Source organism: Archangium sp. (assembly GCF_036388035.1).
Classification (GTDB): Bacteria; Myxococcota; Myxococcia; order Myxococcales; family Myxococcaceae; genus Archangium.
The window spans coordinates 1-42,463 of record NZ_DASVSO010000151.1 but is presented as its reverse complement, the minus strand read 5'-3'; the positions used below and the strand labels follow the sequence as shown (position 1 = coordinate 42,463).

Below are 42,463 nucleotides of genomic sequence, written 5' to 3'. Positions count from 1 at the left end.
TCGAGCAGGGCACATGCGCCCCGGTGTTCCTCCTGGGCGAGTGGGGAACGGGAAAAAGCCACATGCTGTCGCTAGTGCACGCCGCTGCGAGGAGGCTGAAGCTCCCCACCACGAGGGGGAGTGTCGATGCCAGCAGCAACGCCTTGAACTATCCGCAGCGTCTCTACCCGTCCTTGATGGAGCGCATCCTGGAGGCCGGAACGAGCGCTTTGGGGCTGCGGGAGATCGTATCGGGCTGGCTGCGTGACGCGGTGAAGCGCGAGGCGCTCGCTGCATTCACGAGGCGCTGCCAGAACACGGGCTTGGCCCAGGTGCTACAGGGGTTGTGCCAGTTCCAGTCCCATGGGAGTGCCCCAGTGGATAACGAAGCCGCGTGGTCCTTTCTGCTCGGCGCGGATTTGGCCTGGGCGAATTATGGCTACAAGCGTCTCCAGGCGCTCGATCGGCTGGGCTGGGTGGCGCGGTGTTTCCAGGGCATGGGCCAGGGCGGGCTGGTGCTGACCCTGGACGAGGTGGAGACCATTGCCCAGCTCTGGAACATGCGCTCACGGGCAACCGCTTACGGAGTCCTGGCTCACCTCTTCCGTACCCCCGGCCTGGGATGCCTTCTCGGCATCACGGAGAGGTTCGATGGGGTGGTGGCATACGATCTCTCCCGCGGCATCCTGGACGCAAGTTGGCTCAGCGAGGACGCCTACTGGTTCCTTTCCACCTGGAACAGCGGAGGGTTCGAACGCGTCAGCATCCCCGAGTTCGGGTCCGAGCAGGCCGAGGAGATGGTGCTCACCATTGCCCAGCTTTATCGGGAGGCATACGACATTCCGGGCGATGACCTGAGCTGGGTCCGCACGGTGCTCGCCGATTGGCGCGGCAACCCAAGTCGAAATACCCGCCGGCTTATCCGGCTGACGATCCACCGGCTCGATCTCATCAACCCGCCACGAGGCGTGGAGACCGCGCTGACGAGGGCCGAGATGGGAAATCTCCATTCTGGCGTCGGCCGCGACCAGCGGTGAGCTGTCGGCAACGACTACCCGGGAGAAACGGGCCGGCCAAGCTGCTCAGGCAATCACGAAGGACACGTCGAGGTGCTCGGGCGAGGTCTCCCCGTGCTCCAATTGGTCCGCGATGACGCGAAGAGCGAGCGCCTCCACATAAGCGAGAGCGTCCTTCTCGGTCACGCCGTAGGCCATCACGCCCGGCATACTGGGAATCGCCGCCAGCCAGCGACCGTCGTCCTCAAGCTCCAGTTCCACGACGTACTGCATCCAACTAACGTAGCACCGCCACGGCAGGAGCGGTAGGCGAGACCTAGAGATCCTCCGGCGACAGCCCCGTCTCCTTTGCCAGTCGCGCGAGAGCCCGGGGGCCGATCTCCACCCCCTCGTGGTAAGCGAAAACGACGTTGGGCAATCCCTCACGCTCAAGGACGCGATGGGAGCCTGTGATTCGCTTCTCGCGCCAGCCAATCCGAAACAGCGCGGCGAGCACGCGACCGCTCTTCGCTCCAGCCCAACGACTCACGCTCCACCTTCTCTCCACGGCCCTCGGTCTCGGGGAAATCCTCGTCGCGAATGGACAAGCACGGGGGCACGTCCCCCCTCCCAAAGCAATTTGCTTGCCACCACGGAGTGGACGTCCAAGTAGTTGGAATTAGGAGCAATTTCTATCCCCCTGCCGCTTGCGAAGGCACTTGCCCCCTGCGCGCGAGGCAAATGCCTCGCGCATGCACCGGGACAGGGAAAAGACGCGATGCCTGCAGTGCCGAGTCCTCGGGCTCGACCCGAGAACCCTGCCCTGCCCTGCCCTAGCTCGCGGAGCCGAGCCAGGGGGTATTCTGCGAGAAGTCGTAGATGCGCTCGATGGCGATCTGCTTGTAGCGCTCGACCTTCACGGCGCGCCGGGCGCACTCCCAGACGAGCTCCTGGGGGGAGCGCTCCGGCTCCTTCTTCTTGCGCCGCTTGACCTCGGTCTTGATGGCCTTCACGGCCACGCGCGGGTGGAAGGTGAAGGCGGTGGAGAAGAGCAGGTGCCCGGCGAAGGGGATGAGCCGGGCCTCCAGCACGTCCCCCGTCTCCAGGCCCGCCACGTGGCGGCGCTCGGTGACGTCGAAGTCCTTGCCGGAGTAGAGCTCGCGCAGGCGCACCAGCCCCTTGGCCAGCTTGCGCACCTCGAAGAGGCCGTGGACGGTCTCGGTGAAGCAGCGGAAGGCGTTGGCCTCCTCGGGCGAGGCGCTCTGCTGGCGCAGCTGGTACAGCTCCGTGGCTGGCGTCAGCTTCGAGATGGGCGAGACGCGGTCATAGAGGTAGTAGTCCAGGAAGGACGCCATCCGGAGCTCGAAGATCTTGTCGTCCTCGAATACCTCGCCGGTGAGGCGGAAGTACTCCGCCTTGGCGTCGAGGAGGTCCGGCTTGCGCGACTCCTGGCTGCCAAAGGCGATGAGCTGATCCAGATACGGCTGGTACGACAGCGGGGAGAGCGGGGAGTCCATGTGGCGGCGCGATCCTACTCTCCAGCCATCAGCTTCGCGAAACGCGCGAAGAGGTACCGGGCGTCATGCGGTCCGGGCGAGGCTTCTGGGTGGTACTGCACGCTGAAGGCACGAGCGTCGGGGATGATCAGCCCCTCCACGGTGCCATCGTTGAGGTTGATGTGACTCACGGTGGCCTTGCCCTTCACACTGGCATCGTCCACGGCGAAGCCGTGGTTCTGCGAGGTGATCTCCACCTTGCCAGTGGTCAGGTCCTTGACCGGCTGGTTGGCGCCGCGGTGGCCGAACTTCATCTTGTACGTCCGGCCCCCCAGGGCGAGCGCCAAAATCTGATGGCCCAGGCAGATGCCGAACACGGGCACCTTGCCGAGCAGCCCGGCCACGGTCTTGTCCGCGCCCTTCACCGCCGCGGGATCTCCGGGACCGTTGGCGAGGAACACGCCGTGGGGCTTCTCCGCGAGCACCTGCTCAGCGGTGGTCCCCGCGGGCACCACCTTCACGCGGCAGCCCACGTCCACGAGGAAGTGGAGCATGGACTTCTTGAGGCCGTAGTCATAGGCCACCACGTCGAAGCGCGGCTCGGGCGCGGGCCGGACGGCCTCGCCGAGCAGGTTCGGGGTGGGCTCGGTGAAGAGGTAGGGCTTGTCGGTGGACACGCCGGTGGCGAGGTCCAGGCCCTCCATGCCGCGAGCGGTGCGGGCGCGCTCCACCAGCGCAGCCGTCGTGTGGCCCTCGGTGGAGATGACGCCCATCTGCGCGCCGTGCGTGCGCACGTGCCGCACCAGGCGCCGGGTGTCGATGCCCTCGATGCCGGTGATGCCATGCCGCTTCAGGTAGGCGTCGAGCGTCTCCTGGGCGCGCCAGTTGGACTCCTGGGAGGAGGCGTTGCGCACCACCATGCCCACGGCGTGCGGCTTCACGGACTCCTGGTCGCCGGGGTTGGCGCCCACGTTGCCCATCTCGGGGTACGCCATGGTGACGATCTGCCCGACGTAGGAGGGGTCCGTGAGGATCTCCTGGTAGCCGGTCATCGACGTGTTGAAGACCACCTCACCGACCGTCTCGCCGCTCGCGCCGAAAGCGCGGCCCTCGAAGGTGGTGCCGTCCGCCAGTGCCAGCACTGCCCGCTTCATCACCTGGCCTCCTTGAGCTGTCCGTCCTCGAAGACGAGTCGCCCGCCCACCCACGTCTGGGCGACCCGACCCGTCAGCCTCCGACCATGGAAGGGGGTGTTCCGGCTGCGGGAGAAGAACCGCGCCGCGTCCACCGTCCACTCCACGTCCTGCTCCACCACGACCACGTCCGCCGGGGCTCCAGGGGCCAGATGACCGCCCGGCAGCCCGAATGCCTTGGCGGGCCCATCCGTCAGCAGGGCGATCGCCCGCTGGAGGCTCAGCACGCCCTCGCGCACCAGGCTCAACGTGAGGCCCAGGGCCGTCTCCAGGCCCACCACGCCGTTCCAGGACTTCTCGAACTCGACCTGCTTCTCCAGCACGCCATGGGGCGCGTGGTCCGTGGCGATGGCGTCGAGGGTGCCATCCGCCAGGGCCTCGCGAATGGCCTGCACGTCGCGGCGGGTGCGCAGGGGCGGATTCATCCGGGCATGGGTGTCGTAATCGCCCACCGCCTCGTCATCCAGGATGAAGTGGTGCGGCGCGGCCTCGGCGGTGACGTTCAGCCCCCGGCGCTTCGCCTCGCGCAGGAGGCGCACACTGCCCTCACAGGACACATGGGCGACGTGCAGCCGCCCCTTCGTCTCCTCGAGGAGGACGAGATCGCGCGCCACCATGGCCACCTCGGCCGAGGGCGGAATCCCGATGAGCCCCAGCCGCGTGGAGGTGCGGCCCTCGTTCATCACGCCCTTGCCGGAGAGCGTCAGGTCCTCCTCGTGCACCATCACGGGCACATTGAAGAGGGTGGCGTACTGGAGGGTGCGGCGCATGAGGCCGGCGTTCATCACCGGGCGGCCATCGTCGGTGATGCAGACGCAGCCGGCCGAGAGGAGCGCGCCCATCTCCGCCATCTCCTCGCCCAGGAGGCCCTTGGTGATGGCGCCCGCCGGGTACACGTTGCACAGCCGGGCCTCGCGGGCCTTGGCCTTCACGTACTCGGTGACGAGCACGCTGTCGTTGACGGGCCTGGTGTTGGGCATGGCCACCACCGAGGTGAAGCCACCCGCCACCGCCGCCGAGCACCCGGTGAGGATCGTCTCCTTCCCCTCCTCGCCCGGCTCGCGCAGGTGCACGTGCAGGTCGATGAAGCCCGGCAGCACCAGTCGGCCGGTGGCGTCCACCACCCGCGCGTCCGGCACGTTCAGCGGGGCCTCGGAAACCTCGGCGACGCGGCCCTCGCGCACCAGCACGTCGCGCACACCATCCACGCCGTTGCGGGGATCCATCACCCGACCGCGGCGGAAGAGGATCGTCGAGCTCACCTGCACACCACCTCCAGGATGGCGCGGCGGACAGCCACGCCGTAGGCCACCTGCTCGAGGATGACGCTGCGGGGCCCATCGGCCACCGCGGGGCCGATCTCCACGCCGCGATTCATGGGGCCGGGGTGCATGACGAGCGCCTCGGGCTTGAGCTTCTCGGCGCGGGCGGCGTTGAGCCCGTACAGGCGGGAGAACTCGCGCGCCGAGGGGAAGAAGTGCTCACTTTGCCGCTCCGTCTGCACGCGCAGGCACATGACGGCGTCGGCGTGGGGCAGCACGGCGTCCAGGTTCGTGGAGACCTCGGCGCCGAAGGACTCCAGGCCGGGAGGTAGCAGTGTGGGCGGGCCGCACAGCACCACCTTCGCGCCCAGCGCGGTGAGGCAGTGCAGGTTGGAGCGGGCCACGCGGCTGTGGAAGACGTCTCCGACGATGACCACCGTGCGCCCGTCCAGGCGGCCCCAGTGGCGGCGCAGGGTGAAGGCGTCCAGCAGCCCCTGCGAGGGGTGCTCGTGGGTGCCGTCCCCGGCGTTGATGACGGCGCAGCGCACGTGCTTCGCCGCCAGGTGCGGAGCGCCCGAGGCGCGGTGCCGGATGATGAGCGCCACGGGGCCGGTGGCCTCGATGTTGCGCACCGTGTCCAGCAGCGTCTCGCCCTTGGAGACGGAGGAGCCCGCCGCCGTCCAGTTGAGCACCTCGGCCCCGAGCGCGTGTGCCGCCATCTCGAAGGAGGTGCGGGTGCGGGTGGAGTCCTCGAAGAAGAGGTTGGCCACCACCTTGCCCCGCAGCACGTGCGAGGCATCCGGCCCCCCCTGCAGGTGGGCCTCGGCCCGATCCAGCAGCGCCTCGATGTCGGCGCGCCGCAGGCCCTCGATTCCCAGCAGGTGTCTCATACGCTCCCTAGCGCTGCCCTGGGATGCCTTCCTTCTCGACCCGGAAGTGAATCGTGCGCACGTATTTGCTCGGCTTGAAGCGGACCGTCCGGTCGTACTCGACCCGGACGAGGACGCTCGAGGTGACCTCGCTGCGCTCGATGACGATCTGCTCCGGCTTCAACCCCAGACCGGGCACGCGGGTGGCCTTGCCGAACTTGTCGTATTCCCAGTGGTAGCCCAGGCGGTTGGTGCGCTCCAGGATGGTGTTGAGCATCGCCCGCTCATCGAACACCGCGATGGCGCGGTTGTGGGCCGCCGTGACAGCCTCCTTCACGGTGAGGTTGTCCACGTAGACGGGAACGAGCATCGCGGCGACGTAGATGGCCCCGGCGAGGAGGGCCAACAGCACCAGACCACCGAGGCTTACCTTTCCAGAGGGAGCGCGCATGAGCCCGGGGCGTAGCAGCGGCGTGCGCGGTGCGTCAAGCACCGCGACGTGCTTCAACGCACCGGCTCGAAGAGGCGGTCCGTGCGCAGCCCGGTGCCCTCGAAGAAGTTGCTGAACCAACCCCCGTACCCGAGGGCCATCCAGACGACCATGGCCTTGCCCTTGATGTGGCCGTACGGGACGAAGCGGGCCCCCAGGCTCGGATCTCCCAGGCCATAGCGGCTGTCCAGGCTGTTGTCCCGGTTGTCCCCCATCACGAAGACGTTGCCCGCGGGGACGACGTAGGGGCCCTCGCTGCGCAGGCGCGCGGTGCGATCCTCCTGCAGCACCGCGTGGACCTTGCCGTCGAGGCTCTCGTTGTAGAGCACCAGACGCTCGGGGAACCAGGGGCCGCCCTCGCCCTTGTTGTGGACGAGCTGCTCCTCCGTCACCAGCGTGCGCTGCTGGGGCTCGCCGTTGATGTGGACCGCGCCCTCGATGAGCTCCACCGTGTCCCCGGGCACGCCGATGACGCGCTTGATGAAGTCCTGCTCGGGACGCACCGGGTTGTTGAAGACGATGACGTCCCCGCGCGCCGGCGGGCGGACGATCTGGAACGGCACCCAGTTGGTGAAGGGCAGCCGCACCCCGTAGATGAACTTGTTGATGAAGACCTGATCGCCGATCTCCAGCGTCGGCAGCATGGAGCCGGAGGGGATGCGGTACGGCTCGATGATGAAGACGCGGATGATGACCGCGATGGCCAGCGCCTTGGCGAAGCCGGCGAAGAAGTCCCAGGTGCCCTGCTTGCGGAACACGCCGAGCAGCTGCGTGGCCAGCTTGTCGAGCTCCTTCGTCTCCTTCTCCAGCCCGGGGGCATCCCCGGCCAGCGAGGCGCCCTCCACCCGCACCGCCTGCTCGGCCAGCCGCGCGGACACCTCGGGGGCGATCTTCCCCGGCACGCGCTTGTGGATGCGCTCGATCTCCTGGATGAGCTCGCGCGCCTCGTGGCGCAACCCGCGCAGCACCCGCTCCTTGGGGGAGACGAGCCGCCAGCCGATCAACCCCAGGAAGTAGCCGAGCATCGCCAGCGCCAGGTACTGCATGAGCGGCTGGGCCCACGCGGCGGCGGGGGGCACGAGCTCGATGAGGAGGATGTAGGGGATGAAGGCCAGCCCCAGGATGACCAGGGGCGCCCACAGGCTGGTGAGCAGCTCGCGCCACAGCAGCGCGCGGCTGGCCTTGAGCTGCTCCGGCGTCCGGCGGGCGGCCATGGAGGCCTCGAGGCCCTCGGACGCGGTGGGGGTGGCGGTGGTCGTGGACATGGGTTGCGCCTATTCCTCCGTCTTCAGCACCGCGAGGAAGGCCTCCTGGGGAATCTCCACCGAGCCCACCTGCTTCATGCGCTTCTTGCCCTCTTTCTGCTTCTCGAGGAGCTTGCGCTTGCGGCTGATGTCACCGCCGTAGCACTTGGCGAGCACATTCTTGCGGATGGCGGAGATGGTCTCGCGCGAGATGATCTTCGCGCCGATGGCTCCCTGGATGGCCACCTCGTACATCTGCTTGGGGATGACTTCCTTGAGCTTCTGGCACACCTCGCGGCCGCGCTGGTAGGCGCGCTCCTTGTGGACGATGACGCTGAGCGCGTCCACCGGATCGCCGTTGATGAGGATGTCCAGGCGCACGAGGTCCGACTCCGCGTAGCCGGCCAGCTCGTAGTCGAGGCTGGCGTAGCCGCGCGTGACGCTCTTGAGCTTGTCGAAGAAGTCGAAGACGACCTCGGCCAGCGGCATCTCGTACGTCACCTGCACGCGCGTGCCGCTGGAGCCCAGGTACTTCATGTCCTTCTGCACGCCGCGCCGGTCCTGGCACAGCTTGAGCACCGCGCCCAGGTAGTCGTTGGGCACGTGGATGTGGCAGGTGAGGATGGGCTCCTCGAACTTGGCGATCTTCTGCACCGGCGGCAGCTTGGCCGGGTTGTCCACGAGCATCACCCCGCCCTGGGAGTCGGTGATGCGGTAGACCACCGAGGGCGCCGTGGTGATGAGCGAGAGGTTGTACTCGCGCTCCAGGCGCTCCTGGACGATCTCCATGTGCAGCAGGCCCAGGTAGCCGCAGCGGAAGCCGAAGCCGAGCGCCGTGGAGGACTCGGGCTCGTAGGTGAAGGCCGCGTCGTTGAGCTTGAGCTTGCCGAGCGCGTCGCGCAGGCCCTCGTACTGCTCGGAGTCCACCGGGAAGATGCCGGAGAACACCATGGGCTTGACTTCCTTGAAGCCCGGGAAGGGCGCGTCCGTGGGACGCAGCTCCTCCGTCACGGTGTCACCCACCTTGGCGTCCTGGAGCTCCTTGACGTTGGCCACCAGCACGCCCACCTCGCCGGCCATGAGCTGCTGCACCGGGCGGGAGAACGGGCTGAAGACGCCCAGCTCCTGCACCTCGAAGGCCTTGTTGTTGCTCCACAGCTTGATCTTCTGCTTGAGCTTGAGCGTGCCCTCGAGCACGCGCACCAGCGTCACGACGCCGCGGTAGTTGTCGTACCAGCTGTCGAAGATGAGGGCCCGGAGCGGGGCGGCCGGATCGCCCGCGGGGGGCGGCACGGTCTTCACCACCGCCTCCAGGATCTCCTGGATGCCGATGCCCTCCTTGGCGGAGGCCGGCACGGCCACGGAGGCGTCGATGCCGATCACGTCCTCGATCTCCTGGCGCGTGCGCTCCACATCGGCGCTCGGCAGGTCGATCTTGTTGATGACCGGGATGATCTCCAGGTCGTGGTCCAGGGCCATGTAGACGTTGGCGAGCGTCTGGGCCTCGACGCCCTGGGAGGCGTCCACCACCAGGAGGCAGCCCTCGCACGCGGCGAGCGAGCGGCTCACCTCGTAGGCGAAGTCCACGTGTCCTGGGGTGTCGATGAGGTTGAGGACGTACTTCTGGCCGTCCTTGGCGGTGTAGTTCATCCGCACGGACTGGGCCTTGATGGTGATGCCGCGCTCGCGCTCCAGCTCCATGTTGTCGAGGAACTGGTCCTGCGCCTCGCGCTTGGTCACCGTGCCAGTGGCACCGAGCAGGCGATCGGCCAGGGTGGACTTCCCATGGTCGATGTGGGCGATGATCGAGAAGTTGCGGATGTGAGCGTTGTCGGCCGGCATGGTAGGTGGGCCCCGGGGGTACTACCGAAGCCGGCTTGAGTAACACCGAAGCCCGTCAAAATCCATGCATCCGAACGCCCGGCAGGCAAGCGTATTCCCGCCGGACGTGTCCCCCACCCCGCAGGGGGGCCAGCCGATTAACGGGCGGCGTGCTCGCGGAAGAAGGACACGGTGCGGCGGAGTCCCTCGGGCAGCTCCACCGTGGGCTGCCAGCCGAGCACCCGGCGCGCCAGCGCGTTGTCCACGCAGGAGCGCATCTGCTCGCCCGGCCTGCCGGGGGCGCGGATGGCCGGCTTGTCCACCCCGGCCGACTGGGCCAGCAGGGAGTAGAGGCGGTTGATGTCCGTCTCCACGCCGGTGCCGATGTTCACCGGGCCCACCACGTCCTTCTCCACGGCCAGGAAGTTGGCGCGCGCCACGTCCTCCACGTAGACGAAGTCCCGCGTCTGCTTGCCCTCGCCGAAGATGGTGCACTCCTTCCCCCCCAGCAGGCGCTGGCAGAAGATGGACACCACGCCGGCCTCGCCGTGCGGGTTCTGTCGCGGGCCGTACACGTTGGCGTACCGCAGGGCCACGTACTTCAGTCCGTACTGGGCCATGTAGTAGCCGAGGTACAGTTCCCCCGAGGCCTTGGAGACGCCGTAGGGCGACACCGGTCGGGTCGCGTGGCTCTCGGGCGCCGGGAAGACGTCCTGCTCGCCGTAGATGGCCCCGCCGGTCGAGCTGAACACCACCTTCTGGACACCCGAGGTGCGCGCGGCCTCCAGCAGGTTGAGGAAGCCGAGGATGTTGGCCTCGGCGTCGAAGCGCGGATCCTCCACGCTGCGGCGCACGTCCATCTGCGCCGCCAGGTGGCACACCACCTGGGGACGCTCGGCCCGGATGAGCCCCGCGGCCTCCGGGCTGCGGATGTCCAGCACCTCCAGCCGTACCCGGGGATCCAGGTTCTCCTTCTTGCCACTCGACAGGTTGTCGAGCGCGATGACCTCATGGCCCGCGCGGACGAACGCGTCACACACATGTGAGCCGATGAACCCCGCCCCACCAGTCACCAGGACTTTCACCGCGACGCTCCTGCCACTCACCAGTGGCGACAGTGAGAAAAGCTGCCGGAAGTTAGGGGGTGGAGCCCCGCGCGGCAACCGACCGGAACCACTCGATTGTCTCCCGCAGTCCCTCTTCCAGGGGTACTCGCGGCTCCCACCCCAGCAACTGACGTGCCCGGGTGATATCTGGTCGACGCTGCTTGGGGTCGTCCTTGGGCAGCGGCTGGTGGATGATCCGCCCTCCCCCACCCGCCGCGGCGCGCACGGCCTCGGCGAACTCGAGCATGGTCATCTCGCGGGGATTGCCGATGTTCACCGGCTCGGTGACGTCCGAGAGGGCCAGCCGCACCAGGCCGTCCACGAGGTCGCGCACGTAGCAGAAGGAGCGCGTCTGGGTCCCGTCGCCGAAGACGGTGAAGTCCTCGCCGCGCAGGGCCTGGCCCACGAAGGCGGGCACCACGCGCCCGTCGTTGAGCCGCATGCGCGGCCCGTAGGTGTTGAAGATGCGGACGATGCGCGTCCGCACCCCGTACGAGCGGGCGAAGACCATGGTGAGGGCCTCGGCGTAGCGCTTGGCCTCGTCGTAGCAGGCGCGCGGGCCGATGGAGTTCACGTTGCCCCAGTAGTCCTCGCGCTGCGGGTGCACGAGCGGATCGCCGTAGATCTCCGAGGTGGAGGCCATGAGGAACACCGCGCCCTTGGCCTCGGCCAGCCGCAGCCCGTTCTCCGTGCCCACCGAGCCCACGCGCAGCGTCTCCAGCGGCAGCTTCGCGTAGTCGATGGGCGAGGCCGGCGAGGCCATGTTGAAGACGTAGTGCACCGGCCCGCTCACCGAGAGGTGCCCCTCGGTGATGTCCTGGCGCACCACCTCGAAGCCCGGACGGCTCCGCAGGTGCGCCACGTTCTGCTCGTTGCCGGTGATGTAGTTGTCCACCGACACCACGCCGGCCGCCCCGTCATCGAGCAGCCGCTCGCACAGGTGTGAGCCCAGGAAGCCCGAGCCCCCCAGCACCACCACCCTCTGCCCCTTCATCGTCTTCTGGATCGTCATGGCCTCTAGAGCTCGTCGAAAGTGGCCTGACCCGGCAGCTGGGCTTTGTACTTCTCCAGCACGAGATCGATCCCCTGCCGGATGTACTCGGCCACGGGAACCTTGGTCTTCTGGTTCAGCGCCTTGAGCAATTCGTTCTGCTCCGGCGTGATGTAGATGGTCGTGCTGATCTTCTTTCGGGCCATGGCGATATGTGAAAATATATGGAGTTACATGGCCCTTGAAGCGCTGATTTCGCAGCCTGTGCAGCGGCCATCGAAACGGCGCCAGGAGTGGTGATGCGCTCGATGAGCAGGTGGGTGCTGGGGCTCGTTCTGGTGGGCCTTTGTGGGTGCGCATCCGACAAAGGAGCCCGGAAGTCCGGGGCGGAGCAGGCGGAGGAGCAGGTGGCTCCGGAGCCCATCCGTCCGGCGCGGGCCTCCGCCGAGAAGGTGACGGAGAAGGACACCAACGGCGACCACGCACCGGACGTGTGGGTCTACCGGGTGGAGGAGCGGCTGGTCCGCAAGGAGATGGACCTCAACTGGGACGGGCGGATCGACATCGCCACGTACTACGGCGCCCAGGAGCAGCGCGAGCGCGAGGCGATGGACCTGGACTTCGACGGGAAGGTGGACTCGGTCTTCTTCTACGAGAAGGGAGCCAACGTCCGGCGCGAGCGAGACCTGAACGGGGACGGCCGGATGGACGAGTGGCTCTTCTACGAGAAGGGCAAGCTGGCGCGCAAGGAGCGGGACTCCAACGGCGATGGCCGGGCGGACTGGTGGGAGTACTGGGAGAACGACCAGGTCGACCGCATCGGCGAGGACGTGGACGGGGACGGCAACGTCGACAAGTGGAGCCGCGATACGCAGTCCGAGTAACACTCCGCGAGCAGGGAAGCAGCCAGGGGTGGGCCCGTCGCTGGACGCCAACCAGGGGACATGAGAGACGCCTGCGCGTGGCGACGGCCGACCCCCGAGACTCAGCGATCCCCGAAGGAAGCACGCAAGCGCCAGCAGCCCTGGGACTGTTCCGGCTGACGTGGCCGCTCTTCCTGGAGATCCTCCTGTTCATGCTGATGGGCACGGCGGACACGCTGATGCTCAGCGGCGTGTCCGACGATGCCGTCTCCGCGGTGGGCGTGGTCAATCAGTACATGGTCATCTGCATCATGATCATGGAGGTGATCAGCAACGGCGCCGCCATCGTCGTGGCCCAGTACATCGGCGCCCGGAGAACGCGGGAGGCCTCCCGGATCGCCGCGCTCTCCATCACGTTGAACTTCCTGCTCGGCATCACGGTCAGCGCGGGCCTGCTGCTGTTCGGCCATGCGATCCTGGCCAGGATGAACCTGCAGGGGCAGGTGCTGGCCCATGCGCGGACGTACATGAGCATCGTGGGCGGCTTCCTGTTCCTGCAGGCGCTCATCAACGCCTTCTCCAGCATGATCCGCACGTACGGCTTCACGAAGGAGTCGATGTACGTGTCGCTGGGGATGAACGTGGTGCACGTCCTCGGCAACTCCCTGCTCATCTTCGGCCACTTCGGTGCCCCGGAGCTGGGGGTGGCCGGTGCGGCGATCTCCACCGTGATGAGCCGTGCCATCGCACTCGCCGTGTTCATCTGGATGCTGTACCGGGTGATGGACGTCCGGATGGTGCCGCGGGACTACGTGACGGTCTCGAGGGAGTACATCCGCAAGATCCTGCAGGTGGGCATCCCCTCCGCCCTCGAGCAGTTCACGTACCACGCCTGTCAGACGGTGTTCCTGTACTACGTGACCTTCCTCGGCACCGTGGCGCTGGCCTCCCGGCAGTACGCGCAGGCCATCTCCCAGTACATCTTCCTGTTCAGCCTCGCGATCGGGATTGGCACCTCCATCCTCGTCGGACGGCTGGTGGGCGCGCGGCGCACGGACGACGCATATAGCCGGGTCCTGGAGAGCTTGAAGTGGTCCGTGGCGATCACCGTCCTGGCGGACGTGGTCACCATCCTGCTCCGCAAGCCCCTGGTCGCACTCTTCACGGACAATGCCGACATCCTCCAGCTGACCGCTCAGATGATCGTCCTGAGCCTCCTGCTCGAGAGCGGCCGGTCCTTCAACCTCGTCCTGGTGAACGCCTTGAGGGCCGCCGGAGACGCCCGCTTCACCGTCTACATCGGCTTCATGTCGATGGTCGCCATGAGCCTGCCGCTGGGCTACTTCCTCGTCTTCCGGATGAACCTGGGCCTGGCCGGGGTCTGGCTCGCCGTCTCGGCGGACGAATGGACGCGGGGCCTCATCTTCTGGGCCCGGTGGAAGAGCAGGGCCTGGGAGCGGAAGTCACTCGTGGAACCGGCGGTAGAACAGCCCGCCGTGGCGGCCCTCGGCGGTTGAGGCCGAGGGGTCTCCGCCCCGTGCGTCAGAGGCCGGCGGTGGCGCGGAAAACGACTCCATCGCCCTCGAGCGTGTAGGCCCCATCCGCCGCGCTCACGAACACCGACGCGCCTCGGGGCAGTGCGAGCGACTCGCTCCCGGCGGACAACCGCGCGGAGCCCTCGATGCAGAGGAGGATCTCCGGCCCCCGCCGCTCCGGGCGCGAGGACACCCCGGGACGGAGCTGGAGGCGCGAGAGGCGGAACTCGTCCGTCGGCGTCGCGTAGACGTGCTCCACCCCGTCGGTGGAGGTCGGCTGGACCAGGCCGATGGGGCCACACCGGAAGTCCAGCACGCGGAGCAGCTCCGGGACGTCCACGTGCTTGGGCGTGCACCCGCCCCGCAGCACGTTGTCCGAGTTGGCCATGATCTCCACGCCAACGCCGCTCAGGTATGCGTGGAGGTTGCCCGCGGACAGGTAGATGGCCTCGCCCGGCCGCAGCCGCACGAGGTTGAGCAGCAACGCGCCGATGACACCGGGATCGCCCGGGTAGAGCTCTCCGAGCCGCACGGCCCAGCGCAGCTCCTCGGCGAAGCGGCTCCCCGGCCCCGCTCGTGCCGCGCAGGCCGAGACCACCGCGTCCACCAGGGGCCCGCGCTGCTCCCTCGGGAGCGTCATCAGCGCCTCGAACAGGCGGGAGACTCCACTCGCATCGGGCGACGCACGCAGCGGGGCGAGCAGCGACTCGAGGGCACTCAGGCTGAGCCCCTCGAAGAGCGCGAGCGTCTCATCCGCGCGGCGGAAGCCGCAGAGCGCATCGAACGGCGTCAGCGCGCAGATGAGCTCGGGCTTGTGGTTCGCGTCCTTGTAGTTGCGGTGCGAGGCCGTAAGCGGCACACCGAGCGCGTTCTCCCGCGCGTAGCCCTCGCGGGCCTGGGCGAGACTCGGGTGGGTCTGCAGCGACAGCGGCGTCTCCGCCGCGAGCACCTTGAGCAGGAACGGCAGATCGTTCCCGAACCGGCGCGTCACCGCCTCGCCGAGCTCCCGCTCCGGAGCGGACCGGATGGTGTCCAGCAGCGTCCGCACTCCCGAGTCCCGGCGCACGCGCGAAGGGGCGCCAGGGTGGGCCCCCATCCACAGCTCCGCCTGACAGGTGGCGGAGGGGGACGGCTGTCCGAGCAGCTCGGCGATGGCGGTCCGAGAGCCCCAAGCGTACGGCTGGATGACGTTGTCGAGGAGATCCATGCAGCGGCGCCCATAGCACCCTGGGGATCGCCCCGCCACCCGGGAGGGTGGCCTAGTTGCCCGCCACGAAGGCGTCGATCTGGGTCTCGCGCTTGAAGTCGGCCAGATACCGGGACGCGGCCTCCTTCGAGGCGAAGCTCCCCATGCGGACCCGGTACCAGGTGCCCTTCTTGGGGACCTCGGCGGCGACGATGTACGGCGCGTAGCCCCGATCCCTCAGCTTGGTGGCGAAGCGATCGGCCTCCGGACGGTTCTGGAAGGCGGAGATCTGCAGGGTGAAGGCCCCGCCCGGCACGGCCTCGGTGGGACGCTGGGTGGCGCGGGCGATGGCCTCCTTCAGGCCAGTGCCCTGCGGCGCGGTGCGGGTAGGCGTGGGAGCGGTCTCCACCTTGCCCGGTACGGGAGCGGGCTTGCTGTCGGCGACCTTCGTCTCCACGGGCTTGGGCTCCGCCTTGGGCGCGGCCGGCTTGGGCTCGGCGGCCTTCGGCTCCGCGGGCTTCTGCGCGGTGGCGGTGGGGGCGTAGTCGTCATCCGTGGGGGACGCCGTGGGCGCGGTGGCGTCCGCGGGCTCCGTGGCCTCGGCGGGCCTGGCCTCGGGGGGCGCGGGCTGCTCGACCGGCTTCGGCTTGGGCGCCGGCGGAGGGATGGCGACCGTGACGGTGCCGGGCTTGGAGGGCGCGGTCTCGGAGGCGGTCCTCTTGGTGAGCTCGTCCTGGAAGGTGAGCGGCGACTCGGTCTCGCGGGCCTGCTGGAGGGCCTGGGCGTTGGCGTCGAGCGCGGAGAGGAGATCCGGCGCGGCGGCGGCCTGGGCGTTGCCGGCGAGCTTCTTGCCCACCACCACGCCGAGCACGAACACGGCGCCCATCACGATGATCCCCGCGATCAACAGGCTGACGATCTGCCGGTTGTCGAGAGACACGTCCAACTTCTCTTTCATCCGATGGGCATCGCGCATGGCGTGGTGTTCCTCACGTGTGCTGCGCCCCGGCCCGGCCACACGAGTGTCGCGGCCTGTAGCGTCGAGGTGTGGCGGAAGGTACGCCCCGCCTCCAGGTCGGTCAAATTCAGTGCGTGCGAAGCCTCACACCCGGCCTGTTGCCGGGAGGCTCAAACAATCCACCCACCGCCGAGCACGCGATCGCCGTCGTAGACCACGGCGGCCTGGCCCGGGGTGACGGCGCGGGCCGGAGCGTCGAGCCGGATGGACACGAGCCCATGTGGGGAGACCTCCACGCGGCCGGCGGCACCGGGGTGGCGGTGGCGGATGCGCACCTGCACGGACTTGTCCGAAGGGGGCGGCCCGTCCACCCAGTGAGGCTGGAGGAGGCCGAAGGAGTCGCGCGAGGTCTCATCCGCGGAGCCCACCACGACGCGGCGGGTGTCGGGCTCGATGCGCTGGACGTAGCGGACCTCCCCTCCCCCGAGGTTGAGCCCGCGGCGCTGGCCCACGGTGTAGCGGTGGACGCCCGCGTGGGTGCCGAGCACCTGGCCCTCGGTGTCGACGATCTCCCCGCCGGGCTGGGGGCCGGCGACCTTCTCCACGAAGCCGGCGTAGTCGCCATCGGGCACGAAGCAGATCTCCATGCTCTCGGGCTTGTGGCTGGTGGGGAGGGCGTGGCGCTCGGCGACGGCGCGGACCTCGGGCTTGGTCATGCCGCCCACGGGGAAGACGATGTCGGCGAGCTCCCCCTGCCCGAGCGTGAAGAGGAAATAGCTCTGGTCCTTGGCGGCGTCGACGGCGCGGCGGAGGACGAACCTGCCGTCCTGCTGCTCGACCTGGGCGTAGTGGCCGGTGGCGAGCCGGGCCCCGAGGGCCCGGGCGCGCTTGAGGAGGAAGTTGAACTTCACGTCGCGGTTGCAGGCCACGCAGGGGATGGGCGTGCGGCCGCCGAGGTACTGCTGGACGAACGGGTTGATGACCCGGTCCTTGAAGAGCTCCTCGGCGTTGGCGACGTAGAAGGGGATGCCGAGCGTCTGGGCGACGGCGCGGGCATCATCGATGTCATCCGGGCTGCAGCAACTGCCGCACTGGGCCTTGCCCTCGTAGGACCAGACCCGGAGGGTGATACCGATGACCTCGTGACCCTGCTCCTTGAGCAAGGCAGCGGCGGCCGAGGAGTCCACCCCACCGCTCATGGCAACGACGACTCGCATGACGTCCCTCTCTACACGCCGGCCGGTCCGGATGCGACACCACAGACGGAAGAGGACAACAGCCCCGGACAATTTCCCCTCCCCTACCGGGAAGGGATGGAGTGAGCGGCTCCCTCCGCGCCCGCTGGACGACCTCAGGACCCTCGGGCCTGAAGCCAGCTTCGCAGCAGCCCCTTCAACTTCTCCGCCTCGTTGAGCGAGGGCTCATCGAGCACCTGCTCGACGAGGAAGCGAGTGGCCTCTCCCACGATGGGCGAGGGACCAACCCCCAAGGCGGACATGATGGCCCCGCCATTGAGCGCGAGGTCCTTGCCCGTGAGCGGAGGCTTCGCGGCGACGAGGGCCAGCAGTCGACCGATGAGGGCCTCCAGTTCGAGCAACCGTCCTGGCTCGCGCGCCTGGACCCGGGCCCGAGCCACCTGGGTGAGCGGCTCGACGTTGGCGGGCCCCACCTTGGCGATCAGCCGACGCAGTGCGGGGTCCGAGCCCTCGACGTGCCGCTCGAGCGCCGCGTGCCCGACGAAGAGGCGCACACGCTCGATATTCTTGGTGGGAAACTTGAGCCGGACGCCGATCTCCTCGGCGCGCTGGGGGTCGACGAGGTCGGCCAGGAGGGCGGCGAGACGGATCTCCACATCCGCGGGCGCGGCGGCGGCGGCGGCGCGGGCGAGCCGGGCGGCCTCGGCGTCCGCGCGGGCGAGCTCGGGCAGGAAGACGTCCAGCAGCCCGGTGACGGCGAGGAGCTCGAGCCCGAAGGCCTCGCGCTTGGAGAGGAGCAGCTTGACGAACTCCTCGCGGACGCGCTCGTGGGCCACCTTGCGGAAGACGGAGAGCGTGGCCGGAATGGCGGCCTGGGTGGCGGGGTCGAGCGTGAAGTCGAGCACCGCGGCGAAGCGCACGGCGCGCATGGGACGCAGTCCATCCTCGGAGAACCGATCGTTTGCCGAGCCCACGCAGCGGATGAGGCGGGCCTTCAGGTCCTCCTGGCCGCGGAAGGGGTCCACGAGCTCATGGTTGAGGGGATTCCACGCCATGGCGTTGATGGTGAAGTCGCGACGCGAGAGGTCCCTGACGATGTCCTTCTCGAAGGTGACGGCACTGGGGCGGCGACCGTCGTGGTAGTCGCTCTCGCTGCGGAAGGTGGTGACCTCGACGTGGTTGCCGTCGGCGAGCACGGTCACCGTGCCGTGCTGGATGCCGGTGGGGATGACCTTGCGGAAGGCGCTCTGCACCTGCTCGGGGAGCGCGCTGGTGGCGACGTCGAAGTCCTTGGGGTGGACGCCCCGGAGCGTGTCGCGGACGCAACCGCCGACGAGGTAGGCGGCATGGCCCAGGTCCCAGAGGCGGGTGATGACGTCCAGGACGGGACGCGGGACCTCGGCGTCGAACAGGGAGGCAAGCGTCGTCATCCGCTGTGGCTCGGGAGAGGAAGGGAACAGAAAAAAGCCCCCGTCTCCGAAGGGAAACGGGGGCGAAGGGTGTGGCCCCGGCTGGAATCGAACCAGCGGCCTGCGGTTTAGGAAACCGCCGCTCTATCCAACTGAGCTACGGGACCAAGACTGCGGGGGATTTATAGCAGGCGACCCGCCATTGCAACGACGGCGAACAGCCCAGAAGGCTGACGCGGAGACGAGCCCGGGTGCCGTTCACCATTGGCCACTCCCGGGCCCTACGCCGCTGTGACTCGAGCCCTCCCAGTGAGTTCCAAGGGCATTCAGACCTGGCGCGTATTCCCTCCGGTCGGCTACCCATCAAGGGCCGACCATCACCACGGTAAATTCCCATGAAGCCAGGCTGGACGGCGGTGCTGCTGATGCTCCTCGCCGGGTGTGCTACCGCTTCTCGGGTCGTGCGCCTGGACACAGGTCAGGCCGACACGCTCGTTTTCACCCCACGCTCCGGTGCCGAGCCGGTGAAGTTGAACGGCAACGAGTTCAAGGAGGCCGTGGCGAAGCGTGCCTGGGAGGTTCGGCCCTCCACTCGGCCCCAGGAAGCCGCCCGGAAGTTGTTCCAGGTCGAGGCGCGGAGTGGTTCGTACACGTACGAGACACGCAGCCGCCGCGTCACTCGGCTCGGACCGGACGAACATCTGGAGGGGGCACAACCGGCGGCGGAGGTGGAGTTGACGCGCGCCTACCTGCGCTGGTGCGAGCGCACCGGCAGGCCCGGAGACTGTCTCCGCCTGCTGACGGAGAGCCCCATCGTCAACGGGGACGGCCGTTTCGCTCTGGCCCTGGCCCTCGCCAAGGGCGCCGTGCTCGACGAGATGCTGGAGGCGTTCAAGGGCATGGCCGATCCACACGCCATGGTGGCGGCGGTTCTCTGGACCTGGACGACGTACATGGTCCTCATCTCGATTCCCGACGTGACGGTCTCGAAGGGCCTCGCGGCGGTGATGACCGCCACCCTCATCTCCTACGTGGGCATCGACACCTTCTGGGGCCTCGTCGTGGGCTTCAAGCGGCTGATGGACGAGGCGGATCGGGCCGTCACGTTCAACGAGTTGCGCGAGGCCGGGGAGCGGTACGGCAAGGTCATGGGCCGCAACGCGGCGCGTGCGTTCGCCATGCTGGCCACGGTGGCGCTCGGCAACACGGCGCCGGGGTTGGCGGCGAAGGTGCCGACGCTGCCCGGCGCGATGCAGGCAGCGGCTCAGGCGAAGACGCAGGTGGGCATCAGCCTCGCGGCAGTGGGGGAAGTAGAGACGGTTGCCGTGAATGCCGAGGCCGTCACCATCGCTCTTGCTCCGAGTACCGTGGCGATGTCGGCCGGAAACGGCCGAGGCAACGGTCATGTCACGGGCGAGCTGACAGGCGGCGCGTCGGCTATCCACGTTGACAAGGTGGTCAACAGCAACATGCCGCACGCGGCGGAACGTGCGGTTGAACGGGCTGGTTTCTCAAGCGTGCAGGAGGCTCGCACGGCCTTGCAGGAGTTCGGCCGGCAGATCGAGAACTCAGGGCTTCCGCCCGGAACCATTCGGGACACGGCCCACGCGAACCGCGTCATCGTTCCTGGCTTTGGCCGAGGTGGTGCGGTCGTCTATCAGCTCAGCGCTGGTGTATTGAAGCTGAAGACCGTTTTGCAGTGGAGGCCGTAATGGGACAGACGGATTCCAAGAAGAAGCTCGGGCGCTTCGAGTTGCGAGTCTCCGAAGACGATCAGGACGTGGCCTATTTGCGCCTCCCAAACCACCCCGGTGAGACCTGCAAGATGTCCAAGTCGATCAGGCTGGCCGAAGTCATGGGCTCCTACACGGGCCCCGATGTGGTGCTTGACTTCGACCAAGATGGAGTCCTGGTCGGAATCGAGATCCTGGCGTGACGCCCTGCTGACAATGAAGTGCATGGAGGAGCAACTCAGCCCAAGAAAGCTGCGTAACGGGGCGGACGGATTCCAAGAAGAACCTCGCTCTGCCGCTGGGCCGCCTCCCCGCGCCGGTGGTGCGACAGATCCCGCGCCATGCCGAACAACCCCACCACCTGTCCGTCCGGCCGGCGGAGCACCCCCTTGGTGGAGAGCCACTCGCGCTGCACTCCCGCCATCCACTCGCTCATCTCCGCGTGGAGGGTGCGCCCGGCGAGCAGCGTTTGCCGATCGAACTCCAGCGTGTTCTGGGCCTCCTGCGAAGGCATCAGCTCGCTGTCCTTGCGGCCGATGATCTGCTCCACCGGCAGGCCCAGGTAGCGCGCCCCGACGCTGTTGATGAACGTGTAGCGGCCCTGGAGCTCCTTCGTGAAGACCGCGTCCGGCATCTCCTCGACGATGGCCAGGAAGAGTTCGCGGTAGGCCTACCTGGGAGCACATGGTGGGCCTTTCGGAACGCCCGCTCCGCGCGTCAAAGCGCCCCAGCCAGGTGGGATTCCCTGCTATGAAATACACCCGAGCTTAAAAAAGATGACGAAACCATCCGCGCAACCCGTACATCCCTGGTTTCCCACCCGCCAGCCCAACCCCCGGGCGCGCCTGCGGGTGTTCTGCTTCCCGTACGCGGGGGGAGGCGCCTCCATCTACAACGGCTGGAGCGCGGCGCTGCCGGCGGACGTCGAGCTGTGCGCCATCCAGCTCCCGGGCCGTGAGCGACGCATCCTGGAGAAGCCCTTCCGGGAGATGTCCCCACTGCTGGACGCGCTGGAGCCCCAGCTCGCCCCGCTGTTGGACAAGCCCTTCGTCTTCTTCGGCTACAGCATGGGCACGCGGCTCGCCCTGGGGCTCGCGCAGCGCTGGCAGGCCCGCGGCGCGCCCCTGCCCCTCGGGATGGTGATGGCCGCCGCCACCGCGCCCCATCGCCCCCGGCCCATCCGTGACCACCTCGATGACGCGGCCTTCATCGAGCTGCTCCGCACGTATGAGGGCACGCCCGCCCTCGTCTTCGAGCACCGCGAGCTGCTGGAGATGATCCTGCCGAGCCTGCGTGCCGACTTCGCCCTCGCCGACGCGATGTTGCCCTCTCAGCCGGTGGGCTGCCCGATCTCCGCCTGGATGGGCGAGGAGGACCCCCACGTCCCCCCCGGGGAGCACGTGCACTGGCGCGAGCTGACGACGGGCGAGTTCCGGGTCCGCCACTTCCCCGGCAAGCACTTCTTCCTGCGCACCGCCCGCGCGCCCCTGCTGGAGGCACTGCGCGAGGAGCTCGTCCGCTGGTGCCCCGAGGTCGGTTCCTAACCGCCGGAGACGAACCAGGGCGGCGTGTCTCCCGCCAGGGGGACGGTCCGCTGGCACCGCACCGTCAGCGGCAGGCCGCGGGCCCGGCGCACCGCCACCGCCGCGGGGTGCTGCTCCGAGAGCCTCACCTGCACGAACTGCCAGGACTCGGGCTCGTCCCTCATCCGGGGATCAAACGAGATGCGCGGCGACTCGCCGGGCTCCAGGTGGAAGGCGAACTGCTCCAACGGCAGGCTCAGCCCCGCGCCCCGGGCCTTGATGTAGGACTCCTTCAACGTCCAGTAGTCGAAGAAGCGCTCGCGCTGGCGCTCGGGAGGCAGGGCGTGCAGGGCCGCCACCTCGACGGGCGCGAAGAAGGAATTGGCCAGCTCCACCGTCTGGCCGGGGCGCTTCGAGTCCTCCACGTCCGCGCCCACGTCCACGTCGAGTGCCACCGCGCACACCGCCATGCCGTCCGTGTGCGAGAGGTTGAAGCGCAACCGGGGCGGGGCCTCGCCGGAGAGCTCGGGGCGCCCGTAGGCGTTGGTGACGAAGCGCCAGGCCTCGGGGGGGATGGGCGCGTAGCGTGACAGGGTGACGCGCACCAGCGCGTGGGACACCAGGAACTGGTGCCGGTGCTTCTCGAAGCGGAAGCGCAGGCGCCGCTCCCGCTCGTCCTCGTCGAGCAGCGCCAGGTAGGCCGCGAGGAGCCGGGGCTCGGTCACACGCTCCGGCTCCACCGCCCACAGGTGGACCTCATCTGGCCGCAGCGACAGGGGCTGCTCTGGGGGGCTCGGCGTCATGGCGAGGACCAGCCCCACCCCTATCGCGTCACGGGCGCACGCGCCAGCCTCTCGGCTGGCGCGTCGCCTCCCAGCTCACCGTCCGGTGAGGTTGCTGTTGATGACGCCGAGCTGCAGCTCCAGGTCGAACGTCAGGTCCGGCGAGGACCCACCCGTCTGCTTCACCACCACCGCGAGGGTGTTCTCCCCATGGACGAACACGCCCGCGGGGATGGTGCCGGCGGCCAGCTCGTTCTCCGTCCCGGCGCTCGCGTACTTGTCGTGGGCCGTCCCCTTGTCCACGTTCCGGGAGAACACGAGCGTCCCGTTCACCCACACCGCGATGCCATCGTCGAAGAGAACGCGCAGGTTGGCCTCGGAGACGGCGCCGTTCACGACGATCTTCTTGCGGAAGTAGACGCTCGACTGGGACGGGGTGGTGCGGGTGATCACCGTGCCCTCGTCCCCATCCCCGTAGCCGAGCTGCCCGGCGCCGGACGGCCACGCCGCGTCATTGAACTCCCCGGTGTTCCAGCTCAGGCCCGGATCCAACCCGCTGTCCTGGTACTTCCACACGGACCGGAACGGGATGGCCATGACGCTCGTCTGCCGGCTGATGGTGAAGGGAGCGTTGCTCACGTCCGCCAGCGCGGTGCCGCCGACGCGGGACACGCGCACCCGCACCTGGCTGCTGCTCACGTTGGGCACCGTCCACCCGTACACGCCCGTGTTGGCCACCCCGAAGGCGATGGGCGTCCAGCTCGTGCCGCCATCCGTGGAGAACGCGAGGTCCACGCTCGCCACGTTGCCACTGCTGGACCAGGTGATGGAGGTGGAGACGCCCGGCTGGAAGACCTCGCCGCCGTTGGGCGCGGTGAGCACCAGCGTGTCCGGCACCGGACCGGTGGCCTGCTCCACCTCCAGCCCGAGCGCGAAGGTGAGGTCCGTCGAGGTGGCGGCCACCTGCTTCACGATCGCCGTCACCACGTTCTCTCCCACGCGGAACGGGTTGGACGTGAGCGGGAGCGAGACGCGCTCGTACGCGTTGGTCGCCGAGCCCGTCCCCCAGGCGCCATAGGCCATCCCGCTCCCCATGTTGCGGGAGAAGACCTGCACGCCGTTGATCCACACGGCGACGGCGTCGTCGTACAGCACCTCGAGGCTGGCCGCGGTGACGAGGTTGTCCAGGGTGATCTTCTTGCGGAAGTACACCGTGGGGATGGTGGGCGAGCCCTGGTTCACCACCGTGCCCTCGTCCCCGTCGCCGTAGCCGAACTGGCCATTGCCGGTCTTCCAGGCCGAGTCATCGAAGTCGCGGGCGAGCCAGGCGGAGCCCTGGTCGATGCCGCGGTCGTCGTACTTCCACGTGTCGGCGAGGACGATCTTCTTCTGCGCGCGCGGCGCCACCGTGCCGATCCGCACGATGCTCGCCACCGAGGGCACGCCCTGCCCGTCCACGAGGAAGAGCATGTAGTAGCCCGGAGGAGCGGCGACGTTGCTCGCGGGAGCGCTCACGCTCAGGCCCCCGCTCGTCAGGGTGAAGGGCAGCTTGAGGAAGCGCTGGTGCTGATCGAAGGCGTGCGTCACCGAGCCCAGGGCGAGCAGCGTCACCTTGGCCACCTGCGCCGCGTTCGGGGTCTCCACGAGGAAGCTCGTCCCCGGGTTGACGACGCCCGGCGCGGACTGGATGACGGGGCGCGGGCCGTCCTGCTTGAGGTACGGGGGCGAGAAGATCTCCATCGAGCGCCGGTTGCGGCCACCGCCGGTCAGCACGCGCCCATCCGGCAGCAGGAGCGCCGTCGAGTGGTAGCCCCGGTAGTCCGTCGCCGGCGCGAGCTTCGTCCAGGTATTGGTCTCGGGGTCGAAGAGCTCCGGCACCTTGACCGGCAGGCTCTCGTCATCGAATTCATCGCTGCTGCTGCCGCCCGTCACCAGCACCTTGCCATCCGGCAGCAGGGTGGCGTTGAGCTGCCGCCGGGGCCAGGCCATCGGGGCCCGGGCCACCCAGGTGGGATTCGGCGCGGCGAGATCAATCTCCTCCACGGTGGCCGTGGGCGGAGAGCCGCCTCCGATGAGGAGCACCTTGGAGCCGTACATCACCGCCGAGCCGTAGGCGCGGCCGGGGTACCCGCCGCGCGCGCTCTCGAACCAGGTCCCGGTGCCCTCCGGATCCAACCAGCGGGATTGCCGCTGGGGGCCGGCGTAGAAGAGCTTGCCGTTGGGCGCGAGGAACATGCGCGGGTAATAGGGCACGTCGCGCTGAGCGGTGGTGAGGTTCCTCCAGGTGCCCGTCGCGGGCTGCCACACCTGGGGCAGCTCGTTGCAGGTGCCCGCCGCGTGGGTCTCGCCCGAGAGCACCAGCACGTCCCCGTTGGGCAGCGTGGTGTTGGTGGGGTACCACCGGTTGTCGTTCATGCTCTGCGTGCGGCTCCACGAGAGCGTGAAGGGGTTGAAGATGCTCACGTAGGGGTAGCCCACGTGCGACTCCTCGTGGCCTCCCGTCACCAGCAGCCGTCCATCCGCCAGGAAGGAGTGGCCCGCGCAGAAGATGTTGTAGTCCGGCACCGGCAGAGCCGAGAGCAGCCCCGTCTCCGGGTCCCAGAGCTGCGGCGGCTCCAGGCCCTCCTCGAACTCGCCGAAGAACATCACCTTGCCGGTGGGCAGCAGGTGGGTATGCGTCATGGACACCGGGAAGAGCGTCATCGGCGCCCACTCCCCCGCCACCTTGGGATCCGCCGCCCTCGCCGCCAGCGGCACCGCCGTCAGCAGCGTGCCCAGGGCGAACAGCAGACGTCTCCCCCAACACCTCATCAATGACCGCGCCATCATCCCCCTCCTCGCCCAACCCCATACGGCTACGGAAGGTGAACGTAGGCCCCCCCCCGGCGTTGCCAAGCGGTGCCCGAGTGCGGAACGTGTGATCACCCACGGACAGCGAGGGGCACGATGTATCCCTGCATCCGACAACAGGAGGGGGGTGCGCAGTTGGTGACGAGCGCTTTCATTGTCCCAGGGGGCAGTTGTCCACGGGTTGGCACGCGCCGAGTTTGAGGCCGCCCCGAAGCAGCGCCCGGGGAAGGGCGCGGCGATCGGGAGACGAGGGGGGACAACGGCAGGGCGAGGCGAGGCCGCGGAGCGACCGCGAGGGGTGTGTGTGCGTTGAGGGCGCGTCGGGCTCACCTGCGACGCCGGGTGGTGTATGGAACTCTTCCCCGTTCATCTGCTGGTCCTGGTGGTGATGATGAACCGGTACGTGCTCGGCCCGCTGCTGCGGCGGGTGCGCGGCCGCCGGGTCGATGCCACGGACGACGGCTACCAGCCGACCGTCTGCGTCATCATCCCGCTCTTCAACGAAGGCGAGGGCATCTACCACGCCATCCGCAGCCTGCTGGCGCAGGACTATCCCCACGACAAGCTGGGCATCTGCGTGGTGGATGACTGCTCCACGGACGACAGCTACGCCTGGGCGATGAAGGCGGCCGAGGGCCACGCCAACGTGCGCGTGATGCGCAACCCCCACAACATGGGCAAGCGCAAGGGCATCGCCCGGGCCGTGCGCGAGGTGGACAGCGAGCTCATCGTCTCGGTGGACTCGGACGTGGTGGTGCACCCGAGCGCCGTGCGCGAGCTGGTGCGGCGCTTCGTCAGCCCGAACATCGCCGCGGTGGGCGGCCGCACCTACGTGTCCAACCGTCACCAGAACTGGATGACGCGGATGATCGAGATCAAGTTCTACTTCGCCCAGGAGTGGCTCAAGGACCTGGAGCGGAGCTTCCGCTCGGTGCTCTGCCTGTCCGGGTGTCTCACCGCGTACCGGCGCCATGTGCTGCTGGAGCTGGATCCCATCCTCGAGGCGCGCAACATCGCCGGCATTCCCATCAAGTACGGCGAGGATCGCTTCCTCACGCGGCAGATCGTCAAGGCGGGCTACGAGACGGTCTACACCACCGAGGCCTGGTGCCAGACGGCCGCGCCGGCCACGCTCTCGGGCTACTTCTCGCAGCAGCTGCGGTGGCGGCGCTCCAACCTCGTGGACATGCTCTGTGGGCTCAGCCACGCGTGGCGGCTGCACCCGGTGGTGTGTGTCCACTACGTGTCACAGCTCGCGCTGCTGCTCTCCTATCCCGTCATCATCGTCCACAACCTTCTCAACGGGCAGTTCTGGGGGGTCTTGCTGCTGCACATGCTCGTCATGGGGGCGATGGGGGTCATCTACCGCATCGACAAGAGGGAGCTGCCCCCGGACATGCGTGTCTCCGCGCTCTCCTTCCTGCCCATGGGGCTGCTGATGCCGATCACCTACGCGCTCTTCACGCCGCTGGCGCTCTTCACCCTGGACTCGGGGAGCTGGGAGACGCGGAGCAAGCCGGGCACCGCCACCAGCGAGCCGCCCGCACCCGCGGACGGAACTCCCAGCGCGCTACCACCCACACAGCCGGTTGGAGGGGGCTCGACGCCATGAACCAGCGCCTCGTCAACAAGGTCAACACCCTCGCCGTCAACGTCTACAAGGCGTTGGGCACGGTGCTGCTGTCGATCATCCTGATCGGCCTCGTCTCGTACCTGGGCGTGCAGACGTTCTTCTTCGTGAGCCGCGGCTGGCTGACGCCCACGGTGGTCTCGCCCACGGATCCGGAGATCCTCCAGCTCAACGCGCAGCTCGCGCAGCAGGCGGCGTCGCGGGACAAGCTGCTGGCGGACAAGCGGGACCTCGAAGGCCGGCTGGAGCAGGCCGAGCGGCTCCTCGGCTCCGAGCAGGACTTCCAGGAGCGCTTCCGGGTGGCCCTGGGGAGCGAGCGGGAGTCCCGGGCCCGGGCGCTGCGCCGACTGGCCACGCTGCGCCAGGAGTACCAGGAGGCGGCCGGGGAGATCACCGAGTCCAACCGGGCCTACGCGGGCATGGCGCGCACGCGCACCGAGGCCCTCTACAACGCGAAGCTGCTGGAGCGCGAGGAGCGGCTCACGGCCAACCACCAGCTGGCGCAGATGGCGCAGACGAACCTGTCGCTGGCGGAGGGCTCGGCCGAACTGCAGACGAAGCTGGAGGCGCTGAAGCGGGAGCTGGCGGGCCTCGAGGCCTCGCTGGCCGGCAAGGCCGAGGGACTCACCACGCAGGTGCTGCTGCTGGAGCGGGAGTACACGCGCTCGGTGCTGGAGGTGGCGCGCGCGAAGAGCGAGCAGGCGCACCTGAAGGACAGCCTGCGCTCGCTGGACGAGGCGGTGGGGCGCTACGACGCGCTGCTGGCCACCATCCGCAGCTCGCCGTGGCTGGAGGCGATCGAGAAGGACCTGACGGTGGGCTTCGTGCCGTACGAGAACCTGGAGAGCGCGCCCGCGGGTACCCCGCTCTACCGGTGCGCGCTGCGGCTGCTGTGGTGCCGGGAGGTGGGCGTGGTGGGCCACCCACTCCAAGGAGAGGTGACCGTCAAGCACCCGGTGCGCCAGTCGATGCTGCGAGGTGTGATGGTGGAGCTGCAGCTCCAGGACGAGCGCTGGGCGCGCGAGGAGCTGCTGCACCTGGGGCGACCGCCGCTGTTCCTGTAGCGGCGGAGCCCGGAAAAAGGAGACACGGATGCGGTGGGCAATTGCATGGGGCGTGTTGGCGGGCCTCGGCGCGGGAGCGGCACGCGCCCAGGAGCCGGCCGGCGAGGCGCGCGACCCGGGCTATTGCGCCTTCGTGCGCGGCGTGGGCGAGGCCGAGTCGGCGGTGCTGCTCGCGCCGGACGTGTTCGCGAGCGTGGGCTTGGTGAACGCGGGTGAGGCTGGAGACGGCGGGGGCGTGCCCCTGGGCGGCCCCACGCCACGCATCACCGCCGGCCTGAACTACGACCTGGTGGGGCTGTACCGGGGCCTCGCCATCCGCCGCCGGGCGGAGGCGGAGTGCGAGCGCTACCGGGCGAGCTCGGCACTGCGCTCCGCCGTGAAGCGGGGGCCGGACGTGGGCGCCGAGGCCGCGCTGGCCGCGCGTGCCCAGGTGCTGGAGAGAGCCCTGCCCGAGGCCGAGCAGCTCCTGGCCTCACTGCGCGAGGACGTGAAGCAGGGCCGGGCCACCCTGGAGGAGCTCAACGCGCTTCAACTGCGGCTGGACGGGCTGCGGGCGCTGGCGCACGAGACGGCGAAGGAGCGCGAGCGGCTCGCCGCCCTGCCCCGCCCCGCCGAGCGCCCCCTGTCCACCTGGCTCCAGGAGCTGCGAGCGGCGGATGACCGGGTGGAGCAGGAGTCCGGGAGCCTGCGCCGCGCGTCGGCGTGGAACGTGCGGCTGCGCGGAGGGTACGACGAGCTGGTCAACGTGAGGCAGGACGTGCCGCTCTTCGGGATGCTGACGGTCTCGTACAACCTGGGGAGCCTCTGGCAGCCGGCGGCGAACGCGCGGGCGCGCGAGGGGCGTCGGCTGGCGCTCGAGGAGGACGTGGAGGGCGTGAGCCTGGAGGTGGCCGCGCTGCTGCGCGAGCTGCGAGCGGCGCACGGGGCCGACGAGGCCCGCCTGCGCGAGGTGTCGGTGCTGGTGACCGACTTGGCGGGGCAGCTCGAGGAGCTCCAGGCGATGGAGACGGCGAAGGTGCGCCGCTACCGGGACTACCTGGTGCTGGAGCTGGCGCGGCTGCGGGCGGAGCAGGCCTGGCTGAAGGCGCACGTGACGGAGCTGGGCCGGTTCCTCGGAGAGGAGCGGCCGTGACGAGCCGCTCGGTCCTGGTGGCCTCGCTGCTGGGGCTGCTCGCGCCACCGGCCACCGCGGGAAGGCCCATGAAGACGGACGACTCCCTCGCCGGGGTGGACGCGAAGCGGCTGAGGGTGACGCAGGGGAAGCTGGAGCCGCTGCCCAACGGGCGACTGGTCATCGAGGAGCCGAAGGTGCGTGCGGTGATGGCGTGGACGCCGTCCCGCGAGGGGCCGAAGGCGCGGGCCCTGGTGTCTTCAGCGAAGCGGGAAGCGGAGGCCCAGGTCGTGGAGCTGCGCTTCACCTACCTGGGAGCCACGCGCGAGCAGGTGCCGCTGGCCTCGGGGGAGCTGCGGCGGCAGATCGGGCTCAAGCTGCGGGCACGGGACGGCTGCAACGTCGTCTACGTGATGTGGCGCATCCAGCCGAAGCCGGGACTGGTGGTCTCCGTGAAGAACAACCCGGGGATGCACCGCTCGGACGACTGCGGCAACGGCGGCTACCAGACGGTGAAGCCGAGCACCAGGAGCGCCGTGCCCGAGCTCGAGCCGGGCCAGAGCCACACGCTCCGAGCGGAGCTCCAGGGCGCGGAACTGAAGGTGCGGGTGGACGGCAAGTCGGTATGGGAAGGAACGCTGCCGCCCGAGGCGCTCACCTTCGACGGCCCGGTGGGCCTGCGCACGGACAACGGTCGGTTCCAGGTGGAGCTGCTCTCCACACCGTAACGCCCCCTCGCCTTCCGACGAGGGGGACGTCCCTCACGCGTCCCTCACACCGACGGCTGGGTCTCCGTGGAGGGCCCGCGCTTGTCCTCCTCCTTCTCCTTGCCGAGGGGCTCGGCCTGGATGGAGCACCCGTTGGTGCCGCAGGAGCCACCGTCCTGCAAGTCGAAGCGCCAGCGGTGGCGGGGGCACACGAGGTAGCGGCCCTCCTCGACCCAGCCCTCCTCGAGATCCGCGCCCTGGTGCGGGCAGAAGCGATTCACCGCGTAGCGCTGCCCGTCGACGGTGACCACGGTGCGCTCCTTGCGCGCCTCGGTGGCCAGCGTGCCGTCGCACATGGCGCGCAGGTCCTCCACCTCGGCGGCGATGAAGTTGTGCAGGGTGGCGTCGTAGACGTCCGGTGAGCGCGAGGCCCGGAAGCGGAAGGACAGCAGGAAGTCCTCCCAGTTCAGCTTGCGGTCCAGCACGCGGACGATGTCCGCGGCGCCCGCGATGAGCGTGTACCGGCTCAGGTCACGCACCTCACCCACGACGTCCACCCGGCGCGCGCGGAAGTCCACGCGGATGAGCTGTCCGGGCAGCTCGATGAGGCCAAAATAGAGGGGCATCGTCACCCGGTCCGCCAGCGAGAAGGCGTCCAGCTTCTGCTGCATCTCCTCGCGCAGCCGCAGGTGGATGCGATCCACCTCCTCGAGCATCAGGTTGCGCCGCCGCTCGCGGAAGACGCGCGTCTGGAGCGCCGCGTAGGAGCGCAGGTACTGCGAGACGTTCTCGTCGGTGACGCGCTCGGGCGCCAGCGAGATGAGGTCTCCCACGCCCACGTCGAGCACATCCCCGGGCATGGGCTCGATGAGGCGCGGCGTCTTGCCCGCCATGCGGTGCTGCAGGAAGGTGAACATCTCCGAGGCCCGAGGGAAGATGTTCACCGGCTCGAGGTTGATGTGGAAGAGCGACGGATCCAGGAAGCAGGCCGGGCCCGCCGAGGCCAGGTAGACGCGCGGCTGCACGGTCTCGATGGCACGAGCCACCGCCTCGAACTTGCTGGCGCGCTTCTGCCGCGAGAGCTCCGCGTACGTCTCGCGTGAGTAGTCGTAGCTGGTGGGGTGCCAGATGGCGCCCGAGAACTGGGCCGTGAAGATGTCGATCGGCCCCTCCTCGGCGACGATGTTCGGCAGCCTGTCGTGGATCTTGCAGTCGTTGAGGTTGAGGAACGTCTGCCCATCGGCCTGCACGAGCAGGGCCGAGTCCCGGTTGGTGCCCGTGTCGGTGAGGAAGAGCTTCAGGTAGCCGCCCTTGATGGGCACCTCCTGCTGGTCCTCGCAGGTGAGGACGCGCCTGGCCCCATAGGACTCGAACTCATCGCGGAGCGCCGTGCGGCGGAAGCGGCCCAGCACGACGGTGAAGTCCCGCTTCGTCAGGGTGCGCAGGAAGTCGGGATCATAGTGATCCTTGTGCTCGTGGCTGATGTAGAGGTAGCGCTCCTTCGTCGAGCGCTCGAGCTTCTCGCGCACCAGGGGCGCCAAGTGATGATTGCGCGGGAATTGCATCCATGCGGAATCGAACGCCCCCTCGGGAGAGAGCCACGGGTCGACGACCACCAGCGCATGTTGGGTTTCGACCAGGAAACCGGCATGCCCGAGGAACGTGATCTGCATGTTGAAGACTCCCCCGCGAGATCCGGGACCATCAGTGCCATCGTCCCGGAGTGAGGCCACCGGAACGTACGCATCGCACGTGACAGAGGCGCGGCAAGGCTGGTGTGGGGGGAGTGATGCCGCCATGGCCCTCGGGTACGAGCCACGCGTTCACCACCGAGCAGGAGTCTGGCACCGGGCCTGAAGAAGGCGCGGGGAAGGTGGAAATCCCCGCGCCCAGCCCTTCATCCGAGGTGGAGTCCGAGGCTCCAACTCACTCGAGAATCTCGCGGACGCTCAACCACTTGAAGTCCACGTCCGAGGCGCTGTCCCAGCGGAAGGTGGCGATGGGGCCGCCCCAGGTGATGGGCATGGCCGGCACGGAGCCGCCACAGTGATCGGCGTCGCCGCCCCACGAGCCGTCATCCACCTTCTCGTAGACCTTCTTCCACGTCACCTTGTCCGCGTTCTCGTTGAGCCACGTCTCGAGCCGCACCGCGGGCTTGCCGTTGGCGGTGGTGTTGCGCATGACGGCCTTGAAGCCCACCCAGCGGCCCTTGAGGGACGAGGTGCCCGTCTTGTAGGGCGCGTTGTCGTAGCTCACGTGCCAGGTCTCCTTCTCCCAACGCACGCGGCCGTCGAAGTGCAGGCCGCCCTTGTACGAAGAGCCCTCGCACGCCAGGTCATCGTTGTGACGACCCCCGCGCGCGTACCAGGCGAAGTTGTCGCTCATGTCGCTGGCGGCGTTCACCTTGACGAAGCCAGTCATCTCCACGTTCTTCCAGTCGTTGGGCGACTGCATGTAGCCGCGACTCGCCAGGACGTCCCGGTCATACGAGGGAATCTTCTTCGCGTCGTAGCCCGTGGAGGTGTGCACGCCCATGCGGACCTGGATGCTCTTCATCTTCCAGGAGCCGTCCGCGTTGCGCGTGATGGTGTCCTGCGGGTCGAAGCGCTTGTCGTTCGGCGCGTTGTCCGGGAGGGCCCAGGTCTCGCCACCGGCCTTCGTCGGGTAGAGCATGGTGACGCCGAACACATCCGTGTTCGTCGCGGGCGCCGGAGTGGGAGTGGGCGAAGGAGCTGGAACGGGGTCCGGAGTGGGGACAGGCGTTCCAGGCGTTGGGTTGCCCGGCGTGTCTCCCTCCGCGCTACCGCCATGGAGGTCGGGGGTCGGCTGCGAGTCGAGCCCCTGCCCCGCCGGGTCACAGCCGGCGATCGAGGAGACGAGAACGGAGGCACAGAGAGCGGACAGAAGTCGGAGTCGAATCAACGAGGCTGTCTCCAAAAGGGGGGGCCGTGAGGCGGAGCGTGCGACGCAGGCCCAGGCCACCGCGTCGCGCGTTTCCGAGCACGGGGTTGACGCGGATGCCTCCACGCCTGCCCACCATCCCCGCGACCGGCTGGGTGCTCACGAGCCCGGAGGACGTTCAGGTCCCACCGGTTTTGGGCTTCTGAACAGAGAGAAGCGGCCCGTCATCCCGTCCGTGGGTGCCCGCTCCAAGTCCGTCCGCCTGCGCTCCAGCCTGAGGATCCAAGCGCCCGCTCTACTTCGGTTTTTTCGAAGGAAAGCGCCCTGATTACCTATTTGCCTAAGAATGGTCTGGCTCCTATTTCACCTGGAGCCATGAAGAATCAGATCAAGACCCTGGTGCTGCTCGGCCTGCTGTCCGTGGTGCTCATCGGTATTGGCGGTGCGCTGGGCAAAGGATTCCTCCTCGCCTCGCTGGTGCTGTCGCTGGCAATGAACGTGGGGGCCTACTTCTTCTCGGACCGGCTGGTGCTGTCCATGCACGGGGCTCAGGAAGTGAGCCCGGCGGAAGCGCCCGGACTCCACCGGATGGTGGAGGAGCTGTCCCAGCGGGCCGGCATCCCCAAGCCGCGCGTCTTCATGATGCACGAGCCGCAGCCCAACGCCTTCGCCACGGGTCGCAACCCGGAGCACGGCGTGGTGGCGGTGACGACGGGCATCCTGCAAGTGCTCGACGAGCGGGAGCTGCGCGGCGTCCTGGCGCACGAGCTCGCGCACATCAAGAACCGGGACATCCTGCTGTCCACCATCGCGGCGGCGGTGGCCTCGGCGGTGACGTACATGGCGCACGCGGTGGGCTTCATGGGCTCCATGTTCATGGGCCGTGACGAGGACGGCGACGAGGGACTGTCGCCGCTGCAAACGCTCGCCCTCGCACTGGTGGCGCCCATCGCGGCCACGCTCATCCAGATGGGCATCTCCCGCTCGCGCGAGTACCTGGCGGACCAGTCGGGCGGGGAGCTCTCCGGAGACCCCGAGGCGCTGGCGCGCGCGCTGGAGAAGCTGGAGGCCGGGGCCATGGCGCTGCCGGTGGAAGCGCGCCCGGCCACGGCGAGCCTGTTCATCGTGAGCCCCTTCGCGGGGATGCAGAGCATCCTGTCGCTCTTCTCCACGCACCCGCGCACCGAGGAGCGCGTGCGCCGGCTGCGCGAGCAGGCGATGCAGATGTCCACCCGGGGTTGGAGCGGCAGCGCCCTTCCCTTCCCTCACTGACGACGGCCCGAGGGCCGTGGAGAGTTCGAATTTCATGGAGACACAGACCGTAGGCAGCCCCGCCCTCTGGGGTGGGTTCATCCTGTTCGTGCTGTTGATGCTGGCGTTGGATCTGGGAGTGTTCCATCGCAAGACGCACGAGGTGAAGTTCAAGGAAGCGCTGGCGTGGAGCGGCGTGTGGATCTCGCTCGCGCTGGTGTTCAACCTGGGCATCTGGTGGAAGTTCGGGTCCACCCCGGCGATGCAGTTCCTCACCGGCTACCTCATCGAGAAGTCGCTCTCGATCGACAACATCTTCGTCTTCGTCGTCATCTTCTCGGCGCTGAAGATTCCCTCGCTCTACCAGCACCGGGTGCTCTTCTGGGGCATCCTGAGCGCGCTGGTGCTGCGCGCGGTGATGATCTTCGCCGGCGTGGCGATGCTCGAGCGCTTCCACTGGCTCATCTACGTCTTCGGCGCCTTCCTCATCTTCACGGGCGTGAAGCTCTTCCTGCAGCGCAACAAGGAGGAGCACCCGGAGGACGGCTGGGTGATGAAGATGGCGCGGCGGATCATCCCCTCCACCCCGCGCTTCGATAGGGACCACTTCTTCACGGTGGAGAACGGCCGGAAGCTGGCCACGCCGCTGCTCATGTCGCTGGTGCTGGTGGAGCTGACGGACGTGCTCTTCGCGCTGGACTCCATCCCGGCCATCTTCGCGGTGACGACGGATCCGTTCCTCGTCTTCACCTCGAACATCTTCGCCATCCTGGGCCTGCGCTCGCTCTTCTTCGTGCTGGCGGGGGCGGTGGAGAAGTTCTCCTACCTGAAGGTGGGCCTGTCCGCGGTGCTGGTGTTCGTGGGCGCGAAGATGGCGCTGGTGGACGTGGTGAAGGTGCCGCCCGCGCTCTCGCTGGGTGTCATCTCCCTGCTGCTGGGCGGCTCCATCGTGGCCTCGCTGCTCAAGGCGCGGGCACAGGAACGCAAGCAGGTGGTCCCGACCGTGGCTCCCAACGCCCGGCCAACCGCGGCCGCTGAGTAGGACAAGGGCCACCCTGGCTAACTCGGAAAGTGACGACGCCGGATGGGTCCTAGGGCCACCGGCGTCGTCGCATTTCACGGCACTGCTCGACCTACCATGAGTGTGTCGCAAGGCGCGACCGCACAGGCATGGTCATCGCAGCATTGCTGACCCAGCTCATCCCCTTCTGCAATTCTCGAGGATTGTCGCCAGGTATTTCCCGGTTCGCCTATCCGTGGACGCAGATACCATCGTGAGGGGGCAAATTGGCGTGCTCTTCTCGGAAAAACCACTGAGTTGGGGGATCCCATAGAAAACATACTTTGGATCATCGATCCTCAACTCCCATCGCCCACCAACATTCTTCCGAAAGGTCTCTCCGACATAGCGCGCAAAGGCGTCCATGGCGGGCGCCTCTTCGGGCGGCTCGGTCGACTCATAAGTTGGATACCGCTCAAGGATCATTTTCTCCACTACCGCCAGTGAGGTAGGAGAAAAGTCGAGCTGCCGTGCCAATTCCTGAGGCAGCGTCCCCAGGAATTTTTGGAGTGCCGGCTCCATCTCTCCGAGCCAAGCCTCAAATTGTTCGAGCGCCTTTTTCTTATTCTTGATCGATTTCATCACCAACCTCATCACTCGCTACTTCCGCCACCACCAGAACCTGGTTTGTCGTCAGAAGGGCATGGAACGCCCGGCGCATACACGCACCCAATGCCCGCATCATCAAGAGCCTTGATCAACCTCTTCGACGCCCTACCTTCGAAGTACCAGTAGATGTTCCACCCGCGTTTGACAAGGATCTCATCTCTCGCGATCTCCCATTGATTCGCAGCGGTCAATCCCTGGTATCCAGTCTTGTGCTCCACCCCGCGCTGGCGCTTGACGTCGGCGATATCCAATCGACGTGGAACACCTTCCACATCAATCGTGACCTCGCGTTTTCCCCAGCTCAATCGCTCGTGGTACGCCTTGACTGCAGCATTTGCCTTATTGGCTCTTTGCATGTTCAGGTCATAGGCGTCGCTCCAACGCGGGTATTTCCACTTTCCCTTCTTGACCTCTTCGTACTCCTTCCACCGGGCCTTCTTATGCTCTTCAGAGCCAGGCACCAAGTCATCAGCCGCCTGCCGCGTATCAGGATCCAGATTCGGATCTTCCTGAGGCTCTGTATTCCCAGCGGGGTCGACCATTGGATCGACATGCCCACTTGGGTCGGTCATCGGAGACCCGCCAGCAGAAGGATCCTCAACCGAGCGGCCTTCGCTACCCGGGGTAGACGGAGCGATCCTGGGCGACTCGTCTAGGCCCTTGACATAGGCACTCCGCTCGGCGGCCAAGCGCCGCGCCTCCGCTTCTGCTTGCGCGATTTCCTGTGCCCGTTGTTCTTCATAGTAATTGCGGCCAGAGAAGAACCCAACGGCACTTCCAACAGCCCCACTGAGCGAGGTCCAAAAGAGCTTTGCATTTCCGACAGCCGCCGTCGTGCCCCTGGACACGACTTGTGCAGGAGTCGCCCACCCCCAGCCCTGGGTCTGGGTAGCGACATCGGTCGCCGGCCTGAGAATCTCTTTCGCCGCCCCCTGGTACACCTGCTGTTGAGCTTGAGCGATATTCTCCGCCGCCGTGCGTGCGGCTGCCGGGCAGAGGTCAGGCCGAGCATTACAGGTATCGAATGAGCCCTGCACCTGCCGCCCATCCGGGTCCACGTACCGCAATGGGTTGGCAGCCGCATAGCTCCAGGGATTCAGCTCGTTGGGCGTGGTGAGGTAGTTGCTCGCCCCCAGCGGATCCTCACTGAGGAACCTGCCCAACTCCGGCGAGTACCAACGCTGTTGAGCGTAAACGAGCCCCGCATCGCCGTCCCAGGAATGACCCGTATAGCCAAGGCTGCTCTCCTCCGAGTCCGGGCTCTCGGTACCATTCAGATATGCACCCCAAGCGCCGTACCGGTACATCTTGGGCACAACACCCCCCGCCTTGATGCGCCCGACTGCACTGCCGAGCCCATCGTGCAGGATTCGCTCGCCCCCCACCGCCGTGACCAGGCTGCCCACCCGCTCGAACATGAGCTTGGCGCCAGAGCCGGGGAGCCTCTCCTCTACGAGTTCCTCCTCCACGTAGAGCCAGGACGTCACATCCGTGCCAACAGTCTTCGTCCGCCTCAGCCCCGCATAGTCATACGTGTAGTGGGATAGCGTCTTCTCGACGGGAGCATCAACGGATGCGCGGCGTGTGACTTCTATCTGAGCGATACGTCCAGCCGCGTCCCATCGGTATTCGCTCGTGCTCAGGCCACGCTCGTAGATCCGCACCTGACCGAACCGGTCCGTGGTGATCGCGGCGACGCGCGTATTGGACGTCTTGTCCATGATGCGCTGGAGACCGCCGAAGGTGTCGTACTCGTAGCTCCAGTCACGCTTCAGCGCCACGCCCTGACCCGGGTTGTCCACTGCCAGCCCGTATGCGTCCCGCTCCAAGCCACCGCCATACCCGGTCAGTTCCTTCTCGGCTTGACGCGTTCCATCGGTCGCGAGCGAGTACAGCACCGCAGAGCCATCCGGATACCGCACGCCCGTAAGCCGGTCCGCCGCGTCATACCCATACTGGGTAACTTCAGGTGGCGTTATGTCCTTGCCACCTCGGGTCTCTGTCAACCGGTTGCCACGCGCATCATAGGTGTATGTGTATGCCACGAGGGTCTGATTGAAGGGGTCGGCGCAGTCCGGAAATCCCCCAGGCTTCGCGTTGATGACCGCCTGCAGCCGGCCCAGGTTGTCATAGCAACGCTGCTCCACCAATGCGCCATCGTAGATGCGAGTGACACGTTGGCCTCCGGGCTCCCAGTTCACCGTCGTCTTGCCGCGGGCACTGTCGATTGGCGTCCGGTCGATCTCATAGAGCCGATCCTTCGAATCATAGAGGTACTCGACGGAGCGCGGAGGGAGCTCTCCCTCATACACCTTCATCTTCCAGCGCTGGCCACTCGCCGTATAGTCGAACGTGATCTCGTCAATGCCGCGCTTGACAGACTTCAGCAGGCCCCGCTGGTCGTAGGCGAAGGTATTGATCACCGGCGCCGAACTCTTCCGCGTCTCCTCGATCTTCAACGGTTGGTCCATCCCGTTGAACTCGTAGGAGACCTGCATCAGGTCATGGGTGGACTCGCTGGGCGTGGGAGACGCGTACGTCACCCGAACGGCACGACCGCGGCCATCCAACAACTTGACCGTCCCGGCCACCGTATCTGTCGGGCCCGAGCTCTCCGGTGGCAAGGGAACCGTCGTCGCCTCGCCATTGGCATACGTCGTTTCCCAGTAGGGAGCACCCAGCCCCCCGCGCTGGCGCCGGGTCATACGGCCGGCGAAGTCATACCTGAACTCCTGCTGCGCCATCTCAGGCACTCCCGGCATCACCGGGGTCGCCGCCACGCTCTTCAGCCTCAGCAGGCCATCGTAGGTGTAGTTGTAAGTCCCAAGCCCATCCGGAAGCGCCACGGACAACAGTTCGCCCCGCGAGCCATGGACATACGTCCATGTCTTCCGTTCAGTTCCGGCGACTTGTGCTCCCTGGAGCACTTGGTGCACCCGGCCACTGGCGTCGTATGTGTACTCCGTGCGCTGCGCCACGCCACCGCGGCCGTAGCTCTCGGCCTTGAGTGCGCCACTCGGATAGTACTCGTAGGAGCGGGTCCGCCCTTCCAGCTCAGACCCTGGCTCCTGCAGGCTCTTGAGGCGTCCGTCCAGGTAGTACGCATAAAGCGTGGTCTCGTCCGAGTAGGTCTCCGTGCTTAGGAGTCCCTGGTCATAAGTGAAGACCGTGGCGGGACGCCCGACCAACTCCCGCCTCGCCAGCTTTCCGTCCGCATCGTACAGCCACCAGTCGGTGGAGATGGGCACCTTGGGCGTGCGCCGCACCACGTTGCCCAGCGAGTCGACGCTCACCTCCGTTACCCGGTTGCGCTGGGAATCTTCCTGGGGCAGCGAGGAGCCGCGCGTCGCCCAGGCGTATCGGATGGTTGCGTCCCGGCCCAACCAGGTGGTGGTCGTCTGGTAGAGGTAGCTCAGTTCCAGGTCATCGCGCGACCAGCTCTCCAATTCGCGGGTCGGACGACCGCGATCATCACGCTCCGGGGTCTCGAGTGTAGACTTCCACGTCCCTTCCTGCACCGTCCGGCGAAGCTCCCACGGACCGTCGTAGGCGAGGTCAGTCCTCCGGGCATAGTCCGCGCCCTTCTTCACGCCCTCGAAGAGGAGCTTCCCTCGCGCATTGGTGCGCCGAACCGTCACGACGGTCTCGAGGGTTCCCCCGAGCTTCTCGGCGGCCGTCTGCGTCTCCTCGACCTCGCCAGCGTTCCCCGTCGGCGCGTACGTCCACGTCGCTCCAGGTGTGCTTGCAGTGCTGGCGACGGTCTTCGACTCCAGCTCCCCGAACTTGTCGTAGGTGTAGGAGACGCTGTAGTCCGGGTGCGGCCCCTTCTCGAGTTCGACCTGGCCGTCCTTGTAGAGCTGGTAGGTGGTCTTGATGCTGCCCGAATCACCGGCGGGCGGCGCGATCACCTGGACGAGATTGCCCATCGGATCATGCCGATATTCGGTGACAGCCCCCGTAGGTGAACGGTGCCAGCGAACCTGCCCACGCTCGTTGTAGCGGTACTCGTCGACCGCCATACCGCTTTCACGGGACTGCTCTACCTTGAGAACCCGCCCCGTGAGATCGAGGTACTGCGTCTCGGACTCGGTCCGGAAGGACGAGGGCCCGGTCTGGATGTTTCGGACGATGGTGGTGGAATGGGCCTGATCGTCATACGTCCGCGTCTCAAGCCGCTCGAGCGTGATCTCCGACGAGGACGTCCTCGTCTTCACCTTTCGTACGTGCCGGGTGAGCCGGCCCAACACGTCTTTGTACTCGTACGTGTCCTCCAGCCCCATCACGTCATCCACGCGCGATACCAGGCGACCAGCCGCGTCCCGCTTTTCGGAGAGGCTGATGCCCCCCGTCGGTGACACGCTGGCCTCGTGCTCGGGCTGACCAAGCGCGTCCAGCTTCTTCACCTCGATGACGTGGGCCTTCGGCACTCCCACCCAGCGGCGCTTCACCAGGCCTTGAGGATCGAGTTCAACGCCGTCCACGTCATTGTTGCCGTAGTCCCACGACACCGCCCGCCCGAGCACGTCGTAGCCAATCTTTGTCGTGCGCCCGAGGTGGTCCGTTTTGCTCTTCACCCGGCCTTCGTCATCGAGCTCGTAGGCCAGCTCCCGCTGGCCGTTGACCTCCACTTGCTGCAGCCGGCCGTTGGGGTCGTAGATGTTCCGCCGGACAAAGCCTCGCTCGTCCGTCATCGTGTCCAGACGCCCATTCACATACGCATACGAACGGGATACCCGGCTGTACCGCAGACCGTCCTGGGTCGCGGAGGTGGGCTGCTCTCCATGAGGCGAACCTACCCAGTACTTCTCACTCACCATCAGACCGTCCTCGACAACGGTCTCCCGCTCATGTCGTGGCGAGGGGTCCTCCGACTCCCGCTGTTTCACCAACCACTCGCGAGTCGTGAGCTTGTTGTTCCCCTCCACGTATTCGTAATGCCACTCCTCGACTGGCGTGCTCGAGCGGGTGTACGTCAGGACGCGCCCCAACCCATCGTAGGTCCAAGTCTCCGAGGAGGACAGCGCGGTCCCCACGAGCTCCTTCACGCGCTCCACGCGCCCGTAGGCATCGTAGGTGAACAGCCGGGTGTAGATCTGGGCAGCCTCTGTCGGGTTCGCTTCGGGGTGCGTCAGGACCAGCTTCTTGAGCTGTCCCAAGCCAGCCTCATCATCGTACTGCTCGTATGCCAGCGACCGGCCCTGCTCGTCCTTCGTCACGGTGAGAGGACGGCCACGATCGTCATACGTGGCTCCAACCAAGAGAGTCTTGGTATCCCCCGCAAGCGAAACGGAGACACCCTGTGGGCTGCCCTCGGTATCCACCGGAGCGCTCCAGGACGCCGAGCCACTGGCGGTCGCATAGGTGCCGCTGGTGGGCCGGCCGGGCTTGCGCGCATTGGCGTACTGGTAGGTACCCAGGACACCATTGGTGGAAAGGCCGACAACCGGCTGAGTCCCCGAAGCCGAGGGTACGGCATCGAGCGTGACCTTCTCGACCAGCAGGTTGCGCCCCGGCGTGGCGGCGTCATTGGAGTGGAACCCGATCATCCGGCCCGTCGGGGACGTCTGCGACTTCAACATCACGTCGCCGCTCAGCGAGGTGTCGTTGAACCAGGCCATCTCCGAGCTGGTGCCCTCAATGGGCAGGTTCTTCTTGGTGATGCTCCCGTAAGCATTCAGATCGAACTGCACCTTGACGCCGTCCGCCCGGGTGATGATCCGCCGCAGGCCATCCGGGTACTCAATCGTCACCCGCTTGCCCTGCTGGCCGGTCATCCCCACCGAGGTCACCATCTCGTAAGCCTGCATGTGCAGGTACTTGCCGGCGGAGCCGGACGCGGTGGCCCGCTCGTAGGTCGCCCACCACTGCACGGGCGAGGTGGGAACGGCCCACGTTCCGCTCGCGGGCGGAGGCTCCACCACGGAAGCGCTGTGGATGAGCTTCGCTCCCTTCAGCTCGTTGGCGGCGTCCCAGCGCTCCGGTCCCGTAATGCCCGCGGGGATGGGGTGGTACTCGTAGCTCCACAGGGGGTACGGCCCCGCCTGGGTGGACGACGCGCTCGCCGACCACTGCGTGCGCACTGCGTGGAGCAGGTTGCCATAGGCATCGTGGTCGAAGTCGACCTGGTAGAGAACCTTGTTCGCCACCGGCTTGTGCTTCAACTCCACCCGCGACAGCCACTTGAACCCCTGCGAGCGCGAGAGGGCCAGCACCCGGCCTGGGCTCTTCTCCGGGTCGACGTCCTTGTAGGTGAACGCCAGCTTCACGGTGCCGGGATCCCAGTCCACCTCCTTGATGCGGTCGGACTCCTCGTCGTACTCGATGTAGGTCCAGTTGCCCGAACCCGCGACTGCCTTCTTGTCCGGGCCCGGATCCTTACGCTCCTCGCCGTAGCGGGTGAGGAGCCACTTGCGGCGCCCCTCCTTGTCCCGCCCCTGCGCCACCTGGGTGAAGCGGTACGTCCAGCCCTGCGCGGACCGCATCTCGATGAACACGGGCGGCGGCGGCGCTCCCTCCGGGGCATCGAGGTCCGGCAGCGGCGCATCCACGATGAGGATGTTGTTATGTGACGCGTCCGGCGCGCACAGCGCCCGGGTGGAGGGCTTGGGCTCGGCCACGCACTTGGGAAATGGATAGGCCTGGCCGCCCA

The 42,463-nt window shown here is 67.6% G+C and carries 35 protein-coding genes and 1 tRNA gene; 12 read left to right on the top strand and 24 right to left on the bottom strand.

Annotated features, from left to right (window positions below; all coding sequences use genetic code 11):
• A partial coding sequence (locus VF697_RS06820; RefSeq protein WP_331092678.1) for a BREX system ATP-binding domain-containing protein occupies positions 1 to 1,016 on the top strand: 1,016 nt, incomplete at its 5' end.
• A 45-nt stretch (positions 1,017 to 1,061) separates the two neighbouring features.
• On the opposite strand, the gene VF697_RS06815 is transcribed toward VF697_RS06820, so the two are convergent.
• From VF697_RS06815 to VF697_RS06760, 12 genes are all read right to left on the bottom strand, one after another.
• Positions 1,062 to 1,268: a type II toxin-antitoxin system HicB family antitoxin gene (locus VF697_RS06815; protein ID WP_331092677.1), complete on the bottom strand. Its 207-nt coding sequence runs from the start codon at positions 1,266 to 1,268 to the stop codon at positions 1,062 to 1,064.
• 43 nt (positions 1,269 to 1,311) lie between these two features.
• On the bottom strand, positions 1,312 to 1,491 hold the full coding sequence (locus tag VF697_RS06810) for a type II toxin-antitoxin system HicA family toxin (RefSeq protein WP_331092676.1): 180 nt from the start codon (positions 1,489 to 1,491) through the stop codon (positions 1,312 to 1,314).
• Positions 1,492 to 1,807: 316 nt separating this feature from the next.
• Positions 1,808 to 2,491 carry a hypothetical protein gene (locus VF697_RS06805; RefSeq protein ID WP_331092675.1) on the bottom strand — a complete coding sequence of 228 codons (684 nt, stop codon included), beginning with the start codon at positions 2,489 to 2,491 and terminating at the stop codon, positions 1,808 to 1,810.
• 14 nt (positions 2,492 to 2,505) lie between these two features.
• Entirely contained in the window at positions 2,506 to 3,624 is a 1,119-nt protein-coding gene (gene carA, locus VF697_RS06800) for a glutamine-hydrolyzing carbamoyl-phosphate synthase small subunit (protein ID WP_331092674.1), read from the bottom strand.
• Positions 3,624 to 4,925, bottom strand: coding sequence for a dihydroorotase (locus tag VF697_RS06795; protein WP_414641253.1), 1,302 nt, complete (start codon positions 4,923 to 4,925; stop codon positions 3,624 to 3,626). Before VF697_RS06795 ends, carA begins: the two co-directional genes overlap by 1 nt.
• Entirely contained in the window at positions 4,922 to 5,815 is an 894-nt protein-coding gene (locus tag VF697_RS06790) for an aspartate carbamoyltransferase catalytic subunit (RefSeq protein WP_331092673.1), read from the bottom strand. Before VF697_RS06790 ends, VF697_RS06795 begins: the two co-directional genes overlap by 4 nt.
• A 7-nt stretch (positions 5,816 to 5,822) precedes the next feature.
• Positions 5,823 to 6,206, bottom strand: a complete 384-nt coding sequence (locus tag VF697_RS06785) for a hypothetical protein (RefSeq protein WP_331092672.1) — start codon at positions 6,204 to 6,206, stop codon at positions 5,823 to 5,825.
• Positions 6,207 to 6,298: 92 nt separating this feature from the next.
• On the bottom strand, positions 6,299 to 7,549 hold the full coding sequence (lepB, locus tag VF697_RS06780; RefSeq protein WP_331092671.1) for a signal peptidase I: 1,251 nt from the start codon (positions 7,547 to 7,549) through the stop codon (positions 6,299 to 6,301).
• A gap of 9 nt (positions 7,550 to 7,558) precedes the next feature.
• Positions 7,559 to 9,370: a translation elongation factor 4 gene (lepA, locus tag VF697_RS06775; protein ID WP_331092670.1), complete on the bottom strand. Its 1,812-nt coding sequence runs from the start codon at positions 9,368 to 9,370 to the stop codon at positions 7,559 to 7,561.
• 137 nt (positions 9,371 to 9,507) lie between these two features.
• Positions 9,508 to 10,434, bottom strand: a complete 927-nt coding sequence (locus VF697_RS06770; protein ID WP_331092669.1) for an NAD-dependent epimerase/dehydratase family protein — start codon at positions 10,432 to 10,434, stop codon at positions 9,508 to 9,510.
• 52 nt (positions 10,435 to 10,486) lie between these two features.
• The gene (locus VF697_RS06765; protein WP_331092681.1) at positions 10,487 to 11,449 is read right to left on the bottom strand and encodes a UDP-glucuronic acid decarboxylase family protein; all 963 of its coding nucleotides are present in this window, start codon (positions 11,447 to 11,449) and stop codon (positions 10,487 to 10,489) included.
• A 23-nt stretch (positions 11,450 to 11,472) separates the two neighbouring features.
• The gene (locus VF697_RS06760; protein ID WP_169348516.1) at positions 11,473 to 11,652 is read right to left on the bottom strand and encodes a ribbon-helix-helix domain-containing protein; all 180 of its coding nucleotides are present in this window, start codon (positions 11,650 to 11,652) and stop codon (positions 11,473 to 11,475) included.
• Positions 11,653 to 11,745: 93 nt separating this feature from the next.
• Here VF697_RS06760 and VF697_RS06755 point away from each other — a divergent pair, with 93 nt between their 5' ends.
• The gene (locus VF697_RS06755) at positions 11,746 to 12,330 is read left to right on the top strand and encodes a hypothetical protein (RefSeq protein WP_331092668.1); all 585 of its coding nucleotides are present in this window, start codon (positions 11,746 to 11,748) and stop codon (positions 12,328 to 12,330) included.
• A gap of 107 nt (positions 12,331 to 12,437) precedes the next feature.
• On the top strand, positions 12,438 to 13,826 hold the full coding sequence (locus VF697_RS06750; RefSeq protein ID WP_331092680.1) for an MATE family efflux transporter: 1,389 nt from the start codon (positions 12,438 to 12,440) through the stop codon (positions 13,824 to 13,826).
• A gap of 25 nt (positions 13,827 to 13,851) precedes the next feature.
• On the opposite strand, the gene manA is transcribed toward VF697_RS06750, so the two are convergent.
• The 5 genes from manA to VF697_RS06725 all read right to left on the bottom strand — a co-directional run bounded on the left by manA (position 13,852) and on the right by VF697_RS06725 (position 18,760).
• The gene (manA, locus tag VF697_RS06745) at positions 13,852 to 15,051 is read right to left on the bottom strand and encodes a mannose-6-phosphate isomerase, class I (protein WP_331092667.1); all 1,200 of its coding nucleotides are present in this window, start codon (positions 15,049 to 15,051) and stop codon (positions 13,852 to 13,854) included.
• A gap of 52 nt (positions 15,052 to 15,103) precedes the next feature.
• The gene (locus tag VF697_RS06740) at positions 15,104 to 16,006 is read right to left on the bottom strand and encodes an SPOR domain-containing protein (protein ID WP_331092666.1); all 903 of its coding nucleotides are present in this window, start codon (positions 16,004 to 16,006) and stop codon (positions 15,104 to 15,106) included.
• 152 nt (positions 16,007 to 16,158) lie between these two features.
• Complete coding sequence (mnmA, locus tag VF697_RS06735) at positions 16,159 to 17,205, bottom strand: tRNA 2-thiouridine(34) synthase MnmA (RefSeq protein WP_331092665.1); 1,047 nt, start codon at positions 17,203 to 17,205, stop codon at positions 16,159 to 16,161.
• Positions 17,206 to 17,339: 134 nt separating this feature from the next.
• Positions 17,340 to 18,614, bottom strand: a complete 1,275-nt coding sequence (locus tag VF697_RS06730; RefSeq protein ID WP_331092664.1) for a CCA tRNA nucleotidyltransferase — start codon at positions 18,612 to 18,614, stop codon at positions 17,340 to 17,342.
• A gap of 72 nt (positions 18,615 to 18,686) precedes the next feature.
• Positions 18,687 to 18,760 (bottom strand) — tRNA-Arg (locus tag VF697_RS06725).
• Positions 18,761 to 18,988: 228 nt separating this feature from the next.
• Here VF697_RS06725 and VF697_RS06720 point away from each other — a divergent pair.
• Together VF697_RS06720 and VF697_RS06715 are read left to right on the top strand one after the other, a co-directional pair.
• Positions 18,989 to 20,305 (top strand): hypothetical protein, encoded by a 1,317-nt coding sequence (locus tag VF697_RS06720; RefSeq protein WP_331092663.1) that lies wholly within the window; start codon positions 18,989 to 18,991, stop codon positions 20,303 to 20,305.
• Positions 20,305 to 20,529: a DUF2283 domain-containing protein gene (locus tag VF697_RS06715; protein ID WP_331092662.1), complete on the top strand. Its 225-nt coding sequence runs from the start codon at positions 20,305 to 20,307 to the stop codon at positions 20,527 to 20,529. The genes VF697_RS06720 and VF697_RS06715 overlap by 1 nt, the downstream gene beginning before the upstream one ends.
• A 35-nt stretch (positions 20,530 to 20,564) precedes the next feature.
• Here VF697_RS06715 and VF697_RS06710 read toward each other — a convergent pair whose 3' ends face one another.
• Positions 20,565 to 20,978: a PAS domain-containing protein gene (locus tag VF697_RS06710; RefSeq protein ID WP_331092679.1), complete on the bottom strand. Its 414-nt coding sequence runs from the start codon at positions 20,976 to 20,978 to the stop codon at positions 20,565 to 20,567.
• Positions 20,979 to 21,102: 124 nt separating this feature from the next.
• On the opposite strand from VF697_RS06710, the gene VF697_RS06705 reads away from it, so the two are divergent.
• Positions 21,103 to 21,870, top strand: a complete 768-nt coding sequence (locus tag VF697_RS06705; protein ID WP_331092661.1) for a thioesterase II family protein — start codon at positions 21,103 to 21,105, stop codon at positions 21,868 to 21,870.
• Here the strand turns inward: VF697_RS06705 and VF697_RS06700 are convergent.
• Both VF697_RS06700 and VF697_RS06695 read right to left on the bottom strand, forming a co-directional pair.
• Positions 21,867 to 22,652 carry a 4'-phosphopantetheinyl transferase family protein gene (locus tag VF697_RS06700; protein ID WP_331092660.1) on the bottom strand — a complete coding sequence of 262 codons (786 nt, stop codon included), beginning with the start codon at positions 22,650 to 22,652 and terminating at the stop codon, positions 21,867 to 21,869. The two genes, VF697_RS06705 and VF697_RS06700, sit on opposite strands and share 4 nt — an antisense overlap.
• 75 nt (positions 22,653 to 22,727) lie before the next feature.
• Positions 22,728 to 25,460 (bottom strand): galactose oxidase-like domain-containing protein, encoded by a 2,733-nt coding sequence (locus VF697_RS06695; RefSeq protein ID WP_331092659.1) that lies wholly within the window; start codon positions 25,458 to 25,460, stop codon positions 22,728 to 22,730.
• A 370-nt stretch (positions 25,461 to 25,830) separates the two neighbouring features.
• Here VF697_RS06695 and VF697_RS06690 point away from each other — a divergent pair, with 370 nt between their 5' ends.
• From VF697_RS06690 to VF697_RS06675, 4 genes are read left to right on the top strand one after another with little or no spacing between them, the layout of a single operon-like run.
• Positions 25,831 to 27,093 (top strand): glycosyltransferase, encoded by a 1,263-nt coding sequence (locus VF697_RS06690; protein WP_331092658.1) that lies wholly within the window; start codon positions 25,831 to 25,833, stop codon positions 27,091 to 27,093.
• Complete coding sequence (locus VF697_RS06685) at positions 27,090 to 28,175, top strand: hypothetical protein (protein WP_331092657.1); 1,086 nt, start codon at positions 27,090 to 27,092, stop codon at positions 28,173 to 28,175. Before VF697_RS06690 ends, VF697_RS06685 begins: the two co-directional genes overlap by 4 nt.
• A 28-nt stretch (positions 28,176 to 28,203) precedes the next feature.
• Positions 28,204 to 29,307 (top strand): hypothetical protein, encoded by a 1,104-nt coding sequence (locus tag VF697_RS06680; protein ID WP_331092656.1) that lies wholly within the window; start codon positions 28,204 to 28,206, stop codon positions 29,305 to 29,307.
• Entirely contained in the window at positions 29,304 to 30,014 is a 711-nt protein-coding gene (locus VF697_RS06675; RefSeq protein WP_331092655.1) for a hypothetical protein, read from the top strand. Before VF697_RS06680 ends, VF697_RS06675 begins: the two co-directional genes overlap by 4 nt.
• 44 nt (positions 30,015 to 30,058) lie before the next feature.
• Here the strand turns inward: VF697_RS06675 and VF697_RS06670 are convergent, their stop codons facing one another.
• Complete coding sequence (locus tag VF697_RS06670) at positions 30,059 to 31,666, bottom strand: Rieske 2Fe-2S domain-containing protein (protein ID WP_331092654.1); 1,608 nt, start codon at positions 31,664 to 31,666, stop codon at positions 30,059 to 30,061.
• 253 nt (positions 31,667 to 31,919) lie between these two features.
• On the bottom strand, positions 31,920 to 32,915 hold the full coding sequence (locus tag VF697_RS06665; RefSeq protein ID WP_331092653.1) for a carbohydrate-binding protein: 996 nt from the start codon (positions 32,913 to 32,915) through the stop codon (positions 31,920 to 31,922).
• A 354-nt stretch (positions 32,916 to 33,269) separates the two neighbouring features.
• Here VF697_RS06665 and VF697_RS06660 point away from each other — a divergent pair, with 354 nt between their 5' ends.
• Entirely contained in the window at positions 33,270 to 34,166 is an 897-nt protein-coding gene (locus VF697_RS06660) for a zinc metalloprotease HtpX (RefSeq protein WP_331092652.1), read from the top strand.
• A 34-nt stretch (positions 34,167 to 34,200) separates the two neighbouring features.
• Positions 34,201 to 35,187 (top strand): TerC family protein, encoded by a 987-nt coding sequence (locus tag VF697_RS06655; RefSeq protein WP_331092651.1) that lies wholly within the window; start codon positions 34,201 to 34,203, stop codon positions 35,185 to 35,187.
• A gap of 156 nt (positions 35,188 to 35,343) precedes the next feature.
• Here VF697_RS06655 and VF697_RS06650 read toward each other — a convergent pair whose 3' ends face one another.
• Together VF697_RS06650 and VF697_RS06645 are read right to left on the bottom strand one after the other, a co-directional pair.
• Positions 35,344 to 35,787 (bottom strand): hypothetical protein, encoded by a 444-nt coding sequence (locus tag VF697_RS06650; RefSeq protein WP_331092650.1) that lies wholly within the window; start codon positions 35,785 to 35,787, stop codon positions 35,344 to 35,346.
• Positions 35,788 to 35,798: 11 nt separating this feature from the next.
• Positions 35,799 to 42,431, bottom strand: a complete 6,633-nt coding sequence (locus VF697_RS06645; protein WP_331092649.1) for an RHS repeat-associated core domain-containing protein — start codon at positions 42,429 to 42,431, stop codon at positions 35,799 to 35,801.
• Between the last annotated feature and the right edge of the window lie 32 nt (positions 42,432 to 42,463).

Bases quoted from the DNA above. Each gene is read 5' to 3' on its own strand.
- VF697_RS06815 (WP_331092677.1), bottom strand. From the start codon at position 1,268: ATGCAGTACGTCGTGGAACTGGAGCTTGAGGACGACGGTCGCTGGCTG.
- VF697_RS06805 (WP_331092675.1), bottom strand. From the start codon at position 2,491: ATGGACTCCCCGCTCTCCCCGCTGTCGTACCAGCCGTATCTGGATCAG.
- carA (WP_331092674.1), bottom strand. From the start codon at position 3,624: ATGAAGCGGGCAGTGCTGGCACTGGCGGACGGCACCACCTTCGAGGGC.
- VF697_RS06790 (WP_331092673.1), bottom strand. From the start codon at position 5,815: ATGAGACACCTGCTGGGAATCGAGGGCCTGCGGCGCGCCGACATCGAG.
- lepB (WP_331092671.1), bottom strand. From the start codon at position 7,549: ATGTCCACGACCACCGCCACCCCCACCGCGTCCGAGGGCCTCGAGGCC.
- lepA (WP_331092670.1), bottom strand. From the start codon at position 9,370: ATGCCGGCCGACAACGCTCACATCCGCAACTTCTCGATCATCGCCCAC.
- VF697_RS06765 (WP_331092681.1), bottom strand. From the start codon at position 11,449: ATGAAGGGGCAGAGGGTGGTGGTGCTGGGGGGCTCGGGCTTCCTGGGC.
- VF697_RS06760 (WP_169348516.1), bottom strand. From the start codon at position 11,652: ATGGCCCGAAAGAAGATCAGCACGACCATCTACATCACGCCGGAGCAG.
- VF697_RS06755 (WP_331092668.1), top strand. From the start codon at position 11,746: ATGCGCTCGATGAGCAGGTGGGTGCTGGGGCTCGTTCTGGTGGGCCTT.
- manA (WP_331092667.1), bottom strand. From the start codon at position 15,051: ATGGATCTCCTCGACAACGTCATCCAGCCGTACGCTTGGGGCTCTCGG.
- VF697_RS06740 (WP_331092666.1), bottom strand. From the start codon at position 16,006: ATGCGCGATGCCCATCGGATGAAAGAGAAGTTGGACGTGTCTCTCGAC.
- mnmA (WP_331092665.1), bottom strand. From the start codon at position 17,205: ATGCGAGTCGTCGTTGCCATGAGCGGTGGGGTGGACTCCTCGGCCGCC.
- VF697_RS06730 (WP_331092664.1), bottom strand. From the start codon at position 18,614: ATGACGACGCTTGCCTCCCTGTTCGACGCCGAGGTCCCGCGTCCCGTC.
- VF697_RS06720 (WP_331092663.1), top strand. From the start codon at position 18,989: ATGAAGCCAGGCTGGACGGCGGTGCTGCTGATGCTCCTCGCCGGGTGT.
- VF697_RS06715 (WP_331092662.1), top strand. From the start codon at position 20,305: ATGGGACAGACGGATTCCAAGAAGAAGCTCGGGCGCTTCGAGTTGCGA.
- VF697_RS06705 (WP_331092661.1), top strand. From the start codon at position 21,103: ATGACGAAACCATCCGCGCAACCCGTACATCCCTGGTTTCCCACCCGC.
- VF697_RS06700 (WP_331092660.1), bottom strand. From the start codon at position 22,652: ATGACGCCGAGCCCCCCAGAGCAGCCCCTGTCGCTGCGGCCAGATGAG.
- VF697_RS06695 (WP_331092659.1), bottom strand. From the start codon at position 25,460: ATGATGGCGCGGTCATTGATGAGGTGTTGGGGGAGACGTCTGCTGTTC.
- VF697_RS06690 (WP_331092658.1), top strand. From the start codon at position 25,831: ATGGAACTCTTCCCCGTTCATCTGCTGGTCCTGGTGGTGATGATGAAC.
- VF697_RS06685 (WP_331092657.1), top strand. From the start codon at position 27,090: ATGAACCAGCGCCTCGTCAACAAGGTCAACACCCTCGCCGTCAACGTC.
- VF697_RS06680 (WP_331092656.1), top strand. From the start codon at position 28,204: ATGCGGTGGGCAATTGCATGGGGCGTGTTGGCGGGCCTCGGCGCGGGA.
- VF697_RS06670 (WP_331092654.1), bottom strand. From the start codon at position 31,666: ATGCAGATCACGTTCCTCGGGCATGCCGGTTTCCTGGTCGAAACCCAA.
- VF697_RS06660 (WP_331092652.1), top strand. From the start codon at position 33,270: ATGAAGAATCAGATCAAGACCCTGGTGCTGCTCGGCCTGCTGTCCGTG.
- VF697_RS06655 (WP_331092651.1), top strand. From the start codon at position 34,201: ATGGAGACACAGACCGTAGGCAGCCCCGCCCTCTGGGGTGGGTTCATC.
- VF697_RS06650 (WP_331092650.1), bottom strand. From the start codon at position 35,787: ATGAAATCGATCAAGAATAAGAAAAAGGCGCTCGAACAATTTGAGGCT.